Source organism: Isoptericola sp. NPDC056578, from assembly GCF_042793275.1.
Classification (GTDB): Bacteria; Actinomycetota; Actinomycetes; order Actinomycetales; family Cellulomonadaceae; genus Isoptericola.
This window is the reverse complement of record NZ_JBHTVC010000012.1, coordinates 1-57671: the sequence shown is the minus strand read 5'-3', so window position 1 is coordinate 57671 and position 57671 is coordinate 1. Positions and strand designations below refer to the sequence as shown.

Below are 57671 nucleotides of genomic sequence, written 5' to 3'. Positions count from 1 at the left end.
CCCGGCGTCGAGTCGTTCTAGTTCTTCACGCATGACACGATCGTGCTCGGCATAGCTCTTGTACACCTCGGTCGTGCCGGGGTTGAGCCAGGCACGCAGCAAGTCGAGGTAGCGGCGCTTGTACCCGAAGAACCGGCCGCGCTGCTGAACCGTGTCGGCGTTGCCTACGCCCGGTCCGCGTGGCATATAGGTCACCGCCAGATTCTCGACAGTGAAGCCTCGGTCGAGCTTGTTCCCGCCGATCACGATCCACGCGGGCCGGCTCTTCCAGTCGTTCGCGGCGATCTCTCGACCATCCTCGCTGTTGACGGTCACAACGCTGATCTGCCCGAGGTAGTCCTCGAGCTCCTCGGCCAGCTCATCGAGCGAGAGCGACCGACCACCGGCTTCGACCCCACCGGTCGACGCGAGGTCGTCGTAAGCGGACTGAAACACTTCTGTCGTCGTCTGAGCGAGCAGGTCGTCGTCACCCGACTCGAAGACGGTGACCAACCGGTCGATCACCCTCTTCGTCCACCGCTCGTAGGCACGGTGCAGGTCCGTAGTGGAAGACGGGTGGATCAGCATGCTCAGCGGGCGCGGAGACCGCCTCCGCTGGGCCACGATCAAGGCTAGGAAGAACGTCGCGAGTGCGTCCAGCAAGGAAGACGGCGGAGCGACGCCGTCCGGGTCCAGCGCGTCGATCTCGTCGTCGATGTGCCGGACGAAGTCGACCGCGTGCTCTTCGAAGAGAACCTGCCCGCCTACGTAGTCGTCGCCAGCCTCCAGGAGGCTTACCGTCCTCGGCGAGAGCGAGTCCTCGAGCGCGATGAGCAAGGGCGCCTGGGGAGTCGCCGTGTACAGGACGTATGTGTGGTTCGTCGACGCGCCGCGCAGGCGCCTGATGGCGCGGTACGTCGGGCTCTCACGCCCTCCCGTGGCGATGTTCAGGCCCGCCTGATCGCCCTCGTCGTCGACGAAGAGCACAGGGACGTCCCCGACCGAGGCCGTCACCGCCTCCAAGAACTCGCGGGTGTGCCGGAGGGCTGCGTGGTTCTTGAGCGCCACTGCGACCGTCGCGACCCGGCCTCGTGGACGGCGGCGACTCTTCCATCGCTCGAGCAGCCGCACCACGTCCTCGGCATCGTTCGCCGTGGGCCCGTTCAGCGCGTTCCAGGTCGCCAGGCCGCCGTCGCCGTCCATCCCGAGGTCACGCCACAGACGGACGTAGGTCTGGTCACGCAGGTTCTTCTTTGTCCCTGCCAGCACGATGACCAGCGGATAGCCGTTGTCGCATGCCGCGGCCAGCAGCGACGTGAATGACAATGTCTTCCCGCTCTGCACCTCGCCGACGACCAGTTCAGCCTCATGCCCTTGAACCCCCCACGACGGCGGCCGGCAGCGCGACATGATGCGGAGTGTCTCGGCCCGTACCTTCTCGACAGCCAGGTCAGGGAGACCACTGCGCTCAAGCGTCTTCTCCAGCTCGTCGCCGACCTCGGGCGACCAATGCCCCAGAGGGGCCGGCACGTTCTCCTCCGTGCTCATCTCCCGACATCCGTCCGCTCGGCCAGCGGCCCGGTCAGCAGCCGGTTGAGCTCTGCCACGAAAAACCGCGGTTCCTTCGACCCACTCTGCTCGGCATGGATCTGCGCGAGCGCGACGGCGACCCCGAGCCGGAGGATCGGCTCGAGGTCCATCCCCGGGAGGTAGGCGAACGACTCGGTGAACCGGTGCGCCCGGTTGAGGGAGATGACCCAGTCAGCCTCAGCACGCTCCACCCGGAGCCAGCTCCGCGCGTCCGGCGGCTCGTCGACGACCCTGATTACCAGGCTGTCGCCATGGACCTGCATCTCGGTCTCGCTCGTCTCGACCCGCTGCTCGACCGGAGGCGATCCATGTGACTCGGAGCCGTCCACGCCCCGCGAGCCGTCCGCGAGCCCGAAGGTCGTCTCGTGGATGTCCGGGGAGAACGGTGCCTCACGCTCCGATCGACCGACGATTTGTGCGACGCTCTCCACGACGGACCGGACCGTCGACTGAACCGAGCGGTTGCGCTCGGTGGCACGGTAGTTGTCCGCCTGCCGAAGCAAGGGCAACGGCTCCGCGTCCGCTCGCTCTTTGAGCTCGCCGAGAAACGCTTCCTCGTCCTCCCCGTCCCAGACCAGGGCGTCCTTCGTGTGCGTGACCTTGATCTCGGACACGTCGAACTCACCGATGAGCCGCTGAGACCGGAAGGTGTTGCCCTGCCCGAAGATCTCTGGCGGCTTGTAGGCGTCCGCGGGATCTTTGGCCATCGCTCCGGCACCCTGCACCACTTTGCCCCGGTAGAGGAGCGCCAAGCCGGCCTTCGAAGTCGAGCCCTTGGCCAAGAGGCCCGCCCAGCCGATGATCCGTCGTCCGGAGGGAAGGACAACATCCATGTCCTTCCGCCACTCGACCTCGGGAGAGGTGTCGTCGTTCCAACGGTGGGTCCTGAGCAGCGCTGGCCGTTCGGGCCGGAGCCGTTCTCCGCCGACCACGAGGTGGATGTCGTCGTCCTCGAGGAACGTCCGGTAGATGCTCCGGAGGTAGTCGCGGATCTTGCCCAGAGTCCGACCTGTCGGGGGGCTCTGGTTCAGATCCGTGAGGACGAGCTGAGTACCGTGCTCATCGGCTGGCGTGGAAACTTCGACCACAGGAAGCGTGTCCGACTTGCTCTCGACGATTTGCGGCACGTCGAAGGTCACCGTCCGCCGGACCGGTTCGCCGAGAGCCGTCGTCGTGACGACGAAATGCTTCGCGTACCAGCACGCGGCGCTCTTCATCCCGATCCCGAACTGGGAGAGCCCCGTAGCATCTGCCGGCGGTGCAGCAGGCGTGAAGGCGCGGGCCACGTCAGCCGTCGCGATCCCAGCAGCGTTGTCGGTTACCACGATGGTGCCCCGGTCACGGTCGATGTCGACGTCGATCTTCAGCACCGGAGGTCGACCGCCGTAGGCCGCGCGCAGCACGTCGCGGTTGCTCCGCCAGGACTGCAAAGCGTTGTCGACGAACTCTCCGATGGCATACCAGGGCTTGTAGCTCATCGACGGAAACAGCGCGAGCATGCCAACACCGGGCCGCACGACGACGTTCTGGGTCATCAGTCCCCTTTCAGCACTTCGACCTACCGTAGGTGCCCCGCCTCACTGTCTCCAGCGGCGATGGTCGGTCGGCGGGGTGAAATCAGGTCCGCCGATCCGTCTCCGGTGCCCGGGGACGTACTGCCCGCTCGATCACTTCGGCCGCGACAGCAGGCGGTTCATGCTCCCAGAACCTCAGAACATCCCAGCCCCCTGCTCGGAGCACTCGATCGGTGTCTCTGTCGCGCGCCTGATTGGCGGCAATCTTCGTCGTCCACCACACCGAGTTGGAGCGGGGTGCGGTGCCGTGCACCGGGCATCCATGCCAGAAGCAACCGTCGACGAAGACGGCGACGCGCACCCGAGTGAAGGCGATGTCGATTGTCCGTCGACGCTGGCCAGGGACGGGGTAGACGATGCGATACCGGAGACCTCGACCATGGAGCTCCCGACGGAGCGCTAGCTCCGGTGCGGTGTCCTGGCGACGTGCCGCGCTCATCCGTCGCGAGACCGCGTCCGAGCTCGCCCCGGGATGGGCCGGGACGTGCTGGGGACTCAGTGACGTCACGCCGCGTCGGACTCCACATCCGAATCGATGTCGAGGACCCCCTGGCTCGGCACGCCCTCCAGGCTCGACAGTCCAACAGCGGCACGAATCCGATGCAGCAGGGGCAGCAGGGAGGCGTCCAGCCCTTTGTCGGCAAAGTGGCTGAGGAACTGCGCGAGGGCGAACCGGACCGCGCCGACATGGACGGCGTTGCCGAACTGCTTGTAGGACTCGCCGTCCCCCTGCTCCAGCGCGACCATGGCGTCCGCTACCCGTTCGGGGAACGCCTGCAGCCTCCCTACCTCGCGCGGCGTCAGCCGTCGCTTTAGCGGCCCGTAGACCGGCGTCTGGTTGATAGCGACCAGCGCTGGCGTGTAGGTCGCGGGGCGCACCCGGATGCCGGACGGACGGAACTGGATCAGGCATTCGTACACTGACTCCTTCAAGCCGGCCTGCCACTCGAACTTGGTTCGGCTCAGGCCCGAGAACTCCCCTGGTTCCGGACGTACCTCGACCCGGCTCAGCGCGTTCTCGTTCTTCGCGAAGAAACTCTCGTTCTTCGCAATGAAGTCGAACTTCCAGGGGAGGTCCCGGAGCCGAGCATCCGCCAGCTGAGCCTTTCGCCATTCCTCGTCCAACGCCCTGTGCCAGATCGGATGGCCGGGTATCCAGCGTGCACTCGGCTTTGCGTCGTTGTCTGTGTCCTCGATGATCTGCCTGAGGAACGCGTCCCACCAGTCGAGCGCCTGGCGCTCCTCCCCCTTCAGCCCGTATCCGTCCGACTCCTCGACGGAGCGGTCGAGGACCGTCAGCCCGCCGATCGCCGGGAGCGACAGCTCGTCGAGGTTCCATTCGTCAGGGTTCCAGGACGGGTACGAGAACCCACCGAACGGCACAGTACGGGAGCCGACAAGATCGCTGCGGATCGCCAGGATGTAGATGCGCTCGCGAACCTGGGGAGTACCTCCGTGCGCAGGGCCAATCCTGTGCGGCGTGATGACGGTCGGCGATCCCGACACCACATAGCCGTACTGCTTGAGCCCTGCGACAATCGTCGCGAAGGTCTCCTTGTGCCGGGGTCCAGCCAGGTTCTTCACGTTCTCGAGGAACACGATCTTCGGACGCCGGGCCCGGACGATCCGCAGGATGTCGTAGAACAGCGTCCCGCGCGTGGCATCGAGGATGCCAAACTGCTTGCCCGATTTGCTGAATGCCTGGCACGGAAAGCCGGCCGCCAGCACGTCATGGCTGGGGATGTCAGGGATGTCATCGTCAGGCTTCTCCAGGAGTCTCTCGTCCGGCTCGGACCGGACGTGGTCGCGGATGTCTCTGGAGAACGACGGCCGGCCTTCGTGCTCGGGCACGCCCCACGCCTTCGAATACACCCGCCAGGCCGGCCCGTTCAACTCGCTGGCGTAAACGCAACGGCCACCGAGCGACTCAAGCGCCGCGTGAAAGCCACCGATCCCGGCGAACAGATCGATGAACGTGAACGACGTAGCCGTCTCCGTGGGCATGTGACTCCTTGCTCGTTCTCGCGGCTCGTCCGCCGCGTAACCCTGCTCTAGCCAGCTTAGCTCGATGCCGTCACCAGGCGAGCCGAACTTCTCGGCGAGCCGCTCAGCGGAGCCGCTCGATGGCGCGTCGCAGCACGGCAGTGTAGAGGCTCGGAGCCACTGTCGCTTCGAGCCGTTCGACAGTCTCGGTGGCCTCACGTTCCACGACCATCGTCTGTCGCTCCGTCAATGTCCTGGTCGAGCCGACGCCGACGCCGAGCAGAGTTGCCGCGCGATCCAGCACCGCCACGACCAGCACCGGCGCAAGGACCTCCCCGAGCACCTCGAGGATGTCCTGTGCCTCGTCCTCGACGATCCTCTCCTGCCTGGCCGTGAGACCGGAAACCTGTGCCCGCACAGGCGCTTCGACACCGCCGTCGGGGAGACCCACCTGGTCCGGTGCCGATTCCTTGATCGGGCGATTCGCGCCCAGCTCGGCCAGCGGCGCCGCGTCCGGCTCTCCGTCAGCAAGCGTCTCTCCATCATCCGTGGCTGCCGCCTCTGCGAGCGTGTCGCCGGTACTTGAGACGCCGAGCTCGGCTGGGATGCGTCCCATGGGGTAGATCAGATCGAGATGTGCTGTCGTCCGGGTCAGGGCGACGTAGAGCATCCGCAGACCCTGCGGGCCGGCGTCGACGATCCCCTGGGGGTCCACGACGACGACAGAGTCGAACTCGAGGCCCTTTGAGGCCACGGGGCTGACGAGGTTGATCGAGCTGCTCAGACCTCCCTTGTCGGCGTCCTGCCAGCTGATGCCACGCCTACGCATCGTGGCTTCGACGTCCACCCGGATGCCGTCCGGGCAGATCACGCCGACGAACCGGCCTCGCGACGAGTGCTCCTGGACAATGTCTGCCACACGCATCGCCACGTCGTCCGGGTCGTCGACCTCCAGCAACCGCGGGCCGGGCTCGACGTCCCGGACCACCTTGGGGACGGGTATCCCAGGTGCTGCGTGCGGCAGCAGCCGTGCGGCGAGCTCCATGACCGACCGAGGGACCCGGTAGCCGATGTCGAGGTGCTCAATATCCTTCGGTAGCCGTACATCGACCAGGTCAAGGATCTCGCTCCAGTCGTTGCGCGCCCAGTGGCCGGTCGACTGCGCGATGTCGCCGACCATCGTCATGGCACCCTCTCTGGAACGTCGAGCGACAGCTCGCACCTGCATCGGAGAGAGATCCTGCGCCTCGTCCACCACGATGTGGGCGTACCGCGCGTTGCCGGTGTCCCCCATCTGTGCGGCGACCTCGTCCAGCACGACCAGATCCTCCCGCGACCATTGCTGGTCGGTGATCCGGGTCCCGGTCGACCTCTGGAGCAGAGCGACTTCCTCCGCCGAGAGATCGCTGCCTGCAGCAGCGATCAGGCGAGGGTAGGAGCCGTAAAGACTCGAGACGAAGGCTTTCGGGGACATCGTCGGCCAGATCCTCGAGACGGCGGACTCGATCTCTGACCCGTCGATCCGCATCGCGATGTCACCTCGCACCGTGTAGCCCGCCGCGGCGGCCGCTTCCCGCGCCCTGGCGACCACGAGGTTCTTCAGTCCCTCGCGGAAGCGTGCGCGACCGTCGGAGAACGACCCGTCGAAGGCGTGGTCGATCGCCTGGGACAGATCGGCCGGCTCGATCGTCACCGGCGCGATACCGGACACGGAGAAGGTGGCTCCCCCCTCGGGCGGCCGGACACGGTCGCGGAGCCCACGCGCGACGAACCCGACCATGCGCGTCTCGCCCTTGAGCCGGGCAGCGTCGGGGGAGTCCTTACGTGACGGCCGCGTCTCCCCCAGCATCTGCACGAGGTCGGTGACCCGGACCTTGTCGTCGCCGAGCTCCGGCATGACGCGCCCGATGTAACGGGCGAAGGTCGCGTTAGGCCCGACGACGAGGACGTCATCGGGAGTCAGTGCGCGCTTTTGGAAGAGAATCACGCTCAACCGGTGGAGCGCGACAGCGGTCTTTCCGGTTCCCGGACCGCCCTGGATCACAAGGAGGCGGTCGGGGTCGGAGCCGATGAGCGCTGCCTGGGCAGCCTGGATCGTCTCGACGATCTGCCGCATCTCCGGTTCGCGAGCGCTCCCGAGTACCTGCTGCAGCATCTCGTCGGCTCGAGCGACGGCGACGTCACTGTCCTCGAGCTCAGCTATCCGCTCCGCGAGTTGTGCGAGGACCTGGTCACCGAAGGAGTCGATGACGTTGGTCGGACGGCAGGTGAACGACCGCAGCCGCGCGACCCCGCGGGAGTCGTCGACCGTCGCGCCCCGCAGGTTGAGCGCGAGCGGCGCCTTCCAGGAGACGACGTACAGCTCGCCGTCATGGTTGACCGGCGCGTTCCCGACGTAGAGGCACTCCCCGTCCTGGGTGTCGATCCGTAGAAAGGCCGCCGGGTCGGATGGCTTGCCGAGCGTCTCGTCGTCGTCCGCGTTCTGCTTCATGCGAGCGCGGGCCTTGGTGTCGGCGGCCGCGGCATAGGACTCGCTCCTAGCCTGCCGCTTGCGCTCACGGATCTCGTAGACGTCGTCGAAGAAGACCTGCTCGACCTCGAGCGTCGCTTCTGTCTCGGGGATAGTCAGGGCCACTCTTGCCTCCGTCGGGATCGCACAGCCTGCCAGGAGGTTATATCCACCCTCGGACTCCCCTTTCCTCGATCCGCTGGCGTCAGTAGATTGCGCGCCAGCTGCTGAGCCCTGGAGGTCCCTGGTGAAGAAGGAACAGATCGTCGAGGAGATCGCGCTCGCGATCGGTGTCGAGGTGCCACCGATGTCGTCGGGCTCAACCGAGCCGCGCGCAATCTTCGACCTGGTCAACGACCGTCTCGGGCTCGGGATCGAAAGCCGGACCAAGCAAGGTCTCGCCCGAGGGATCGTCGAGGTCGTGGGCGGGACCTGGTCGACGACCTATGAGTCGCGGGGCGCAACCGTGACGAAGGACGGCCTCCTGGCCGTGCGGGACGCGGTGCGCGTCCTCACCGGTTGATCACCCGGGTGAAACTTGGATGCGCGTGCCGCGATGCGGACATCTCGACAGGTGCCGCGAGATACTGACGGAACGATCCACCACCGATCTTCGTGATCGGAACGAGTACCACCATGGAGCCGCCAGACATGCCCACCGACGTTCAGTCCGCCATGGCTGGCAACACCACCCACATCTCGCTGGACAGGCTCCGGCTCGACGAGCGCAATCCTCGCCTGCCGGAAGCGCTCCACCGCTCGGAGCAGATCGCGCTCGCGACCCACCTCGCCGCGACCGCAGATGCTCTCCAGATCGCCGAGTCGATCGTCGACAACGGATACTTCGGAACTGAGCACATCGTGGTTATGCCGCACCCCGAGGAGACAGCCGCTTACGTCGTACTCGAGGGCAATCGACGCGTGACGGCCCTCCTCGGACTCTCCTCCCCCGAAGTCCGAGCCCTGTTCAAGAAGCCGGCACGATGGCACGCCATCGGTCCGGAGAGCGGGATCCGCCCGACGTCCTTGGTGCCTGCTGTGGTCGTGGCGAGCAGGGACGAGGCGGCGCCGATGATCGGGTTTCGGCACTTCACGGGGATCAAGAAATGGGGCCCGTTCGAGCAGGCCAGGTACGTCAAGTACCTCGTGGAGGACGAGGGCATGACAGTCCGCGCCGCGGCCAAGGCCATGGGGTCGAGCAGCGTCAAGGTCGGCAACGCCTACCGAAACCTCGAGATCCTCGAGCAGGCAAGATCGCTCCCCGGGGTCCCCGACGACGTCGTCGCCAGCGCATGCGACGACTTCTCCCTGATCACCGTCGCGATGGCGAACGGCCCCCTCAGGGAGCACATCGGAGCGCCGCTCGCCTCGCAGATCAAGGTTGGCCAGCCGCCGGTGCCCACCGACCGGACGAACGAGCTGGCCGAACTGATGTCATGGATCTACGGAGGAGGCACCCACGCTTCCCGCGTGGTGACGGAATCGCGTGACATCGGTGCGCTCGCCGACGTGGTTGCTGACCCTGTCGGCCGATCGGCACTCCGGGAGACGCGCGACCTCGCGCGGGCGAAGCAGGCGATGCACGACGCGAGGGATGCCAAGCATGGCGACGAGGCGCTCGCCGTCGGGCGACAGATCTCGTCCTCCATCAAGATCCTCGAGACGCTCGAGAAGCGGCTCCGGACCATGCACGACGACGACCGAGCACAACTTCGCAACGAGGCGAGCAAGCTACTGGACCTGGCGCAGCGCATCAACGGTACCGTCGAAGGCTCTGTCCGCCGCCGCTGACGGCGGGGCCCTGACGTCGCGGCGAGCCTAATAGCCATGGTCGCCTAGAGCGGGTGAAGCTTCTCCCAGAGTCACCCGGACCGCCCGAGGTCTAGATCCAGTGTCCTTCGACGAGTCATCACACCCTGGGGCAGGCTTGCCGATGACGTCGCACCTACCTGCTGGTCGTGGGTGATCGCCCTGTGCTGGCTTGGAACTTCACGGAGTCGAGGACGGTTCTCCCAGCGATGGCCGCGCGGAGATCTCCGCGTTGGCGGCCGGAGCGGTCGGCTCGTTTACACGACCCGCGGCGCGTTCAAGAACCCGACGCGAGACCGCGGTCGGGTCATCGGCGCAACTCAGGTGACGAGCGCAGTTGACTACACCCCGCTGCTCCGGAACACCTCGGTCGAGGTGGCGTCGTCGGCCACGTCGACCAAGGACTACACCCGCTGGTCCGCGACGGTCTGACCGGCTCTTCCGAGGTCTCTTACGCGCTCGCCACAGTTTGCGCGGCGCTACTCAACGGTAGGGCTCGGTCGCCCAGTCCTCCTCGTCGGGGTATTGCAGGCTGCGCTTGCGCAGGTACACCCCCACGCCACAACTGGCATCCGGCTGCCCGTCCACTGCGATGTATCCGTTGCTGGACGGCGTCCAGAACTGGCACCCGCCCCAGCCTGCGCCGTCGTATTACGCATCTACGGAGGCGACGAGCTATGCCCGCAGCCAGGCGTCGTCGAAGCCGAAGTCCTTGAGCGCCTCGTCGAACGTCGTCGGGCCGTGCTCGTCCCGGAGTGTCGTCTCCAGCACGGAGCGGTGGGTGTCGTGCACCAGGACATCCCGGCGAGCGTGACGGTGTGGCGTCACCAGATCGGGCGGGTGAATCACGGTCAGGCCTTGGCGGTCTGCCGGCACCGCGGGTACTCGCTGCAGCCGAGGAACACCCCGTACTTGCCGGCACGCTGGACGAGCACACCGTCCTGGCACGTCGGGCAGCGGCGGGGAACCGGTTCGTCGTGTCCTGTCCCCCGGAATCGGGAGAGGTCATTGAAGACCACGTCGGGGTCGTCCTTGAGCTCGCGGACGAAGGACGACATCGCGCCTGCCACGGTGAAGAGGGTGACGCTGCGGCGGGCTCGGGTGAGTGCCACATAGAGGAGCCTGCGCTCCTCGGAGTGCTCGAACCCGTCATCCTCCGACATGGCGAGAGCCAGCACGGGGTCGTCCCTGAGGCCCGAGGGGAATCCGTGGCGGCCGGCGACCACCTTCGGCAGGACGACATGGTCCGCCTCAAGTCCCTTGGAGCGATGGATCGTGCGGAAGCTGACGTCGAGCCCAGGGACGGCCCCCGGCATCAGCTCATGGTCTCGTCGGTATCGCCCGAGCACGAAGGCCGAGCCTCCCGGCTCGCGGGAGGCCAGCTCCCGGAGATGGTCCCGGATGGCGCGGCGCAGCGCACCGTCGTCGTCGACACGCACGATCCTGACCTGCGGCCCGCTCGTCTGGTCCGCCGCCACCACGGTCTTCGGGATCTGGGCGGGGTTGCGCGACACGAACCTGCCGGCGACGTCGGCGATCGTCTGGGTGCAGCGGAACGTGCGCTGCAGGCGGACGGTCGTGGCCGGTCCGAAGAACTCGTCGAAGCTCGTCATCACCGACAGGTCGGCGCCCGCGAACCGGTTGATCGCCTGCCAGTCGTCCCCGACGGCGAGCAGGTGCTTGCCCCGCCCCTTCAGCAGCGCCCTCACCAGTCGGGCCCGGGCACGGCTGGAATCCTGGAACTCGTCCACGAGCACGAGGTCGTACCTGGCGAGGTTCTCGTCCTGCTCCACGTAGAGGGCGGCCTGGGCGAGCATCTCGTCGAAGTCGATGGCTTGCGCCTCCCGGAGGGCTTCGTCCCATGCGTCGTGGACCGGCCAATAGAGCTCGAGGAACTTCTGGGCGCGGATGTCGTCCCCAGCTACTCGCGCCGCGACATCCTCACGACTGAGGCCGTTGGACTTGACGTGGGTCATGAACGTCTTGATCAGCTGGGCGAGCGCGTCGTGCTCAATGACCATCTCGTCGGGCGACGGCTTGAAGCGCTCCGGGTCCCATCGGGGAATCAGCCCGCGGTCGCGCAGTTCCCGCTCGAGGTGCGCCAGACCGTCCCCGCTGACGACGTCGTGCCAGGTCGTCTCGACGAGATCGGTGCCGTGCTTTGCGTGCAGGCGCCGCTTCCACGCCATGGACTCGGCGTATCCCTTGAAGGAGTCCGGCGCCCTGCCGTGCGCGTCAAGGGCCCAGTGCTCGTGCCAGACATCGATCTCGGGATAGTGGAAGTCGGGCCGGTACTGGCTGTGCTTTGCCGTAGCGGTGTCGTGACTGTACGGCTCCTCGTACCGGTAACGGATACCGTGGAGAAGCAGCCAGTCCGCGATCAGCCTCTCGCCCTGGCTCCTGACCATGTCGCCCCGGAACGTCCGGAACCCTCGATACCGCCCGGGCTCGTACACGTCGTCCGGACGACCACCGTCGACACCGGCGCCGAGCCGTCCGAAGAGCAGGCGGAAGGCATCCCATGAATATCGGTAGCCGGGCGATTCCTCGCGGAGCACGTTCACGAGCTCAAGCACTTTAGCGTCCTCGCGGCTGTCCTCGACCCACTTCGCGATGCTCGGCTTCCGTCCGGTGGCTTCCCCGATCACGGCGCGACCGAACGAGTGGAAGGTCCGCGCCTCGAGGCCCTCGGACGGCAGGTCGAGGACGCCGAGTCGCTCTGCGACTCTCTCTCGCAACTCATCGGCTGCGTCAGCGTTGAACGCGAGCATCAGGATGCGGTGAGGTTCGACGAGCTTTTTCTCGATGGCGTAGGCCGCGCGGGCGACCATGACCGATGTCTTTCCCGATCCCGCGGCCGCGATGACCCGGACGCGGCTGTCGAAGGCCAACACGGCCGACGCCTGTTCGTCGGTCAGCGGCGACTTCTCGACCCTGTCGAAGAACGGCCTTCCCGCTGCCAGCGCCTGCCGCCGGATCGTCTCGTTCGCTGACGCGATGAATGCTCCGAGGTCACGCCCGACGAACTCGACGACCGCCTCGTCCTGCTCGGTGACCTGAGTCGCCCAAGCCAGTCGGATCGCCGGAGCGACGGGCCTCCGCCCTTCGATCTCCGTCACGGTGTCGTACGGGATCCACAGGTCCTTCGCCAGGTGAGCGGCGACGAGTTCGTCGAGCTCGCCTCGGTAGGCGTACGCAGGGGCGAGTGCCCGGAGCAGGGCAAGGCTCGCCCAGATCGAAAGCGCGTCTCGGATCCTGAGGCGCAATCGGCGGCGCTCGACGCCCTCCGTGGTGACGACGAGCCAGGGCAGCCATCTCCAGCGCACCGAGAGCTGGGACAGACCTGTTCCGACGAACGTCTCCCGCGTGCGGCCAGTCTCCAGAACCAGGGACGATCCCTGTCTGTCGAGGGTCCAGCGGTTGCCGACGCGTCCGCTGCCGCTCCACGTGTGACCTGTGGCCTCCGCCCCGTCCGCCGCAGTCGTCGGCTCGAAGAGCACGTCGGTCATCGATGAGTCCCCTTGCAGGTCACACGTGCGGAGGTGCCGGCTCGGCACCAGGTCGACGCGACCTTAGCCCCCCAGCTCGTGGGCCAGAGCCGGATCATGACGTCGACGCCTCGCCCTGGGCGGGTGAAGTTGTCACCGGTTTGTCCCTCACGGCGGGGTTCGCTACCACCCCCTACTAGCCTTCCGGTAGGTCCGGGCACGGGTGGCCCCGTCCAGGAGCCCAGCGCGCGGCTCGGGTCCAGTCCGGGAGAAGATGACCCGAGCGACGGTCGAGTTCTCAACCGTAAGCAGCGCCCGGCGGGCGACAGACGATGCAGCACGATCGAGGGGCAGACACGTGACAGCAGTGACGGAGTCACGGACGAAGGACTTCGAGGCGGCCCCTGGCTCGACGGTGGTGATCCGCGACGAGGAGTGGCTCGTCACCCAGGTGGAGCCGACGACGGACGGCCACTTCGTTCACGTCGTCGGCCTGTCCGGACTTGTCCGCGACACGGAGGCGACGTTCTCGACGGCGATCGACACGGTCGAGGTCGCCGACCCTGCGCACACGTCCGTCGTCGCGGACGACTCGCCGCGCTACCGGAAGTCCCGGCTCTGGCTGGAGGCGATGCTGCGCAAGACGCCGATCCCCATCGCGGACACGGCGCTGACGACGGCGCACCGCGCGCTCGCCGATCCGCTGCCGTACCAGTACAAGGCCGTGCAGCAGGCGCTCGACCCGGACAACCTGCGCCCGCGCATCCTGCTCGCCGACGCGGTGGGTCTGGGCAAGACGCTCGAGATCGGCATGATCCTCTCGGAGCTGGCCCGGCGGGGCCGCGGCGAGCGGATCCTCGTCGTGACGCCCAAGCACGTGCTGGAGCAGATGCAGTTCGAGCTCTGGACGCGCTTCGCGCTGCCGTTCGTCCGCCTCGACTCCACCGGCATCCAGCGCATCCGCCAGAAGCTCCCGGCCAACCGCAACCCGTTCGCGTTCTTCAAGCGGGTCATCATCTCGATCGACACGCTCAAGTCCGACCGGTACGTGGCACACCTGCGCAAGCACCGCTGGGACGCGGTGGTCATCGACGAGTCGCACAACGTCACCAACGCGGCGACGCAGAACTTCCGCCTCGCGACGATGCTCTCCCGCCAGACCGACGCCCTCATCCTCGCCAGCGCCACCCCGCACAACGGCGACCCCAAGTCGTTCGCTGCTCTGATCCGCATGCTCGAGCCATCCGCGGTCAAGCCTGACGGCGTCGAGCTCGACGAGGAGCAGGTCAAGCGGCTCATCATCCGCCGGCACCGACACTCCCCCGACGTCGCGTCCGTGGTGGGCTCGGACTGGGCGGAGCGGAAGGAGCCGGAGAACCAGCTCGTCCGCGCCTCGCCGGTCGAGGAGGAGATCGCCGTCGAGCTCGAGGACACGTGGCTGTGGCCGACCACGGGCGCGAGCCCCTACTCGGGCAAGGGCGGTGCCACGCTCTTCCCGTGGACGCTCGCCAAGGCGTTCCTCTCCTCCCCCGCCGCGCTCGAGGAGTCCGTCCGCAAGCGCCTGAAGTCGCTGGAGACCGGCAAGGACGAGGCTGGCGAAGACTCACTGGTCGCACCCGACGGCGAGGCCTCGGCCGACGACGAGCCCGCGGCCCCGCGCGGCCCCCGCGCGGGCGAGATCTCCGCCCTCGTCCGCCTGCACGACCTCGCGACCCGCTCGCTCGACGAGCCGTCCGCCAAGTACGACGCGCTGCTCGCGCACCTGAAGGACATCGGCGTCGGCAAGGGTTCGGAGATGCGCGCCGTCGTCTTCGCGGAGCGGGTCGCCACCCTGGGCTGGCTGCGGACCAAGCTGGCGAGCGACCTCAAGCTCTCCGACGAGAACGTCGTCGTGCTGCACGGCGGGCTGAGCGACGTCGAGCAGCAAGACGTGGTGGAGTCGTTCAAGCTCGGCTCGTCGCCGATCCGCGTGCTGGTGACCGGCGACGTCGCGTCCGAGGGCGTGAACCTGCACAGCCACTGCCACCACCTGGTGCACTACGACATCCCGTGGTCGCTCATCCGGATCGAGCAGCGCAACGGCCGCATCGACCGGTACGGGCAGAAGCACTCGCCGCAGATCACCACGCTGCTGCTGGACCCGCAGCGCACACGGCGGTTCGGCGGAGACATCCGCGTGCTGACCCGGCTCGTGGAGCGCGAGCACCACGCCCACGGGGCGCTCGGGGACACGGCATCGCTCATGGGCCAGTACTCGGTGGCGGCCGAGGAGAAGGCGATCGCGAACGTCCTGCGGCAGGCCGCCACGCTGGACAGCGTGGTCAAGGAGGTCGAGGACGTCGTTGCCGACGACGGCCCTGCCGGTCTCCTCGCCCGCCTCATGAACCTCGGCGCGACGACCAGTACGCCCGCGCCGGCCCCTGCGGAGAGCAGCACGGGCGGCCGCACGGGTGTGTACGACGACGAGCTGACGTTCCTGGAGGACGCGCTCACGCAGATCTACACGACCCCGGGCCAGGAGCCCAGCAACGGCGTCGCCTGGAAGAAGTACGCCAACCAGTCGATCGCGTCGCTCAAGCCGCCTCGCGACCTGCAGCAGCGCCTGGAGGTGCTCCCCCAGTCGTACCTCGCCGACCGTCGCGTCACGGAGACGCTGCGCCTCGCGACGTCGGTGGCGCAGGGATCGCAGGAGTTGACCAACGCCAAGAGTGTCGAGTCGACGTCGACGTGGCCGGAGGCGCACTACCTGGGGCCGTTGCACCCCACGGTCGACTGGGCAGCGGATCGCGCCCTCGCGTCGCTTGGCCGCAACCAGGTGTTCGCCGTGCGCGGCGACGTCGAGGAGCTGACGGTTCTGGTGCAGGCCGCCCTGTACAACGTGCGCGGCCAGGTGGTCGCGACGTCGTACCGGACGGTTGCCTTCCCGAACCCGGACAACCCCGGCTTCGCGCCGTCCGAGCCCCACGAGTCGGCCGCCGACGCCGTCGCGGCTCTCGCGCTGAGCAGCGCGAACACCGGCCCGATCCCGGACGCGGAGTCGCTCCAGCCGTTCGTGCGCGCGGCCGTGCGATCCGCCGAGAGCGCGGTCACCGACCAGATCGCCGCGATCGAGATCGAGACCCAGCAGCGCGTCGAGTCATGGCTGCGCCGCAGCCAGCACTGGCGGATGGAGGCGTCTGCGCTGCTGAGCCGCGAGGCGGGCGGCGCCCGCGCCGGCATCACGAGCCGGCAGTCCGACGTTGACGAGGAGACGCGCCTCGCGCGCGAGATGGCGCCGCAACGCACGCTGCTGCGGCCGCTGCTCGTCGTCGTCCCGAACCACACCGAGGAGACCCGCTGATGGCCGCCAGTGACGCGATCGTCGTCGGCGAGAACTGGATCAGCGAGCACTACTTCTCCACGGACGGCAAGCAGTCGTTCCAGACGAAGGTGCTGGAACGACGCAAGGCCTGGGACGACGCCGCGAAGGACGACCAGGTCACCACGCGGGCACGCTTTACCGCGGGCCGGTCGGAGCTCCTGTCCACGCTCGCGGGGCTCGGCGAGGAGGGCGGCCGGTCCGCCGACCTGCCAGAACTCTACGCACGCCTGCGCGACGCGCTCGGATATTCGACCGTCGCGCTGCAGTCCAAGCGGGTCGGCCCGGTCGAGTGGATCCACGCCACGGGGTTGGAGGCGACGCCCCCGCTGGTGATCGTCGAGGCCGTAGCGGTCAAGGACGTCGAGTCGCTGCTCGCCAAGGGCGACCCGGTCAAGCCCAACCGGCGGGACCGGACGCTCCTCGAGCCCTACGACGTGGACTCCACAACCCAGATCTTCTCGGTGGCGCGCCTGCTCTCGCACCTGTTCGTGCAGGACGACGGACCGGACTTCGCGCTCGTGCTGGCCGGCGGGTGGCTGCTGGTCGCCGAGAAGGCCCGCTGGGCCGAGGGACGGTACCTGGCCGTGGACCTGCAGCTCGTGGCCGAACGCGCCGACGACAAGCGCGGCGGCGAGACCGATCGCGCGCTGACGTGCGTGGGGGCGGCATCGCTTGCCCCGGACCCGGAGGGGAACCTCTGGTGGCCCGGCGTTCTTGAGGAGTCGGTGAAGCACACCGTCGGGGTCTCGAAGGACCTGCGCGAGGGCGTGCGGCTGTCCATCGAGATCATTGCCAACGAGGTGGTGCACCGCCGCGCCGCGCAGGGCCTGGAGCCCCTCCCCCAGGCGGAGGCGCAGGAGCTCGCCCGACACTCTCTGCGGTACCTGTATCGCATCCTCTTCCTGCTGTTCGCGGAGGCATCCCCGGAACTGGGCGTGCTGCCCGTCGGCGACCCGACGTACGAGCAGGGCTACAGCCTCGACCGGCTACGCGAACTGACGCTCGTGGAGATCGCCGGCCCGCGCGCCGAGGACGGCACGCACCTGTACCAGTCGCTAGCCACGCTGTTCCGGCTCGTCGATGAGGGGCACGACGGCGCGGCGGGCGCGCACCGGGTCGAGCGCGTCGACGACGAGGTCCGGCGTGTCGACGACGGCGCGGACGGCCTGACGTTCCAGCCGCTCAAGGCGGATCTGTTCCTGCCGAAGGCGACCGCGCATATCGACGCCGTCGGCCTGGGGAACGCGGCGCTGCAGCAGGTGCTCCGGCACCTGCTGCTGAGCAAGGAGTCGCGCGGCAAGGACCGTGGGTTCATCTCGTACGCCGAGCTCGGCATCAACCAGCTCGGTGCCGTGTACGAGGGCCTCATGAGCTACACAGGCTTCTTCGCGGAGGAGGACCTGCACGAGGTCGCGAAGGACGGGAACTCCGAGAAGGGCTCGTGGGTGGTGCCGGTCGTGCGGTCGCAGTCGATCGCGCCGAAGGACTTCGTCACCGCGCCCGACCCGGTGACCGGCGAGTCCAAGCCGGTGATCCACGAGCAGGGGACGTTCGTGTTCCGGCTGGCGGGCCGGGAGCGGCAGCAATCAGCGTCGTACTACACACCCGAGGTGCTGACCCGGTTCGCGGTGTCTCAGGCTCTCGTGGAGCTCATCGGCCCGGACGAGGTCAAGGTGGGCTCCGTCGAGTGGGAGGGCCGCGAGGTCCCCCGCAAGATGTCGGCCCGCGAGATCCTGGACCTCACGGTGTGCGAGCCGGCCCTCGGGTCCGGCGCTTTCGCCATCGAGGCGGTGCGCCAGCTCGCCGCCGCGTACCTCCGGCGTCGGCAGGAGGAGACCGGTGAGCGGATCGACCCCGACGAGTACGCCGCCGAGCTGCAGAAGGTCAAGGCGTACATCGCCCTGCACAACGTGTACGGGGTGGACCTCAACGGAACGGCTGTGGAACTCGCCGAGATCTCTCTGTGGCTCGACACCATGGGCAAGGGGCTCCAGGCGCCGTGGTTCGGCCTGCGCCTCCGGCGCGGGAACTCCCTCATCGGGGCCCGGCGCGCGGTCTACCGCCGCGATCAGCTCGCCAAGAAGGCGTGGCTGAACGCCGTCCCCGCGGACGTGCCGCTCGCGCCGTCCGACGACGACTCCGCGGCGGGCCAGGCGTCGTCGCTCGGGGACTCAGGGGGACGCATCCACCACTTCCTGCTGCCCGCCGCGGGGTGGGGCTCGGCCGTCGAGGCGAAGGAAGCCAAGGAGCTCGCCCCCGAGGCGCTGGCCCGACTCAAGGCGTGGCGCAAGGCGGTGCTCGTCACCCCGTCGAAGAAGCAGGCGGACGAGCTCGTCAACCTCGGCCACCGTGTCGAGGCTCTGTGGGACTTCGCCCACCAGCGGCTACGCATCGCCGACGACCAGATCCGCCGCTCCATCGACGTCTGGGGTGCCGACGACCTGCCCGTCGGCGGCGCCATCAGTCGCGAGCAGATCGAGCACGCCCTCGCCGATGCGAAGGGCGCCTACCAGCGGCTACGCCTCGTCATGGGCGCCTGGTGCGCTCTGTGGTTCTGGCCACTGACGGACGGGTTAACCCGGGTTAGCGCCGACGACGGCACCGAGATCCTCGTGGAGCCGCCGGACCTGGACGAGTGGCTCGCCGGTCTGCGCGCCGTCCTCGGCGTCCACGCCGAGACCGGTGCCTCCGGGCGCGGACGGAAGTGGACCGGCGGCGACCAGACCCTCGCCTCCACCGCCGACTGGGACGAGCTTAACGAGGCCGAAGATCTCGAGCTCTCCTTCGCCGGCGTCGCGTCGCCCGAGCGAGTGCTGCACGAGCACCCGTGGCTGGTCGTGTGCCAGCGGGTTGCTGCACAGCAGGGGTTCTTCCACTGGGAGCTCGACTTCGCGTCGGTGTTCGCGGCGCGCGGCGGGTTCGACCTCCAAGTGGGGAACCCGCCGTGGGTCCGCCCAGACTTTGACGAGGCTGCGGCGCTCGCCGAGTACGACATCGCGTTCGCACTCGAGGCCAAGATCGCGACCGCCCGAGCCAACGAGCTCCGGTCCGCGACACTCAACACCCTCGTGGCGCGGGACTTCTACCTCGACTCGCTGGTCTCGACGGTTGCGACGCGCGAGGCCGTTTCGAGCACACCTGACTACCCGCACCTCGCGGGCCTGCGCCCTGACCTCTACCGCTGCTTCATGGAGCAGACATGGCGCCACTCGTCGTCCCGAGGCATCGTTGGCCTCATCCATCCAGAAACGCACTTTACTGACGAAAACGCCGGGCAACTCAGATCATCAACATACCGTCGACTGCGTCAATTCTGGTATTTCAAGAACGCACGCCGGCTCTTTGAGATGGCAGTCGATAACTACTTCGGCATACACATCTATGCAAACAAGGCCGGCCCCGTTGGCTTTTCCATGGCATCGAACATCTATATCCCGGAAACTATCGTACGCTCACTCACCCACGATGGGTCCGGCGAACAGCCAGGCATCAAGGACGATCAGGGGAACTGGGACGCTCGACCTCATCGCGGCAGAATTGTCCATGTCACTGAGCGCACACTGGAATCTTGGCGCAACTTGCTCGAAGACCCGATCGAGCCGCCCGTCCGGTCCCGGATGGTGTTCTTGGTAAACGGCGTTACCTCAAGCGCCCTCACAAAGCTCGCATCGTCCTCGAGAATCGGCGACATTTCGGCAGTGCGATTCTCGCAGGGGTGGAACGAGACTACCGATTTCAAGGCAGGACATATAGAGAAGGTATGGGGAACGCCGGGATCGTGGCGTGACTCCGTACTTCAAGGACCACATCTGCATGTGGCTAACCCAGCGTTCAAGGTACCAAACTCGAGCATGCGGAATAAGCAAGATTGGTCTCCGGTTGACCATGAGGCGTTAGTCAGCGACGGGCTGCCCGCAACTTCGTACAAGCCGAGCGGGGTCCGTGACGAGTATGACGCGGCCTACGACCGTTGGCTGCCCGAGAGGCATCCGACCGCGGAAGGTCGCCTTCGCGCAACGGATGAATCTTCGTCGGCGCGCGACTATTATCGGGTTGCGTGGCGTTGCATGATGCGCGTTGATCGTGAGCGAAGCTTGATACCAGCCATGATCCCGCCAGGGCCCGCACACGTCGACGGCATATTTTCGGCTGGCTTGCCTGGATCCCCGCTCCAGGACCTCGTTGTCCTCGCTGCCGGATTCCATTCACTGGTTTCGGACTTTATTGTCCGCGCGGCCCCGAAGTCCACAATTAGAGCCAGCACCGCAGTCCGCCTGCCACGAATCGAACCCGGCGCACTTGCGCCCGAGTTGACCTTGAGAACTTTGCGCCTGAACTGCCTCACAGGGGCCTACGGCGAACTGTGGGCCGAATGCTACGACGAAGCGTTCGGCGACGACTCGTGGACCGGCCTTCCGGAGCGCACGGGCTGGGTGGACCTCGGCGACGTCGGCCCAGAGTGGACGCCGGAGACGCCGCTGCGCCGCGCGGAGGACCGCCGCCAGGCGCTCCTGGAGATCGATGCCCTGGTGGCCCTGTCGCTGGGTCTGACAGCGGACGAGCTGTGCACGATCTACCGCACCCAGTTCCCGGTCCTGTACGGCTATGACCGCAACCGCGACCACTACGACGAGAACGGCCGCCTAGTCCCGAACAGCGTCCTGACCACCTGGCGCAAGAAGGGCGGCAACGACGGCCACTTCACGGACGACGAGCTCACCGCCGTCCACCCGGGCAGCGGCGTCGCCTACACCTACGAGCTCCCCTTCCAGACCCTCGACCGTGAGGCACACATGCGCCAGGCCTACGCCGTGTTCGAGGCACGCCTGAACGAGAAAGAGTCGAAGTGACCGAGAACCCCGGCAGCGTCACTCCCCCGCCGCACCGGCCGCCCCCGTCGCCGCAGCAGCTCACGCCCCCGGCCACCGGGTATGCGCCGTCGGCGTCGTCCCCGGTGCCGCCGCCCCCGCCCGGTTACGGAACCCCCTCGTCCGCACTGCCTCCGCCGGTCCCGGGAACGGGAGCCTCCGGGCAGTACCCGTACCAGGCTGCAGCCCCGGTCCAGCCCGACCATCCCGTCTCGCAGGGTCAGCTCGCGCGGCCTGACAAGTCGATCGCCGTGACATACGTGCTCTGGTTCTTCCTCGGCGTCTTCGGCGTGCACCACTTCTACCTCGGCAAGATCGGGCGGGGCGTGGGATACGTCTTCACCGTCGGATTGTTCCTCGTGGGCTGGTTCATCGATCTGTTCACGCTTCCCGCTCAGGTCAGACAGATCAACACGATGCGCCAGGCGGGCCTCCGGTGACCCAGGCCATCGCCGACTGGTACGCCGACCCATCGGGCCGCCACGAGCTCCGCTACTGGGACGGTGTCCAGTGGACCCACCACGTCTCGTCCGGCGGACGCCCGGGCATCGACCGTCCCACGGCGCCAGCCTCCCCCGCCGCCGCCGCCACCACGGCGGGCGGCGCGACCGGCGGCAGCAAGAACATTCGTCGTCAGGCCGAAGGAGCGGGCGCCGTCGACTCGGGGGCGGGCCCGTCGTCCGCCATCTCCGTGGACTCGCTGTTCACGGAGCAGGTGCTGGTCGTCAACCAGAAGGCCAAGCTCTACGAGGTCAAGGCGGAGTACACCGTCTACGACCAGCACGGGAGACGCATCGGTGGCGTGCGCGAAGTCGGGCGCAACCTGGCGACGAAGATGCTGAGCTCGGGCAACCAGTCCCGAACGGTCCGGCTCCAGGTCGTGGATCTCGCCGGCAACGTCCGCCTCATGATCACCCGCCCCTCGTCGGCCTGGAAGTCCACGGTGAACGTGGTGCGCGGTGATGGCGGTGCGGTCGGCCAGGTCGTCCAGAAGACCCTCGGGCTGGTCGGCAAGGTCCGCTTCGACCTGGTCGTGGGTCGCGAGGTGGTCGGATCGATCAACGCCGAGAGCTGGGGAGTCTGGGACTTCAGCGTTCAGGACGCCGAAGGCGGCGAGCTCGCTCGCATCACGCGGACCTGGGGCGGCTTCAAGGAGCGCTTCACCAGCGCCGACAACTACGTCGTGCAGATCCACCGGCCGCTTGAGGAACCGCTCCGGTCCCTCGTCGTCGCGGCCGCGCTCGCCGTCGACACCGCGCTCCAGCAGAAGACCGGCGAACGGCGGAGCCGTCGATGACACGGACGGTGCTTACCGACGAGCAGGTGGTCGAGGTCCGCGAACGGTACGCGGCGGGCGCGAGGCAGGTCGACCTCGCCGCTGAGTTCGGCATCAGCCAGAACGCGGTGTCGAGCATCGTCGTCGGCCGTTCCCGACTGGCTGCCGGCGGGCCGATCTCACCGGGGAAGGCGCGCAAGCTGACCCCGGAGGACGTGCTCGCGATCCGCGAGGCAGCCGCTGCCGGCACGCCTTTCGGCGACCTGACGACCCGGTACGGCGTCAGCCCGCAGATGATCACCAACGTGGCCACGGGGCGCGCGTTCGCCGACCTCGGCGGTCCACGCACGCAGCCACGGCCCGTCCGAGCCGCCCACCTGACCGCCGAGCAGCACGCTGAGATTCGCAGACGCGTCGCGGCCGGCGACAAGCGGCCGGACATCGCCGCTGCATTCGGGATCTCGCGGTGGACGGTCGACTCGGTCATGCGGTCGAAGAACATGGAACGGGAGCCCGCCGGCCGACGGTACGACCGCGACGATGTCCGCCGCATGCGGACCCTCTACAGCGAGGGCAGGTCCCAGGAGTCCATCGCCCGCGAGTTCGAGTGCGACCAGCAGATGGTGTCGCAGATCGTCCGTGGCCTGATGTACCGGAGCTTCGGTGGCCCGATCGCCGAGGCGGCGCGGCGTCGGCTGACGCACGACGAGGTCCGTGCCATCCGCGCGGCTTACGCCGCGGGTACCGACCTGGACGAACTGGCCACGAGACACGACCTCGACCGCGTCGTCGTGAAGCACGTCGTCACCGGCAAGACCTATCCGTCGACGCGCTGACGCCCGTCATTGTCCGAACGGCCACGTGTCGTCAGGCCGTGTGCTGCCCTCCACCTGTGACAGCCCGTTCGACAGCGACGGCATCGAACGGCAACACCGTCCAGCCTGCCGCCTGAAGCTCCGCGTGCTCGTCCGGCGAGGAGCTGTCGGGCAGCACGACCAGGTGTTGGGCGGGCCAGCACAGAGAGACAGGGATGCCGTCGGCGATCTCGTCGCCCACCACCGGCACCGGCACCACACCCGAGTCCGCGAGCGCCCGCAGCAACACCGTCTCGTCGTCATCAGCCGCACGCATGGCGTCAGCCCACTCCTCGGGGAGGTCCGCTGTGGCAGCCTGCTGCTCGTGCTCGGCCGCGATCACCGTCGCGAACGTCTCGGCGGTGGACTCGTCCATCCAGTAGGAGCTCGGATCGCCGGGGATGAACCGGGACGGCATCACGTGCCCGAATCGGCGCGCTGCCCGGTCCGTGAACGCGAGCGCACCCGCGACGCTGCGGGTGTTCGGCAGTCCGACACTCTCGGCGAGGACCGGAGCAGGGATCGGTTCCGGTGCCCGCTCGGTCAGAGCGGCGAAGATGCGTCGCGCATTGTCACCGATCTCCGACCAGTAGGCCGCGGCGTCGTCGATGTCGGTCTCCGGGTCCCACCGGTCCACGACCCCGTCCGCCTCCGCTGTCACGGGCTCCGGACGGTAGAGCTGCCGCACGTCGGCGAGCCGGCGTCCGTCTTCGAGGGTCCAGAACGTCCAGCCGTTCGTGACCGCACCCTTGACGTGCCGACCGGCGCTCGACGGGCTCGAGAACGTCGTGTCGCCCACCCTGAGCCCGCCGTCATCGGTGATGACGGCCGGCGTCTGGTCCCACGCCCCGGGACGCGGCGCGACCGTCGTTCCCGGGACGAGGTGCCCTGCCCGGACAAGATCGCCGACGCTGATGCTCGTCTGCCCGCTCGTCCGGGCGTCGGTCACCTCGCCGCTGTGCCCTTCCGGCACCGGCCATACGGTGAGCATGCCGTCGAGCAGCACCTGCGTACGGATGTCGATCCGCTGCTCGTCCCATTCGTCGCCCGCCGCGGCGAGCAGGCGGCTGTTCAGCAGGAGCACGTCGTGCTGCGCGATCTTCGTCCGCTTCCCCCCGCGTCCTGGCCATGCGGCGTTCGACGCCGACGAGTTCAGCTTGGATGTCAGCAGGGTGAGGTTGCCCAGGCGGTGCACGTGTGCGTTGCGATCGATCTCCGCCTCGAGACCGTCGACAGGCCACTTCTTCTCCCACGACTGGGGGAGCACGTGCTCGATCGGGTACGTCCCACGCACCACCTGCTGGGCGTCGTACTCCGCACGCAAGCCGCCCTCGGCCGCCTCGAGCAGCATCCGCAACCTCGAACGGGAGAACCGTCGATAGACACGTTCCTCCGTCAGCGACTGTCGGATCTCCGCGTCGCCGGGCCAGTACGTGGACGACACCCGGAACGACCTCAACGTGGCCTCGACGCGCTGTATCAGTTCGTCCGCGGGGACACCCTGCGTCGCGCGGAGCAGGTCGGCGACCGCGCGCCCCAGCGAGCTGGTGACGAGGTGCAGCATCGTGCGACGTACCAGCCAGCTCTCCACGCGCTGCACGACACCGTCGATCACGTCCTGCGGCAGCGGCGTGCCCGGCTGGTGGAGGCGCAGAAGGATCGGCGTCAACGACTCCGACCCGATGGCCCGCATCCGGTACATGCACATCTGCACCGGGTCGAGGGTGCGGTGCGGGTCGGCGGCAGCCCGCGTCCAGTCCTCGTAGAGCTCGGCCTGGGACCGCATGTCCGTCAGGACGTCGAGCATCGGGCGCCCGGCCTCGTGCTCCATGTAGTGCTTGAAGCGCGAGAACGTCGCGCGGGGGCGGACCTCCTCGGCGACGGTCGCCGCGAGCCACTGGTTGAGGAACAGCGCCGCGTGCGTCGTGGTGGTCCGCCCGTAGGCGATCTCCGTCTCCCAGAACTTGGTGTCGAACGGCCAGACCTGCGAGTACGCCGCCCGGGCATCGGCGCCTTCCTTGGACAGGCGCTGGAACACGAGGTTCTTCACCAGGTCAGCGGCGGTCAGCGGTGTCCCGCGGGCGTTCAGCGTCTCGAAGATCGCCTGCGAGTCCTCGCTCGCCTGCAGGTCGATCACCACGAGCTGAAGGCCGTGGGACAGCACACCCGCAAGGACGTCCGCACGCCTCTCGACGACCGCGGGCGTCGGAACACCGCCGTCGTGGTCGGGGAGGTCGAGCCACTGCGCGACCTGGCGGACGAAGTACCCGTGCGCCATGGCGACGCGCGATGACGCATGCGTCAGGTTCTCGTGCGCCACCGGCAGCTCGGCGTTCATGACCTCCTCGAACGCGGCCCTGTCCCTGTTCGTGTGCCGCACCTTGAGCCGGTCCGCCTCGTCCACCACGAACGCCGGCGCGTTGTGCGTCAACGCCCCGAGCTGCTCAGCAAAACGGTCCATGCCTCGTTCCTCGAAGACGGCTCCGGCGGCGTCCATGAGGAGCTGCAGGGTCGTCAGCCGCTGCTGGCCGTCGATGACGTTCCGCACCGCCAGGTTGCCCATCGGAGTCTCCGAGGCCTGCATGACGATCGCGCCGAGAAAGTGCGTCGCCCCGTAGCCGGTGGGCTCCTGCCGGAGCGTCGCGAGCCGCACGACGTCCTGCCACAACGGCTCCCATTGCTCTTCCTCCTCCCACACGTAGGGCCGCTGGAAGAGCGGCACCACGATCTGCTGGGGCTGGATGAAGATCGCCTGGGGAGTGCGAACGTTGGTGTCCACGCCGGGTCTCGTCTCCTGTCGACACAAGTGCGGCCGTTCGATCACGGGACCGCGTCCTGCCGTGCAAGGCTACCGATCCGTGCCACGGGCGGGGCACCGGTGTCGGGTGATGTCCACGTCGACCAGGGACGATGTCGGTGCCAACCGGTACTCCTTGAGCATTCCCATCGCGACGACGCAGCAGGAGAGACAGTGGCCACCGCTCACGTTCCACGGACGTCCCCGCTCCACCTTCAGGTTCGCGAAGCGCTCGAGCGCGAGATCGAGGCGACCATGTGCCGCCTCACCGAGGATCGCGTGGGCGCGATCGTCGACGAGGTGCTCGATCGATCCGCGCACGATGGGGACACGTCGTCGCCCGCCTCGCAGTTCGAAGGATTCGTCAACAGCGTGACGATCGAAGGGGTGCGATCGTTCGGGCCGCCCGAGACCTTTTGCCTTTCCCGGGGTCTCACCCTCGTGTTCGGCCCCAACGGCGTGGGCAAGACGAGCATCACCGACGCGCTGGAACTCTTCGAGCACGGGGAGACCTCCCGCCAGCTCCGCGGCGGCCAGGAGACGTCCGACAAGACCCACGTGCCACACCTCCGGTCAGACGGCGAACGTGGCGCCGCTCCCCACGTCGTCCTGACGTGGTGCACGAGCCGAGACGCCGACGACGTCCAGACGCAGCGCTGGGAGTGGGGCGATCCGGGGCACCTCTCACGGGAGGTGCCGCTCGCGATCGTCGCACGGCGGACGATCCGTCAGCCCTTCGACGCCAAGGCCGGTGAACGCATCGAACAGCTCGGCCGCGCGGCGGGGCTCGAAACCGTCGCCGAATGGAGCGCGGCGGCGAACGAATTGCCGAAGATGGCGACGGAACACGCGCCGCTCACTCAATCGCTGGAGTCGTTCGTCCCCGACCTGCTGCGCGACGTCGACAAGGACGCCACCCTGCTCGACGTCGAGGCGCTCACCGGCCACATCCGGCGCTCGTACGTCGAGACCGCTCGCCGCAAGCACCCCTCCTTCGGGGCGCTTCCGGAGGCCCCGGCCACGCCGGAGGCTCCCGAGCCGCACCATCTGCGTGAGTTGGCGGAGAAGGTCAGCGATGCCAAGGAACGGATCCAGGCGATTCCCCAGAGCGATGCCGCGGACCTCGTCCCGCTCATGCTGAAGTATCTCGAGGTGGCACAGGTCGAGGAGACCTGTCCCACCTGCGCCGACGGCACCTTCACCGCGAGTCGCAGGCAGGAGATCGACGACCTGCTCGCCCTGCACACAGCCCGGCGCAAGGCGGAGGAGCATCTTGCCGGCGCACGCGGCCGTCTCACAGGCGAGGCCACCTCGCTCCTCGGGCGGCTCGGATGCGCGACCGTCGCCCCGCACCTCGCCGACGGCGTCGAGCACGACGACGCGCTCGTCATGGCGTGGACCGAGGTCGTTCGCACGCACACGGAGTGGACGTCCGCACAGGACGACGCGCGGTCCGCGCTCGGCCGTGTCCGACAGGAACCGGGCGACGCAGTGGCCGCGCGGCGTGCAGTCGAGACGATCGATGCGCTCGCGCAGATCGCGGAGGAGTGCGGAGATGCCGCGCGCGCATGGCAAGAGGCGGAGGTGTCGTTCCGAACGACTGAGCAGCACGAGCACGACGACGTGGCCCGACGCGCACGCATCATCGATGGCCGCGAGGACGAGCTCGCCCGCGCGGTGCTCGAACGACGGCGCGCCGATCTCCTTGCGAAGACGATCAAGAAGGCGGTCGCCCACCTCAAGTCCCGGACCACCGCACACTTCGATGCAGAGATCGACGTGCTCGAGTCCTCGATCCGCGAGTGGACCACGATCCTCAGCCCGCCGGACACGCCAGCCGTCGAGCTGAGGGCCACGCCACCCCGAGGGCGGGGCACGTCTCCCACCCTGACGTACTCGGCGGGGTCGGAGGACCACCACGTCAGCGGCCGGTACTCCGACTCGCAGCTGGAGACGCTCGGCATGGCGATCCGGCTCGCCCGCGCCGAGCGCGAACAGCCGGGCGGGCTCGTCGTGCTGGACGATCCGTCCGACGTCCTCGACGAGGACACCACCCGGCAGCTCGTGACCGACGGCCTCGACCGCCTGCTCACGCGGGGCCACCAGGTCCTCGTCCTCACGCACGACAGGGCTCTGACACGCGCCGTGTGGGCACGGATCGGTGACTTTGCCGACCCGGTCGAGCACCACCTCGTCGAGACCGCCAGGCACGGCGAGGACCGCGTTGCACGGTTCGCCGCTCGTGACCTGGCCGGAATCCTCGCGCGCCTCGAGGAGGTCCTCGACGACGGACAGGACCGCCACGGGCCGTTCGACGACTGGCAGACCTGGCGCGTCAACGCCGCCGGCAACCTCCTGCGGCAGGCGATCGAGGCAACTCTGGCCGAGGTCGAGCAAGTGTTCGACAGCGTCATCTCCGGCCGCCCAGCGGCATGGAAGGATGCCGACTCCCTCACGAGGCGTTGGGAACGGATGCGCGAAGACCTCGAGAAGAGACATTCGGAGCTGGAACGGTGCGAGAGCGGCCGTTGCCGCACCGGCCTGGGCGACCTGAACACCCTGATGAACCAGGTCGCCGACATCTATTCAATGGGTATCAACGAGGCGAGCCACCCGGACGTCGTCCTCCCAACCCTCCGGGCGGTCCGCTTGCGGAAGGCAGCCCTTGCGAAGGTCGCTAGCTTGCTCAGACCGAGCAGCGGGGTGCACGCCGACCGTCACCTCACCTGCAAGGCTGCCGTTGCCCTCAGCCACGCAGCAGGGTGCGCTGGGGGCCCCGGCATCGACACCGGCTCCCTCGCGGAGGCCTCGTGACCGACCACCGTTGCGCGCCCGCTTCGACCCGGCGGTAATGGACGATCTAGACGATGCTCGCGATGGTCTGCCGAACCTGCTGCTCCTCAGGGCGCCGACACCATGGCGAAGGCCGACAGGATCCCGGCAGCGTAGGCGGCCGAGCAGTACGCAGGTTCGACCGAACTCGCGGCATTTCTCTCCCACAACGCGCCCGCTGATCGTCGGCGACGCACCCGTGGCGGTCACCAGCATCGACGACAGCCTGGCGGAGTCGGGGATCAGCGACTAGGCCGACACGGTGCCCGCGGAGCTTTAGATGGGGCTTCGGCGGAATCGAGGCGATCTTCACCCTCTTGCTCAGTGCCGAACGACGACGTCTCGGCCCGGATCCCGAGGTACTCGATATCTCGATCGTATGGAGGTCGCGGCGATCGAGAAGACCGTCCTGTGGCGAGTCGAGTACCGGGTGAACATGCGCGACGCGCACGCGGACGACGATTCCTCCGATCGCGACGTGTTCTGTGTCCGCGCGGCCTACGCGGTGTGCTCGCCCCGGACGTCGAGCTCGAGGACCAGGGAACCCTCGTCAGGATTCTCTGGCCGCACGCCCGAGCCGAACTGGTTGCGCAGGCGCCGCCCGTCGCGGGTGAGGGCCTCAACCTTCCGACGGACCTGGACGTCACGGCCTCTGTGCCCGTTGCCACACCGGTGGTCCGGCGCATCCAGCCTGAGCCGGGCTGCGCCGCGTGATCCTAGGCATCGTCACCTTCCACGTTCTTCCAGAAGTCGTCGTCGATGACAATCGGCGAGTCCTCTGCTCCGGAGTCGGACGACGCGCCGAAACGCTCGACGACGGGGATGTCCCCGGCGTCCGCAAGGTCGGGATACTTCGCCAGCAGGAAGCGCCGCCGGTAGGCGATGTCAGCTGAGTCGACGACTGCCTCCAGCGTGGACCAGTTCATGGTTGCTCCGACGATGACTCCAGCCACCGGCAGCAGTTTCCCCAGGGACCGCTTCGTGAATCGAAGGGACAACCGAGCGGCGATCTCCTTCGCGACCTTGACCAGGAATGACTCGCCGAGCTTCTGCCAGGTCGCGCCCCGCATGAGGAGCTGCGTCAGCCGCGCGATGTCTCGGAACGCTGCCTCCTTCGCGACGGTCGAGCTCGCGGTACCGAGGTTGATCACGGAGTTGACGAAGATCTTCTCCTCCGGTCGCTCCGGGTCGTACCCGTACGAAAGCGCCACGGCACCGACTGCTCGCGAGGCGAGACCGATGACGACCGCGACGTCCGCGGCCATCGAACCGACGACGACGGCCCCGCCTGGACCGGATGTCACGCCTGATCCGACACCGACCTCGCCGCCGGTGATGGCCAGTCCTGTCGCTGCGCCGGACGTTGCTCCGAGGCCGGCATACATCAGGTCCAGGTTCCTCCTCCTGACTCGGTCCACCTGCTTCAGGTCGAGGGACCGGACGTCACTCAACGTCTCGATGGGATGACCGCATTTCACGTGCTTCGCCACGACACCGTCGGGGGTAAGACCGAGGCGACTGACGCGAGCTACTGTCTTTCCGGCGGACTCCAGTGCCTCGCCCGCCCAGTCCGCGGATCGCTTTCGCAGGTCCTCCGGGATGGTGTCCTTGGCTCGCTTAGCGGCGTCCTTGACCGAGGACCCTGCCTTGACGAGGTGCGGTGATCGGCGGGCGACCTCTGCAGCCCTGCCTGCGACTGCTCGCGCCGCGTCCGCGGACTTCTCCTCGATGAACCGGCTGGCCTTCCGGGTCGGCCGGGCCTTGCCATCGACGAGGTCGTTCCATGCCTGCATCTCGTACTCGGTCGGCTGTCCCACGCGCCGATGCTGACAGACGACCCACGTGGTCGGTGCCGCGCTGTGCCGATTTCACCCTCCCGGGAGTTGCTGTCATTTCAACGATTCCGCGCCCGAGGTGCTGGCGACTCCGGCAAGTTGCCCCGGGAGTCTGAAACGATGCCCACGTGAGTGAGCTCCTCCCGGTGTCCCAGGCCGAATCACTGCGCGCCGCGCTGCTGGAGTACCTGGGCACGACGTTCGCCCTGGCGGACGCGAGCACGCGGGCGTCGCTGGAGGACTTCCTTCAGTCCCCGGAGACGGGGCTGTTCCGCGGTCCGTACGTGCGGCTTCGCCTCCCGTTCCGCCCGGCCGAGGACGGCTGGCGAGACTCGCTCGACTGGTACGGCGGCTACCCGAGCCCGTACGGGCACCAGGCGGCGGCGTTCCGGCGGCTGTCGTCCCTCGCCCCGGACGGCGGGATGCGTCGCCCGCAGCCGACGCTGGTGACGACGGGCACCGGCTCGGGCAAGACCGAGTCGTTCCTCTACCCGATCCTCGACCACGTGCTGCGTGCGCGGCACGCGGGCCTGGGTGGCATCAAGGCCGTCATCCTCTACCCGATGAACGCGCTGGCGAACGACCAGGCCAAGCGGCTCACCGAGCTCCTGACCTCAAGGCCCGAGCTGGGCGGGGTCACCGCCGCCCTGTACACGGGCGAGCAGGGCCCGACCCGCACGAAGGTCACGTCGGCCGGCCTGATCAACGACCGCGCAGTCATCCGGGACAGCCCGCCCGACATCCTGCTCACCAACTACAAGATGCTCGACCAGCTGCTCCTGCGCCGCGACGACGCGAAGCTGTGGTCAGCGAGCGCCCGGTCGCTGCAGTACCTGGTGCTGGACGAGTTCCACACCTACGACGGCGCGCAGGGCACGGACGTCGCGATGCTGATCCGTCGTCTGGGGCTCGCGCTGAAGGCGCACTGGCCCTCCGACCCGGCAGCGCTCGCGGAGGCCGGTTTCACCGACGCCGACGTCGCCCGCCCGCTGGGGATCGTCGCGCCGGTGGCGACCTCGGCGACCCTGGGCGACAAGGGCGACCCGTCGGCGATGCTGGAGTTCGCGCGCACGGTGTTCGGCGAGGAGTTCCCCGCCGAGTCCGTGGTGACGGAGTCGCGACTGCCGCTCGCCGAGTGGGTGGGCGACGCCGGCGCCCGCGCCGAGGCCCGCGGCCTGCGGCCGGTCGAGGTGGACGACGTCGTCGCCCGCGACCTGCTCGCCGAGCTGGCCATGAGCGACCCCACGGACCCCGACGCGACCACCAGCGTCGTGCTGTCCCACCTGTTCCGCGAGAGCACTGACGAGACCGGGTACGTGGACCCGACCGCCCCCCGCCCCGATCTGTCCGGCGACACGGCGGACGACCTGTTGACCCTCGCCAAGGCGCACCCCCTCGTCTCCGGCGACCTGGGCCTGGTCCGGCTCACGACGCAGGCGGTGGACCTCGCAGACCTCGTCGACGGCGTGTTCCCTGTCTCGTCCGACCCCACCTGGCCGGCGCGCGCCGAGGGGACGCTCACCGCGGTCCTGTCCGCGCTGTCCCACCTGCGCAAGGTCACCGGGCGCGGCGCGCTGTCGGTGGACGTGCACCTGTGGACGCGCGAGCTCACGCGTCTCAACCGCACGACGGCGGGAGCGGCCCAGTTCCGCTGGCAGGACGAGGGCGTCGTCGTGCAGGACGCCGACGGCGAGGACAGCGACGCCGGGACGCTCACGTTCCCGGCGGTGTACTGCCGGCACTGCGGCCGCTCCGGCTGGGGCGTCGCGCTCGCGCCGACCGGGACCGACCTGGACACCCACGACAACGACATCCGCGGGCGCCACCTGCGTTCGGACGACCGCTTCCGGGCGCTGGTGCACGCGCCGGTCGAGGGCGAGCGCGCCGAGGAGGGCGAGAAGGTCGACGGCCTCTGGTGGTTCCTCGTCGGGCAGCGCCGCCTCGTGTCGACGCCGCCCGACGGCGACGAAGCCGAGGAGGGCGTGCTGCCCGTTCTCACGCACCCGATGGACGACGCCGGCGGCAAGCCGTCCAAGGACGACGACTGCCCGTCGTGCGGTCAGAAGGACGGTATCCGCTTCCTCGGGTCCGCGATCGCGACCCTGCTGTCCGTGTCGCTGTCCAGCTTGTTCGGTACGGCCGGGCTCGACGCCGCGGAGAAGAAGGCGCTCGTCTTCACCGACTCCGTGCAGGACGCCGCGCACCGCGCCGGGTTCGTCCAGTCGCGCTCGCACGTGCTGACGTTGCGCGCCGTGCTGCGGCACGCCGTCGGGGACGAGCCCGTCGATCTCGACTCCCTCGTCGACCGCGTGGTCGCCGACGCCGGCGACGACGACCGCAAGCGGTACCGGTTGCTCCCGCCGGACCTTGCCGAGCGCGAGAAGTTCGCACCCTTCTGGCAGGCCGAGACCTGGGCGAAGGTCCACCACACCGTGCGCCGAAGGGTGCGTCGTCGTCTGCTCCTCGACGTCCTCCTGGAGCACGGCCTCCGCTCCGCCGTCGGGCGCACCCTCGAGGCAACGGGCACTCTCGTCGCCGAGGTCCGGGCCGAGCCCGAGCTCCTGGTCACGGCGGCACGCTCCGCCCTGGACGAGGCGGACCGGCAGGGCGTGCTCGACGGCTTCGAGCCGACCGAGGCCGACCTGCGCGCCTGGGTCCGCGGGGTGCTGGAGCACATGCGCGCCCGCGGTGCGATCGAGCACGAGTGGTTCCAGAAGTTCCGCGAGGAGGACGGCAACCGGTGGTGGATCACCGGCGGCCGCCGCCGCCACGACGGCATGCCCGGGTTCGGCAAGGGCACCAGCGCACCGGGCTACCCGCGCGTCGGCGGCGCCGCCGTCACCGGGGCGGGGGCGAAGAACACCGGGGACGACCTGGAGCCCGTCGGGTCCCCCCGCGGCTGGTACGCCGCGTGGACGCACAAGTGCCTGCACGTCGACAAGACGGAAGCCGCGACCTTCGCCCGCCTGCTCCTCAAGCAGCTCGCGCGGCTCGACGTCGTCGGCACCCTCCTGTCCTCGTCCGGCGCCACCACCTACCACCTCGCCCCGCGCGACGTGGTCATCCAGGCCACGACCGTGGCCGCCCTCGACGCCGGCGACCTGTGCCTCGAGTGCACGGACTGCGGCACCACCGTCCCCGCGACGACGACCGTCGTCGACCAGCTCGACGGCGCCCCCTGCCTCGTCGCACGCTGCACCGGACGCCTGCGACGTCACGCCGTCACGGACAACTTCTACCGCCGCATGTACGAGGACTCCGACCCCGCACGCGTCGTCGCCCGCGAGCACACCAGCATGCTGGAGGACGAGGTCCGGCTCGCCTACGAGAACGCCTTCAAGGCGACGCGGCCCGCGCCGGACGCCCCCAACGTCCTCGTCGCCACCCCGACGCTCGAGATGGGCATCGACATCGGCGACCTGTCCGCCGTCGTGCTCTCGTCCCTGCCGCGCACCGTGGCGTCGTACCTGCAGCGCGTGGGGCGGGCAGGCCGACTCACCGGCAACGCGCTCGCGCTCGCGTTCGTCACCGCGCGCGGCGACCAGCTCCCGCGGTTCACCGATCCGGGGAGCGTCATCAACGGCGCCGTCCGCCCGCCGGCCACCTATCTCGACGCCGAGGAGATCCTGCGCCGCCAGTACGTCGCGTCGATCGCCGACGAGCTCGCCCGCCGCCCGGACGCCCCGCACCCGCGCACGGCCTCCGACGCGCTCGGCAGCAGCGAGCCGGGCTCGTACCTCGGCACGCTGCTCGCGCTGTCCGAGGCCGAGGGCACCGCCCTGCTCGACCGGTTCCTCGCCGGGTTCGGCGAGGTCTCGGAGGCGGTCAAGGACGGTCTGCGCGCCTGGGCGCTCCCGTCCGTGGACTCGACCGGCGACCCCGTCCCCTCCGAGCTGGCACGGCGGGCCCACCTCGCCTCGCAGGCATGGCGGGCCCGGATGGAGACGCTCGCGTACCGGGAGAAGGAGATCCAGACCGCGATCAACGCCGCGGACGGACTGCGCGTCAAGGCCGAGTCGCCCGCCGCGACCAGCGAGGACGAGCGCGCGCTGCGCACCGCTCAGGCCGCGTTCAAGCTCACGCAGCACCAGAAGGCCCAGGCATCGTCGGAGCACTGGGTCGGCGTCCTGGAGGAGCACGGCCTGCTGCCCAACTACACGCTGCTCGACGACTCCGTGTCCCTCGAGGTCGCGCTGTCCTGGATGGACCCCGACTCCCAGAAGTTCCACACCGAGCACATGGAGCTGGGCCGCGGGTCCGCGCAGGCGCTGCGGGACTTCGCGCCCGGCTCCACCTTCTACGCGCGCGGGTACGCCATCGCCATCGACGCCCTGGACCTCGGGCGCGACGACGACGCGGTGCGCATGTGGGCGTGCTGCCCTCGCTGCGGATACACCGCCGACGTCACCGTCGCGGACGCCCCCGGGGCCACGGCCGCACCGGTCGTGTGCCCCCGCTGCGGCGACGCCGGGATCGCCGACGTCGCGCAGCGGGTCGAGGTGGTCGAGCTGCGACGCGTGTCCTCCGTCATCCGGCGCGAGGAGGCGGCGATCGACGACCGCAGCGACGAGCGCGAACGGGAACGCTTCACCATCCGCACCCTCGCGGACGTCGACCCCGACGCGGTCACGCGGCAGTGGTTCGTGAAGGACTACGGGTTCGGCGCCCGCTACCAGCGTCAGATGACGATCCGGTGGCTCAACCTCGGCAAGGCGTCGGCGCAGGGGGCCACGGTCGAGCTCGCGGGGCAGCCGCACGACGTCGCGATGTTCCGCGTCTGCGAGCAGTGCGGCAAGCTCGACTCGTCCACCGGCGCCAACCGTGCCTCCGAGCACCGTCCCTGGTGCCCTCTGCGCAAGGCCGACCAGGAGAAGGTCCGCACCGTGGCGCTGTCGCGCTCGCTCACCACCGAGGGCCTCGTGCTGCGGCTGCCGGAGTCCGTCACCCTCGGCGACGACTTCTCCCTGCCGTCACTGCGCGCCGCGCTGCTTCTCGCCCTGCGCATCCGGATCGGCGGCGACCCCGACCACCTGGAGGTCACGGACGTCGTCGATCCCAGCCCCGCGGCGGGCAGCCCCGCCGAGGCGCTGCTGCTCCACGACGTCGTACGCGGCGGCACGGGCTACCTCGCCGAGCTCGCCGACCACGAGGCCGTGTGGTCGATGCTGCGCGACGCCTGGCAGCACCTCGAGCGGTGCCGCTGCCAGCAGGACGGGAAGCTCGCCTGCGAGCGCTGCCTGCTCCCCCACGCCGCGCCCCAGCACGTGGAGCACGTCTCACGCGCCTCCGCCGCGCGCCACCTGCGCGCCATCCTGCTCGGCCGATCGCAGGTCGACGCGGACGAGGCGGTCCCTGCCACGAGCCCCTGGTCCGTGACCGTGGACGAGCCGATCGTCGCCGACCCCGAGACCCACATCGAGCTGCTCTTCCGCAAGGTGCTCCGCACGCGGCTCGAGACGATGGGCGCGACCATCACCGAGAAGCCCGGTCCGCACGGCAACACGTGGTCGATCACCATGCCGGGCGGCGCGAACTGGCGGCTCGAGCCGCAGGTGCTCGTCGGCCAGGCCAGCACCAAGCCCGACTTCGTGCTTCGCAGCGACCGCCCCGACGTCCCCCCGACGGCGATCTACACCGACGGCTGGCAGTTCCACGCCTCCCCCGCCGTGAACCGGGTCGGCGACGACGCCACCAAGCGGCAGGCGCTGCGCGACCTCGGCTATCAGGTGCTGGCCTTCACGTGGGAGGACCTCGATGGTGGGAAGTCCACCACGGTGGACGTTCCCTGGCTGCACCCGCTGGCCACCGCCGCCGTGCTGAGCGACGCCAAGGACACCTTGTCACCCGCCACCGTCGGCCTGGTGGCCAGGCCGCCGATCGACCTGCTGCTCGACTGGATTCAGCGCCCCGACCCGAACGGGCGCGGACAGCTCGCCCGCTGGATGCCCTTGCTCGTCGCCCCGTCGCTCATCGGTGGCGTCATCTCCACCGAGGTCGGGATCGACCGGATCGCCCTGGACGTGCTCGACGGCGGCACCCTGCCGAGCGGCACGAAGTTCGGCGGGGCCTGGCACCAGGGCACCGTCGCGATCGGCGTCCGCGAGTTCACGCCGGGCACCTACGAGATCGCCGTCGTCCTCGACGACTCGGCCGAGGCCCTCGGCCACGAGCAGAAGACTGCGTGGCGCGAATGGCTGCGGCTGTCGAACCTGCTCAACTTCCGTGACGACCTGCCCGTGCGGATCACGACCCGCTCACTGGTCACCGGCCTTGCGGCGACGACCGCGCAGCCGTCGGCGGCAGAGGCCGAGGAGGCGAGCCGGATCGAGACGGCGCTCAGGAGCGCGCTCGACGCCCACCCGGCGTGGCAGGAGGTGGATGCGCTCGCCACCGAGGCGGAGCACGCCCTGTTGGTCGAGATTCTCGATGTCGCCCAGCTCGGGGTCGCCGCCCCGACGATCGGCGACGAGGTCGGCGACGGCGTGCCGCTCTCCCTGTCGTGGCCCGCCCTTAAGGTGACCGTGCGGTCCGACGACCTCGACGAGGCGACGGTCGGGCTCCTCGTCGCCGAGGGCTGGACCGTGCTCGACCCCGACGCCGCTGCCATCCGTGCAGCGCTGACCCGCTGACCCGGAGGAAGCACCACCGATGCCGCAGATCATCCTCGGCCCCTTGTTCGGCAAGCTCGACGGCGCCGTGCGCAAGGCCGCGTTCGCCTTCCTCGAAAAGCTGCAGGACGACGACACCGCTCCCGGCCTCCACATCGAGCCGATCAACGGTTCCGCCGACTCTCGCATCCGCACGGGCCGCGTCAACGACTTCTGGCGCGCCGTGCTGGTCAAGATCCAGGGCCAGGCCGCCGAGGCGCACTACGTCTACCTCGGGACCTACCCGCACGACGAGGCGATCACCTACGCCAAGAACGCCGTCGTGCGCATCAACCCGCGCAACGGCATCGCCGAGCTGGTCAAGGCGGACCAGGTCGCGACTCCGCCCGTGTACGAGCACGTCTCCGACCTCGCCGCCAAGCCCAAGCCCGACGACGTCGACCTGCGGACCTACCCCCTGCTGCAGACGCAGGGGATCACCGTCGCCGACCTCATCGACCTCGGCATCGACACGGACACGGCCACCGAGGCGTCGTTCGCCGAGACCGAGGACCAGATGCTGGCGGTGGCGCAGCTGGCGCCCGCTGCCTGGCAGGGCGACGCGCTGCTGGACCTCTCGATCGGCACCGGCCTCGCGGCGGTCAAGGAGAAGCTGGGGCTGACCCCTCCCCCGATCACACCGGACTCCCGGAGCGACGAGCAGCTCCTCACCGCCCTCAAGCAGCCCGCCGCCCAGATGGACTTCGCCTTCATCGAGGACGATGCCGCGCTGCGCGCCGCCATCGAGGACGACAACTTCGGCCGGTGGCGCGTGTTCCTGCACCCCGAGCAGCGTGACTACGCCTTCAAGCACCGCAACGGATCCTTCCGCCTCTCGGGTGGCGCGGGCACCGGGAAGACCGTGGTGCTGCTGCACCGGGCACGGCACCTGGCCCGCCAGGACCCGGACGCACGCGTCGTTCTGACGACGTTCAACAGGACACTGGCCTCGTCGCTCCTCGAGACCCTCAAGATGCTCGACCCGCGGATCCCGATCGCCAGCGAGCTCGGGCAGCCGGGGGTGTACGTCGCGGGCGTGGACGCGATCGCACGGCGGGTGATCGCCAAGGCGGAGGATGTGCATGTCGCGTCGCCTGCCTGGGGAGAGACCGTCGCATCCGTCCTCGGCGCACGCTCCCCGTACGTCCTGGACCCCACGGCCGCGGCACGCTGGGAGGCTGCACTCGGTGACGCCGGTGCGGACCTTCCGCGGGAGCTCCGCAGCCAGGCGTTCATGGTCGCCGAGTACGCGACGGTCGTCGTGCCGAACAAGGTCACCACCCGCGACGAGTACCTGCGGGTCCGTCGACCGGGTCGCGGCGTCGCCCTGAACCGCGCCCAGCGGGTGGCCGTCTGGAAGGTGATCGAGGCCTATCGCGCGTCCGCGGACGCCGCCGGCTCCACCGACTGGGACGAGAAGGCGATGATCGCCGCCGCTCACCTCGACACCATGTCCGCCGCAGGAACGGCTCGTCTGGCCGACCACGTGCTGGTCGACGAGGGCCAGGACCTCGCGCCGTCGCGCCTGGTCCTCCTGCGGGCCCTCGTCGCGCTGGGGCCGAACGACTTGTTCCTCGCCGAGGACTCCCAGCAGCGGATCTACGGCCAGAGGATCGTGCTGTCGCGCTACGGGATCAACGTCCGCGGCCGTTCGCGGCGTCTGACGTTGAATTACCGCACGACAGCACAGGTGCTCCACTACGCCGTCGGCGTGCTGGCCGGCGAGGACTGGGTCGACATGGAGGCCGAGGACGCCACCGTCGCCGGGTACCGCTCCGCGCGGTCCGGTCCCGCGCCCCGTGAGGTCGGCGTCTCGTCCCTCGTCGACGAGTACGAGCGCACGGCAGAGCTCGCCCAGACATGGCTGGACAGCGGCGACGCCCCCGAGACGATCGGCGTCCTGGTGCGCACCAAGGTCATGGGAGACAAGGTCGTCCACGCCCTCAGCGAGCGTCACATCAAGGCCAAGTTCATCCAGGACGACGCCGCGACCGGAACCGGCAGCGTGCTCGTCATGACCATGCACCGCTCCAAGGGCATGGAGTTCAAGCGCGTCGTGCTGTTCGGCGTCTCCCCGGACGAGGCCGGATGGGGGGTCGGGCTGTCGTCCCTGCCCGAGGCCGATCGCGCCGACGCCGAACTGAGGGAGCGGTCGCTGTTGTACGTCGCGGCCACCCGCGCACGCGACGAGCTCGTGGTGCTCTGGAACGGACAGCGCAGCGGTCTCCTTCCCCAGGTCTCAGTCTCGTCCGCAGCGACCGCACAGAACTAGGGGTTCTGCGCGCCCCCACTCGGCCCCAGTGCACGAGGAGCAATGGTTTCGCCGCCAAGAGCGGGACGACCACCGCGCGAGAAGACGTGCGCTCCCCTACCTTTCCCCCATGACGCGCGGACACCTCTTCGTGGTCAACGGACGGCTGGACTCCCTGAGCGCTGACGCCGTCGTCATCCCCACGGACGCTCGATTCGGGGTGAGAGCACAGTGGCGCGAGACCGCCGGGCTCGGACCTGATGGCTGCTGGGACGACCTCCGGCCGCAGGGCTGGGGGCCCGGTGCCGCCCAGACGGCTCGGGTACAGCGGGGCGGATCGGCACCCGAGGTGTGGTTCGTCGACACCGTCGCGGTATCACCGTCCGGAATCGGGGACGTCGCAGCCCGCGCGGTGGAGTCCATCACCGAGCGCTCCGGCGCTGCTTTGCTCCGCAGTGCGAACGACGCGGGACGCCAGCTGCCCCTCATTGCGATGCCCGTCCTCGGGACCGATGGTGGTGGGCAGGGCGGACGGCGTGGCAAGGTCATCGCTGCGCTGGTCTCCGCTCTCGGCAAGTCCACAGCAGAACTCGGCGTCGACGTCGCGCTCGTCGCGTGGGAGCGGTCTGACTATGCCGCCCTGCAGCATCGCCGTCGCGAGACGGAAGTGGCGGCACCGCTGGCGTCGAATGCCGACACTGCCAGGACGCTCGGGGAGCGAATCCGCCGGGGTGAGGTGGCGTTGTTCTTCGGTGCCGGGGTGAGCATCGCCGCGGGGCTGCCGTCCTGGAGCGGGCTGCTGTCAGAGCTCGTCCACCGGCTCGACCTCGACGAGCTCAAGGACCGGATCGAAAAGCTCGGCCCGCTGGAGCAGGCCGAGCTCGTCCAGGTGACCCTTGCGGCGAACCGGAAGGCCGACCCGGCCGGCTCGCAGAAAGAGCTCGGCCGACTGGTAGCGGACGTCGTCGAGGAACGTTCGGCACGGCCGAGCCTCGCCCACGCCCTGCTCGCGAGCCTCCGGGTGCGGGAAGCCGTGACCACCAACTACGACCGGCTCTACGAGCAGGCCGTCACAGCGTCCCGCGGGCCGAAGGGCATTTCGGCCGTCGACGTCCTGCCGTGGGCGCGGACATCGAGCGAGCGTCCCTGGCTGTTGAAGATGCACGGCGATGTCAGGCATCCCGGGTCGATCGTCCTGTCGCGCAGCTCGTTCGTGCACTACGACACCCGCTGGAAGCCGGTCGGTTCGCTCGTCCAGTCGCTCATGCTCACCAAGCACCTCCTCGTCGTCGGGGCGTCGATGACGGACGACAACCTGCTCCGGTTCGCCTACGAGGTGGCCGGGCTTCGGGAGTCCATCGAAGAGACCGGTCATGGCGACGCCGAGATCGGCACCGTGGTCAGCCTCGCCGTGGACGAGGCGTTCAGCCGGTTGTGGAAGGGCCGTTTTCGGGTCGTGGTCCCAGAGCTGGACGCTGATGTCGAGGCTCAGGAACCCGCGACCCCAGACGCCGGGACTGCCGACGTGCACAAGGAAAGCGAGGCCTTCGAACGTCGCCGTGCAGCCCGCGCACTCGCCGTCTTCCTCGACACCGTGGCGATGCACGCCGTCCGCGAATCGCCCTACCTCCTGGACGTCCGGTACGCCGATGGTCGCGGCGACACGGCCGCGCGGCTCGTGGACGACATCAACGCGGTTGCCGGCCGTGCCAGAGCGCTCGTCTCCGACGACGCCTGGCGTCAGCTCGTTCGTATGCTCGACGAGTTCGGTGCTTGAGAGCATCAAACCGCCGCGTCGTCGTTTTCACCCTCGCCACGCTGCCGACGCCAGCCATGGAGCACGCGCCACTGCCGTACGGTCGCGTCGAACCTGGAGAAGGAGGCACCTTGTCGGCGATCGTGCTCACGTGGAATCCCCAGCGCTGGGCCCTTGCGGAAGGTGAGCGCACCGGGCAGCAGGCGCGCACCGAGTCCGGGCGGTTGACGCTCATGGAATGGTCAGTGGGTCGCCGCCGATCGGTCCCTTCCGGACAGCGCGCGTTTCTGCTGCGACAAGGCGCCGGTCCGCGCGGCATCGTCGCTAGCGGTTGGACCCGTGGCCTGTTGAAGGGGGCCGTCGGCGAGGACGCGTCGACGGACAAGACCCGCTACGTGCAGGTCGACTGGGACTTCGTCGTCGACGAGGGTGATCCGCTGCCCGTGGCGCTGCTCGCAGAGGCAACGGCGGATGTGAACTGGAACAGAATCCGCCAGCGCGGGGTCGACATCCCCGATACCGCAGCGGCTGCCGTCGAGTCCCTCTGGTCCGCCCACGTCCGTGCCGCGGCTCCTCGGCACCTGAGGTACCTCTCCCGATGGCGACGGCGCGGGGAGAGGCGGCGCGCCGGTGCCCGCGCGTCGGTGTCCACGGGGAAGGACTGATCCATGGCCGCGACCGACATGCCCTACGAGCACCTGCTCCGTCCTCTGGAGACCGTTCCACCGCTCCCCCACGATCTCGCGCAGGCGCTCGGCGACGGCGCCGTTCGACCGCAGGGGCAGGAGGGGATGAAATGGAATCGCGAGCGTTGGGCGTCGCGGCTGCGCGGCGTGCCAGACGTCGGTCCGTTCCTGGACCAGGTCCCGTCCACGGTGGACCGCGCGGCGACCAACAGACTCGTGCTCGATACGTACGACGACGGGCGGGACGACCTTGCGTTCGTCGCCGCGATGATCTGGGGATACGGTCCGTCCGGATACGGCCCTTACAGGACGAGCCGCGTCCTGAGTGGCGACGGGCAGGCCGCGCCTGACCCGGAGGTCAGGGGAAAGCTCCGCGATGGAGCCGCCGCCGCGCGCCGGGACGGCGCCCTCGCCGGCTTCTACGCCCTGAACAACCGACCGGGCCGGATCCGATTCCTGGGCCCGGCGTTCTTCACCAAGTGGCTCTACTTCACGACTGCCACGGGCGGTCCCGACGATCGCGACGCTGCCCCGATCCTCGACCTCCGGGTCCAGCGCTGGATCGCCCGACAGACGGGGCTCTCACTCCGACTCGATCGCACCCGGGACTACGCCCGCTACCTGGAGCTGCTCGACGCGTGGGGCAGGCTGCCTGGAGGCACGCTGAGCAGGGCCACCGTCGAGCGCTCGATCTTCTCGCTCACTCGGTAGTGCCCTTCCAGCGAATCAGTCGCGCGATGTCGCACCACCGCCCCCGGGTCAGGAGCGGGCGATACACGACTTGCACGCCTCGTTCGCCACGAGGCCGACCCGCGCCCCAGAGTCTGTCGCCACCGCTCGCCCATTGCGCAGGTCCTGCCAGGCCCCAGGGCGGGTGATTTCGCCCCACCTGCTGAAGTCCTCGTCGTCCTTGTGGAGGCACCCCGCGAGGTGGCCCACGTGCGACGGCGAGACGTAGACGACGGCGGTGTCGGCCAGCATCGACGCGCTGGCGCCTCCATACCTCGGCGAGCACAGGGCACAGGTCCCGGGCGCCATGTCATGGATGCACAGGTCTTCGCTCATCTCGTCTCTCTTCTCCTCCGGCGCCACGGCGCCCCCGCTCTGATCCCAATTGTTCACCTCGGCTACGGCACGAATCTCGGCCGCGAGGTCGTGCCAGGCGAGACATTCCCCACCGAGCCGGATGACGGTCGAGAGCACCATCGACTTCTGCCCCGTCCCAGCGACCACCCGGCCCGGCAGCACGTAGAAGTCCCAGGCACCGATGTCGAGGCCGTCGTAGGGCCGCTCCGCGATCGTGGTCTGGACGCAGAAGACGTACACGTTGGCGACGAAGGCGTCGATCATGCCGCCGGTTGCCGCACTCCAGGACCGCTTCACCTTCGTGCCTTCACGACCACCGGGCAGGCCGCCGAACTTCAGCACGACCGGCCCGCGGCGCTCCCACGTCTGAGCGTGACCACTGGTCTTGACCTCGATCGTGATGCCGTCGGGTGAGAGCACGTCGTACGCGTCCCACTCGATGCGCGGCCCCGCGGCGCCGACCGCCTTGGCGACCAGGAACTCCGCGAGGTAGCCGCGGGCGGCGTTCTCCTTCAGGTTCGACAGCGAGTAGGCCCAGAAGTCGCGGACGGTCGCGTCGATGTCGGTGAAGCTCTCGTCACCGGTCAGGCGAACGGGATCAGTCATGGTCGGAAGGTAGCGCTCAGCAACGACATCGTGAGAACGGCTACGTGCACCCAGGACTCCAGTACCGAAGGGCCTGCTTCGGGTGCCAGACGTGTGAACCACGTTCTCCGGCACGGCCTTGTTCCTCTGGAGACAGCCTCCTCGTGCGGCGGCGCGCCATCCCACCCGGGCGGGCTGCCCCACGGACGGTCGCCACACCTGACTCTCGAGTGCGCATCGCGGCGCCGCATCGAGGGTCACGGCGTCTCGCGCTTCGACCGGAACGGTGCACCTTCTCGCCCGGACGCCAGCGCGGCGGGCCCGCGATACCAGGGCCGCGGCTACCGCCAGCCGGGACAGGAATTCACCCTCCCAAGCGCCAAGTCTCCGACCGCGACGCCGCTACGCTCTGCCTGCGTCACCACGGTGGTTGCGCTTCATTCACCGAGGGTGACCATGGCTTTCTCTCGTTCTCGCAGCGCGCTCGCCGCCCGCCGGCCCGTCGGCGGGACGTCCCACCGCAGCACTGCCGCGGCCGTCCTTGCGGCACTCCTGTTGTCGTTCGTCGCTGCGCCCGCGGCATCCGCGGCGGACGCCGTCGTCGCCCCCGAACCAGACCTCCTGACGATCGACGGAACGGTCGGCGTCGGCGACGTCGTGACGGTCGATCCGCGCGCCGACGCATGGACCCCGGCGACGGGACTCGAGTTCACGTACCAGTGGGAGCTCGACGGCGAGCCCGCCGAGGGTGGCAACGCCGACTCGTTCGTCGTTCCGGACGCGGTGGGCGCGGCACTCTCGGTCGTGGTCACCGGCACCCTCGGTTCCGCGGAGTCACCGGATGCGGGGCCGTCGGCGAGCGTGGAGGTCGCGGCCGTCTCGGTCAAGGGTTACGTCAAGCCCGGAACCGCCACGCTCGCGGGTCCCGCGCACTACCACTCAACCCTTACCGCCGTGCCCGGGGGAACATGGGCGCCCGCAGGCATCCAGTTCTCGTATCGCTGGTACCGGGACGGCCGTCTCGACGACGAGTGGGGCTTGCCGCGGTACCCCGTCACTGCGGAGGACATCGGCCACGAGATCTCCGCCGACGTGTGCGGGTACGACACCTACCACTCGTACGTCGAGGCATGTGTGCGCACCCCACCGGTGACGGTGACGTGGCAGGCGTTCCAGTCGAGTCCCGCCCCCACCATCACGGGCGTCGCACGCGTCGGCGCAGCACTGACCGCGCAGGCGGGAGCCTGGGATCCGTCCGACACGCGGATCCGCTACCAGTGGTACCGCGACGGAGCGGCGGTACCCGACGCGACCGGACGCACCTACGAGGTCTCGGCTGCCGACCTCGGCGCCAGGATCACCATCGCCGCGACGGGACGACTGACCGGATTTACCGAGGTCCGACGGACCAGCGCCCCGACGGTGCCCGTGGCCCCCGCAACCCTCGTCACCGGGCCAGTCTCGATCTCCGGGACCGCCCGGGTCGGTACCGCGCTCACGGCCATCACCCCGTCGTGGGACCCGGCCGCGCGACTCACCTACCAGTGGCTCGCGTCGGGTCAACCGCTCACGGGAGCGACGGCTCGGACATTCACGCCTCCGTCGTCGTTGCGCGGCAAGTCCCTGTCCGTCAAGGTCACCGCGACCAGGGCGGGACACACCACCGTGTCGCGCACCAGCGCCTCGAAGGCTGTCGCAGCCGGCGTGTTCAGTGCGCCGAAGCCGACAATTTCCGGCACACCCAAGGTCGGGGCGAAGGTCACTGCAGCTCGGGGCACGTGGTCGCCGGCGGCATCGCGGTACACCTATCAGTGGTCCGTCAACGGCAAGGCGGTTCCCGGCGCGTCCTCGTCGTCCTACACCATCCGCACCAAGGACCGAGGGGCCAAGCTGACCGTCACGCTCCGAGGTACCAGGACGGGGTACACGACGGCCCCGGTCACGTCGGCCGCCTCCGTGGTCGGCAGCCCGTTCAGCAAGGCCGCGACGCCCACGATCACCGGCACGACCCGGGTCGGCGCAACGCTCTCGGCACGCGTCGGCTCCTGGTCCCCCGCGCCGACGGCGCGCTCCTATCAGTGGTTCGTCGACGGCCGCCCCGTGTCCGGGGCCACCGCGGCGACCTACCAACCGACCCGCAGCGCACACGGCAAGAAGATCACCGTCGCCGTCCGCGTGTACCGGGCCGGATACGCCACCACGATCCGGACGAGCGCTCCGACTGCGGCCATCGCCTGGCCGGTCGGGATCTCCTCGCCGAGGATCACCACGCAGCCGTGGCAGATGTCGATCAAGCGGGCGGGCACAGCACCGACCTCCCTCCAGGTGACGGCTGCCGGCGGCGATCTCAGCTACCAGTGGCAGCGCAGCACGAACGGCGGCGCCACGTGGGCGAGCGTGACCGGAGGGGACTGGCTCCAGGTCGACGTCCCGTCGACGCTGGCCGCCGACGGCACGCTCTATCGCGTGACAGTGTCGAACGTCGCTGGATCGGTCACCAGCGCGACGGTGCGCCTCACGGTCGACTCCGCGCTGGCGTCACCTTTCTCGCCGGGTCGGAACATCAGACTCGACGACTGGACCGTCGCGGTCGGTCCGACGACGACTGCGACGGTCGCCGGGGACAGCGCTCACCTGATCGCGCGCGCGACGCTCGTGGCGTGCTACTCCGGGACGGCGTTGGAGATCGATCCAGCGGACGATCTGCAGCTGACCTACTTCGACCCCGCGGGAAATGTCACCTATGGAGTGGAGATCGACTCCCCTGACGACCAGTGGAACGTCAACCGTGGCGGCTGGGACCATGTCGCACCCGGTGAGTGCGTGACCTTTGGCGCCTACGCGGGGGCCAGCGTCGACGATCCGCGAGGGGTGTGGCAGGTGACAGACGTCTCGAAGGGATGGACGGCGCAGTTCGTACGCGGCGTCTCCTGAAGGTCAGGTGTTTGTCCCTTCCGCCTGCAGTGCGGGGCACGGACCACCGACAACGTCAGACGGGTCGCTAGGGTAGTTCGCATGCGAAGTGACACCCCTGCGACGGTGGACTCCGACGAGCTGCGGATCCAGATCCCGGCGGGCGGTTGGGTCGTCGGCACGGTGCGCAAGCCCGCGGACAAGTCACCCCGCGGCGTCGTGGTGATCCACCCAGCGACGGCGGTCCCGGAGCGCCTGTACACGGGGTTCGCGGAGTTCCTCGCCGCCAACGGCTACGTGGCCGTCACGTACGACTACCGCGGCACGGGCCGGTCCGGCAGCCCGCGCGAGCATCGCGGCCTGCGCATGCGGGACTGGATGTCCGACGACGTGCCCGCGGTCGCGGCGTGGGCCCGCCCGCGGTTCGGCGACGTGCCGCAGCTGGCCATCGGGCACAGCATCGGCGGGCACGCGCTCGCGCTGGGCAACGGCTCGCGGGGCCTGGCCGGGTTCGTCACGGTCGCGTCGCACGTCGCCGGGACGTCCACGATCCCCGACCGTGCGGAGCGGGCGCGCGTCCGGCTGATCCTGCGGGCGCTCGGGCCCGCGGCGGCGCGGGTGCTGGGCTACGTGCCCGGGCGCCGCATGGGCCTCGGGGAGGACATGCCCGCCGCCGCGATGCTCGAGTGGAGCCGCTGGTCGACCATGCCGCACTACTTCTTCGACGACCCGACCATGACCGCCACCGAGGACGCGGCGCGCGTCACCGGCGACGTCCTCGCCGTCGGGTTCACCGACGACCCGTGGTCCACCCCCGCGCAGATCGACGCGATCACCGACCGTCTCACCGCCGCCCGGGTCGAGCGACGCACGTGGAGCCCCGCCGACGGCGGCGTGGAGACGATCGGGCACCTGGGCTTCTTCCGCCGCGGCCTGCGCGACACGCTGTGGCCCGAGCTCCTCGCCTGGCTCGACGCCCGCGCCGAGGCCGCGCCGACGCAGGAGGACGGGAACGTCCGCTTCCGCGCCAGGAAGCCGCGCCGATGACGCGCCGCCCGCCGCGTCTGGTGTTCCTCACCATCGCGGCGGAACGCCAGCTGCGGCGCTGGATCGCGCGGCGCGGCGCGCACACCGCCGGGAACGGCGGCCAGGGATTCGGCGCCCCCGCCGCCGGCGTGCTGCTGCACCTCGCCGACCACCCGGGCGCGACGGTCGGCGAGATCACGGCCGCGCTGGAGGCCTCCCCGGCCGGCGCCAGCGGCCTGCTCGCCCGCATGGAGCGCGCCGACCTCGTACGCCGTCGTGCCGACCCCGACGACCGCCGCACCGTCCGCCTCGACCTCACGCCCACCGGCACCGCCGCGCTGGACGACGTCCGCGCCGCCCTCGCCGAGGTCAACGACCGCCTCACCGACGGCTTCACCGACGACGAGCTCGCCACCGTCGCCCGCTGGCTCGAGCACGTGAGGCACGCCCTGGGGTGACGGCGGGACTACTTCACCGCCCCGGACGTGATGCCCGAGATGATCTTGCGCTGCGCGACGACGAAGACGACCAGCAGCGGCAGGCTCATGAGGATCACGTAGGCGAAGATCAGGTGCCAGTTGTCGAGATAGAGCCCCGCGCTGGCGACCTGGAACAGGTTGAGCGGGAGGGTGTCGAGCCGCCCGCCGACGACGAAGAACGCGTAGAAGACGTCGTTCCACACGTAGAGGCAGATCAGGATCGTGGCGGTGGAGAGCACGGGCACGAGCAGCGGCAGGATGATCGTGCCGAAGACGCGCAGGGGCCCGGCGCCGTCCACGCGGGCGGCCTCCTCCAGCTCGTGCGGGATGGTCCGCACGAACCCCGTGACGAAGAAGATCACCGTGGACATGTACATGCCCATGTAGACGCCGATCATGCCGACGGCCGTGCCGGCGAGGCCGAGCTGGCGCAGCAGCAGCACGATGGTCACGACGGCCGGGGGAAGCACGATGCCGCTGATCGCCAGGGCGTAGAGCACCGCATAGCCCCGGGTGGTGCGCCGGGCCAGCACCCAGGACGCGAGCGAGCCCAGCACGAGCACGCCGATGACGGCGGGCACCATGATCAGCAGGCTGCCGAAGAAGCCGGCGGGCACGCGGCCCTGGTCCCAGACGGCGGAGAAGTTCTCGAGGTACTGCCACGTGCTGGGCAGCGAGAGGTTGGGGTTGAGCGCCTCGGCCTGGGTCTTGCCGGCCGTCACGACGACGATCCACAGCGGCATGCCGATCAGCACGACGACGGCGAGCAGCGCGGCGACGGGCTGGACCCGACGCCAGCCCCCGGTCCGCCCGCCGGTCGCTCGACGCACGGTGCGGGTGCCGGTGCGGGTGCTCAGGTGAGCGGTCTGCGCGGTCACAGGACTTCCTCCCGCTTGCGAAGGGTGCGGATGACGGGGAACGCGAGGGCGACGACCACCACGAACAGCACGAGGCTCATCGTCGTGGCCTGTGCGAACAGCCCTTGCCCGAAGGTCCGGAAGATGAAGATGTTGAGCAGCTCGGTGGTGCGGGCCGGCCCGCCGCCGGTCGTGGCCTGGACGATGTCGAAGCCGTTCATCGACCCGAGCAGCGCGGTGGCGACGTTGAACGTGATGGCCGGCGCCAGCAGCGGGAAGCGGATGTCGCGGAACGTGCGCCACGCGGAGGCGCCGTCGAGGCGGGCGGCCTCGAGCACGTCCTCGTTGATGGTCTTCAGCCCCGCCAGGTAGATGAGCATCGACAGGCCCATCCACTTCCAGGAGTGGATGAGCGCGACGACGAGCAGCGTCCACGTGGTGCTGCCGAGCCACGGGATCGTGACGTCGGTGCCGAGGAGGGTGCCGAGGACCCCGTTGACCGCGCCGTCCGGCTTGAGCATCGCCTGGAAGACGTAGCCGACCGCGAGCGCCGACATGATCACGGGGATGAAGAACATGACCCGCGCGAACCGGTTGACGCGGGTGTCGCGCTCGAGGAGGAGCGCGAGGAGCAGCCCGAACAGGTTCTGGAAGATCGCGACGAGCACGGCGTAGACGAGCGTGATCCGCAGCGAGGCCAGCAGCGTGCCGCTGCTGAGCAGGTCGGCGAAGTTGCGGAGCCCGACGAAGGAGATCGAGGACTTGAAGCTCGACCAGTCCGTCAGTGCGTAGACGAAGTTGAAGATCGTCGGGACGAAGAAGAACACGCCCAGGACGACGAAGGCCGGCACGAGGAACCACGCGGGGTGGTTCTTGCGGGTGCGTTCGTCCCTGCCGGGCGCGGCGCGCCGGGGCTTCGCCGCCGGGCGGGCCGGGGCGCCGGTGCTGAGGGTCGCGGTCATCGGTGCATCACCTTTCAGGGGTGCCGGGGCGGGCGCTCGCCCGCCCCGGCCCCGCGGCTGGTCTCAGGCCGGGGTCAGAAGCCCTCGACGCCCTGGGCGCGGGCGAGCTGGGCGAACTGGTCCTGGGTCTGCTGGGCGACCTGCTCGGGCGTGGTGGTGCCCTGGATCATGTCGGCCAGGTAGATGTACAGGTCGGGGTTGGCCACGGCGAGCGACTGCATCGACCCGACGGAGTCGGCGAGCGAGGCGTGCACGTCCTGCAGCGCCTGCGGCACGCCGTCCGGGGTGGGCACGTCGGGCTGGAGCGAGACGGTCTCGCGGTCGGCGACGAAGTCGGCGTAGCCGTCCCCGAGCCAGAACGACAGCAGCTGGCGGGCCGCGGCCTCGCGCGTCGCGTCCCCGGTCTTGAACGCGACGAGCGCGTTGGACTGGTCGGGGATGACGGTCGCGACGTTGCCGCCGGGCGAGATCGGGAAGAACCCGATCGTGTCGTCGAGCTCCGCGGTGTCCGCCTTGGCCTGGAGCTGGCCGAAGAACGAGTTGACCTGCACGGCCATGGCCGCGTCGCCGGCGAGCAGCGCGTCGGCCTGGTCCTCCAGCGTGGCGGTCTTGATGTCGTCGTTGAACAGGCCGTCGTCGATGAGGCCCTGGTAGGTCTCGATCGCGCCGAGGACGGTCGGGTCGGTGAACTTCTCCTCACCGGTGTTGACGCGGTCCCACAGGCCGTCGGCCGCGGCGTCGGCGAGCTGGACCTGCACCCACCACTGGGTCGCCCACCGGTCGCCGGCCATCTCGAAGAACGGGGTCTCGCCCTCGCCCTTCAGCGTGCGGCCGAGCTCGACGAACTCGTCCCAGCTCTTCGGGGTGTCCTCGATGCCGTGCTCGGCGAAGACCTTCTTGTTGTAGTAGACGCCCTGGACCGCCGGGCTCGTGATGAGCGCGGCGTACCGGGTGTCGTCGAGGGTCCCGGTGATGTCCTTGACCTCGGGGCTGTACGAGTCGAGCCACGGGGCGTCGTCGAGCGGCTGCAGGTTCGTGGGGGCGTTCAGCGCGGTGAGCATCGACGCCGTCGGCTGCCAGAACGCGAGGTCCGGCTTGTCGCCGGTGGCGACCTTGGTCTGGATGCCCTGCTCGTACGGGTCGGGGATCGTGACGATCTCGACCTTCGCCCCGGTGGCCTCCTCGAACGCCGCCGTGACCGCCTCGGGCACGGTGTTGGAGTTCTGGGCCGCCCAGATCGTCAGGGTGGTGCCGGTGAGGTCGGCGGTCTGCTCCGGCCAGTCCGCGGCTTGGGTGGCGCCCCCGTCGCTGCCACCGCCCGCCGTGGGGTCGCTGCAGCCGGTCAGTGTCAGCGCCGCCACTGCTGCTGCGGCGGCCGCGCCGGTCAGATACTTCTTCATATCAGCTCCTCGGAACTCGTCCGGCGTCATCGACGACGCCGGGACCTGGCTGGACGACGGTGGTGCTACCGCACGTCCTGATGGCGGATCCTCAGTACTCGCGCGGCCGGCTCGCCCGAGGCCGCACGCAGCCTCAGGCGCCCGTCCTCGGCGTGCGCCTCGAGCCCGGACACCGGGCCGTCGGCGGGGTAGACCGTCTCGACGGCGCCGTGCGGCACCGGGACGGAGATCTCGGGCTCGTCCCCGCCGCGCCACCAGACGGCCAGCACGGTCTCGTCCGCGGTGGCCCGCCCGACGGCGACCCAGGGCGCGTCCCAGTCCGGCAGGCCCAGCGGCCACACCGGCACGGCGCCGCGCGCCTCGTCGTCCCAGGCGCGCGCGGCGCGCACCCCCTCGGCCACGAGCGCGCGCTGGGCCTCGTCCATCCCGTCGAGCTGCCCGGACAGGTACAGCCGGCCGGACAGCCCGGTCACCATGGTGAAGACGATCTCGGCGTCGGACATCGACGGCTGCGGGTATGCCCAGTTGCCCGCCTGCTCGGGCAGCACGGCCACGAGCGCGCCGGCGGCGACCGGCGGGTAGCGCAGCGGCTCCTGCTGGTCCGTCGTCGACTGGAGCTCCAGCCGGGACAGCAGGCCGTTGTCGGCGCGCATCGCCCCGGACGCGCAGTTCTCCACGACCAGGCGCGGATGCCGGGCGAGCACGCCGTCGAGCCAGGTCAGGTACGCCCGCGTGTGGCGCAGCAGCCCGTCGCCGACGCTGTCGGCGTCCCGGTCGGTGCCGGGGCCGGGCGTGACGTTGTAGTCGAGCTTGAAGTAGCCGACGCCGTGCTCGTCGACGAGCCGGTCGACGACGTCGTCCAGGTGCTTGCGCGCCTGCTCGTCGCGCAGGTCCAGCAGGTACCGGCCGTGCTCGACGATCCGCGTGCCGTGGCGCTGCAGGAACGCGTCCTCGGGGAGCTGCGCCGCGAGCGGGCTGCGGACGCCGATCACCTCGGGCTCGAGCCACAGCCCGGGCACCATGCCGGCGGCCCGGATCGCGTCGAGCACCCGGTCGAGACCGCCGTCGGGGAACCGCACGTGCGACGGCTGCCACTCCCCCACGGAGTCCCACCAGTCGCCACCGTCGTCGTACCAGCCGGCGTCGACGCAGAAGTAGTCGGCCCCGACCTCGCCCGCGGCCGCGATCAGCGGCAGGAGCTTGTCGGTCGTGGGGTCGCCCATGAGCGTGTTCATGTAGTCGTTGAAGACGACGGCCCCGGCGGCGCGGGCCGGACGGCGGTCCGCGCGGCGGTGGCGCGTCAGCTCGCCCACCGCGGCCTGCCAGTCGCCGTCGGCCCAGGCGACCGACACGGGCACCGAGGCGAACTCCTCGCCGGGCCGCAGACTGCGCAGCCAGGCGTGGTCGGCGTCGGTGGGGCCGAGCAGGCCCAGCACCAGCGCCTCGCGGTCGTCCGTGGCCAGCCGGACGCCGAGCTCCGTCCGCCAGGGCCCGGGGTGCTCGACCTGCCACGCCAGGCTCGCCGTCGCCGTGGTGACCACCCCGGCGGGCGGGTGCTCCCCCGACGACCAGGTGCCGTGGCTGACGACCGCCCGCGCACCGCGGGAGTCCTGCCGCTGGTGCGACGCCAGCCCGAGGGCGGGCAGCCCGGTCTGGCCGCGCACCGGCGTCGACGACCACCGCCACTCGCCGAGCCACTCGCCGTCGCCCTCGATCGACACGGCGTCGTCGAGCCCGTCGGGGCCGCACGGGTCCGCGAGCATGAGCGACGACACCGCCTGCAGCCGGACCGTGGCCGCGCCGGCGTTGCGGACCGTCGTCCAGGCCTGCACCGAGGTCCCCCCGGTCCGGGCGCGGAGGGTGGACCGCACGTCCAGCCCGCTGACCTCGTCGCGCTGCACGACCTCCAGGCGCTGCCAGCCGCGGTCCTCGGTCACCTCGTGGCTCACGTACCGCAGCCGCGCGCCGATCTCGGTGGCCGTGTTCCGCAGGTTCGCGGAGCGGTGCCCGTGCCCGACGGCGAGGATCTCGACCAGCGGCTGCACCGCCGGGCCGGGCCGCTCGCCGGCCGGAACCAGGGACACGGCGACCGGGCCGTCCAGGGGGCGGCGCACGACCAGCCGCAGGGCCCCGTCACCCCACGTCATCAGCTCGCGGCCCACGTCGGCCCGATCCGGCATCTCTGCCTCGCTTCCTTCGCCACCATGGCGCATCGTCGATGACGCTATGAAAGCGTCGATCATCTGAAAATGCAAGCACGGATGCCGGGTGAACCAGGGATATCTGATCTTCGGTTTCAGGCCACGGCGTCGGCGAGCCGGCGCGAACGGAGGATCCGGGTCAGCTCGAGGCGGCAGGGCGCCCGGTCGACTGGCGCACCACGAGGTCGGGGATCATGCGCACCGAGGGTCGCGGCTCCCCCGCGTCCATCCGCCCGACGAGCAGCCCGAACACCTGGTGGCCCAGACCCACGAAATCCTGGCGGACCGTAGTGAGGGGTGGCACCCACAGCTGGCTCAGCGGGTGGTCGTCGAAACCGATCACGCTCACGTCGCCGGGGATCGAGCGCCCGGAGTCGACCAGGCCCTTCATAACGCCGATGGCGAGCTCGTCGTTCCCGGCGAGCACGGCGGTCGCCGACGCGTCGCGCGCCAGGCGGACCCCGGCGTCGTAGCCGGCGAGGGGGTCCCAGCCCGCGTGGATCACCGGCGGCGGCTCGATCCCGGCGTCGCGCAGCGCCTCGCGCCACCCGACCATGCGCGCGCTCTCGACCCCCACGGACGGGATCGCCACGTGATGGACGGTCCGGTGCCCCAGGTCCAGCAGGTACCGGGTGGCCTGGGTCGCCGCGTGCCGGTCGTCCATGTACGCGTGCGAGATGGCCTCGTCCGACGACCCGCCGGAGGCGGCCGCGACGGCGGGCAGCCACGAGGGCATCTGCGCGAGCGCCGCCACGCCGGGCGGGTCGAACTCCAGGACGATCGCGCCCGCGAGCGGCTGGCCGAGGGCATGGTCGATGGCCCGCTCGACGGTGGGGCCGTCGGCCGTCTCCACCACGGAGATGACGACCATGTAGCCGGCCTGTCGCGCGGCCTCCTCGATGCCCTGGATCGTGGCCGCGTACCCGTAGCGCGTCGTGTTGCCCGCGAACACGGCGATCATCGAACCGGCCTGGCTCGCCAGCGACCGGGCGGCGCCGTTGGGCCGGAAGCCCAGCTTCTTGACCGCCGCCATGACCCGCTCCCGACGCTCCGCGCTGACCGGCACCGTCCCGTTGAGCACGCGCGAGACGGTGGGCACCGACACGCCGGCGACCCGGGCGACGTCGGCGATGACGGGCGGCTTCACCCTCGGGACCTGGCTCACGCCGCAAGGTTACGCGACCGCGGCCCGCTCTTGTGGTCGAGCATGATTCACGCTTTCATGGCACACGGCGCCCGACGTCGACTGTCCAGGCGCCATCAGACCTACGAAGGAGTGGATCGTGCCCCAGTCACGTGAAAGCGTGTATCAGATCGGCGCCCGGCGAGGCGCCCTCGCCGTCGCGGCGTTCGCTGCGCTCAGCCTCTCCGCCCAGGCAGGATGGGCGGCACCCGCCACCGACGAAGGAGAACCCGTGACCGACGTCCTGTCCGTCGACTTCGCGCAGACCACCGGCGACTTCCGCGGCGGCGCCACCGGGACGCTGTACGGCTTCGGCGACGACGGTGTGCCCACGCAGGCGCTGATCGACGGCGCCCACATCACCAACTCGTCCCAGAAGGCGCCCTACGGCACGCAGCACCCGAGCGGCGACGCGCTGACGATCGAGGACGGGTTCTTCGCCAAGCACGGCCAGGAGCTGGCGATCTACATCCAGGACTACTACCCCGACTGGTCCTACAACGGCGGCAAGCGCCCGGGCGACGCCCGCACCTACGACCAGGCCACGGGCACCTACGTCGACGAGCCGAACGGCGTGTGGGACTACCTCGAGATCGTCGAGTTCGTCACCGAGGCGGTCGCCACCCAGTCCGACCACCCCGAGAAGTACCTGTTCATCCCGTTCAACGAGCCCGACGGCGGCAACTGGTACCCGGACTGGCCGGGGCAGAAGGACCAGTTCCTCGCGGACTGGCAGGCCACGTACGAAAAGATCCAGGAGGTCTACGACCGGCACGGACTGGGCCACGCCCGGATCGGCGGCCCCGGCGACACCCGCTGGCAGCCCGAGCGGTCGGCCGACTATCTCACCTACGCCAAGGCGCACGGCGTCCTGCCGGACGTGTTCATCTGGCACGAGCTCGGCATCGACAACCTCGCCACCTTCCGGTCCCACATGCGCGACTACCGGCAGCTGGAGCAGGACCTCGGCATCGACCCGATCCACGTGAACATCACCGAGTACGGGATGCTGCGCGACATGGGCGTGCCCGGCCAGCTCGTGCAGTGGCTGTCGATGTTCGAGGACGAGAAGGTCGACGCCCAGACCGCCTACTGGAACTACGCGGGGAACCTGTCCGACAACACCGCCCGCGCCGGCGGCGCCAACGCCGGCTGGTGGATGTTCAAGTGGTACGGGGACCTCGAGGGCAGCCAGACCGTCCAGGTCGACCCGCCGCACCCCGACACCGTCGACACCCTGCAGGGCATCGGCGCGATCGACGAGGACGACCGCCGTGCGACCGTCCTGCTCGGTGGCACCGACGACGACGTCCGCCTCGACCTGTCCGGTCTCGACCGGCGCACCTTCGGCCAGAAGGTCGACGTCGAGGTGCGGGAGGTGACGCTCTCCGGGGCGCAGGGGCTCGCGAACACCCCGCGCGTGGTTCAGAGGATCGACGGTGCCAAGGTGCGCGACGGCGGCCTGGAGCTCGACCTCGACCCCTACGACCGGTACGCCGCGTACCAGGTCGTCGTGACGCCGGCGCGAGGCACCGACCCGGGGCCCGACGTCTGGACGACGAGCGTCGAGGCGGAGGACACCGAGCTCACCGACGCCCAGGTCTACACCCAGGACCCGCAGGAGGGCGGCGGCTGGAAGTTCCTCGCCTCCGGCGGCCGCGACGTCGGCTCGTTCAACAAGGCGACGTCGCGCGCCGACTGGACGGTGACCGTGCCCCGCGACGGCACCTACCGCCTGCAGGTCATCGGCGCCACGCCGGGCGTGCCCGGGCGGCACGCGCTCTTCGTCGACGGCACGCTCGACCAGCCGGTCCAGTACACCGCCGACCTCGCGCTGACCAGCGCCCAGAAGTGGCAGTACCGCGGCAGCACCGAGGTGCAGGTCGAGCTCACCGCTGGGGAGCACGTCCTGTCGCTGCGAGCCAGCGAGGACGGCAGCACCCTGCTGCCGAACGCCGACATCACGCTCGACAAGCTCGTCCTGACCGACGTCAGCGACGGCGAGCCCACCGCCTACCCGGCGAGCACCATGCGCCTGGCCGGCGGAGCCCGCCTGGACTGGGACCGCGGCAACGCCCGCGGCTTCGCCCGCGTCCAGGGCGAGGAGCAGCGCGCGGAGGTGTACGCCACCGCGATGGAGTCGGGCTACTACGACGTCACCGTGCGGCACACCACCACCCGGGCGTCCGACCTCACCCTGACGGTCAACGGGCGCGCGGCCACGTCGTTCGGCGTCCGCGGACCTGGGGCCTGGACCTCCACCGCACGGGTGCACCTCGCCGAGGGCATCAACGAGCTCGAGCTCGCCTCCGACGCCGGGTCGTTCGTCGGCTCCGTGACGACGACGCGCGCGCCGGACGACGCGGCCGTCACCGTCCAGGCCGAGGACGCCGCGCTCCACGGCACGGCCGTCGTCGCCACGAAGTCCGCCGCGTCGGGGTCCAACGCCTCGGGCGGCAAGGTCGTGGAGTGGCTCGGCGACGGCGAGGAGAACTACCTCGAGATCGCCCGCGCCGCCGGCTTCGCCGCCGCCGGCGACTACGACGTCACCGTGCGGTACGCCAACGCGGAGCTGTCCGGGAAGCACGACTACAACCCCCAGGTCGTCGACCGGGAGCTGCAGGTCAGCGAGGGCGGCGCCGTCGCCGGGGCCACCCACTTCCGCTACACGTTCTCGTGGGACAGCTTCTGGGAGCGCACCGTCCCGGTGGCCCTCGCGACCGCGGACCAGCCGCTGCGCTTCGGCAACCCGGACGCGTTCGCGCCGAACATCGACGCGATCACGATCGCACCGCTGGTCACCGGCGAGCCGACGACCCAGCGGGTCACCGGCCGGGCCTGACCGCACCTGCTGTGGGCGCCCGCCCCGAGCGCGAGCTCGGGG

31 protein-coding genes (1 of these 31 running past the window's edge) are annotated in these 57671 nt (G+C 69.7%); 17 read left to right on the top strand and 14 right to left on the bottom strand.

Features of this window, described 5'->3' with window-relative positions; all coding sequences use genetic code 11:
- The 5 genes from ACFQ80_RS07120 to ACFQ80_RS07100 all read right to left on the bottom strand — a co-directional run.
- A protein-coding gene (locus tag ACFQ80_RS07120) for a Z1 domain-containing protein (RefSeq protein ID WP_430563139.1) crosses the window boundary here: on the bottom strand, positions 1-1527 show its 5' portion. The gene continues 693 nt to the left of window position 1, outside the view; 1527 of the gene's 2220 nt are visible here — the first part of the coding sequence; the start codon lies at positions 1525-1527; its stop codon lies beyond the left edge, outside the window.
- Positions 1524-3104, bottom strand: a complete 1581-nt coding sequence (locus ACFQ80_RS07115; protein ID WP_430563138.1) for an ATP-binding protein — start codon at positions 3102-3104, stop codon at positions 1524-1526. Before ACFQ80_RS07115 ends, ACFQ80_RS07120 begins: the two co-directional genes overlap by 4 nt.
- Positions 3105-3186: 82 nt before the next feature.
- Positions 3187-3651 (bottom strand): very short patch repair endonuclease, encoded by a 465-nt coding sequence (locus ACFQ80_RS07110; RefSeq protein ID WP_430563137.1) that lies wholly within the window; start codon positions 3649-3651, stop codon positions 3187-3189.
- Entirely contained in the window at positions 3648-5147 is a 1500-nt protein-coding gene (gene dcm, locus ACFQ80_RS07105) for a DNA (cytosine-5-)-methyltransferase (protein WP_430563136.1), read from the bottom strand. The genes ACFQ80_RS07110 and dcm overlap by 4 nt, the downstream gene beginning before the upstream one ends.
- 103 nt (positions 5148-5250) lie before the next feature.
- Entirely contained in the window at positions 5251-7761 is a 2511-nt protein-coding gene (locus ACFQ80_RS07100; RefSeq protein ID WP_430563135.1) for a HelD family protein, read from the bottom strand.
- 121 nt (positions 7762-7882) lie between these two features.
- On the opposite strand from ACFQ80_RS07100, the gene ACFQ80_RS07095 reads away from it, so the two are divergent.
- Positions 7883-8158, top strand: a complete 276-nt coding sequence (locus ACFQ80_RS07095; RefSeq protein WP_430563134.1) for a hypothetical protein — start codon at positions 7883-7885, stop codon at positions 8156-8158.
- Positions 8159-8286: 128 nt separating this feature from the next.
- On the top strand, positions 8287-9426 hold the full coding sequence (locus ACFQ80_RS07090; RefSeq protein ID WP_430563133.1) for a hypothetical protein: 1140 nt from the start codon (positions 8287-8289) through the stop codon (positions 9424-9426).
- Positions 9427-10295: 869 nt separating this feature from the next.
- Here the strand turns inward: ACFQ80_RS07090 and ACFQ80_RS07085 are convergent.
- On the bottom strand, positions 10296-12953 hold the full coding sequence (locus ACFQ80_RS07085) for a UvrD-helicase domain-containing protein (RefSeq protein WP_430563132.1): 2658 nt from the start codon (positions 12951-12953) through the stop codon (positions 10296-10298).
- A 337-nt stretch (positions 12954-13290) separates the two neighbouring features.
- Between ACFQ80_RS07085 and ACFQ80_RS07080 the strand changes: the two genes are divergently transcribed.
- From ACFQ80_RS07080 to ACFQ80_RS07060, 5 genes are read left to right on the top strand one after another with little or no spacing between them, the layout of a single operon-like run.
- Positions 13291-16272, top strand: a complete 2982-nt coding sequence (locus ACFQ80_RS07080) for a helicase-related protein (protein ID WP_430563131.1) — start codon at positions 13291-13293, stop codon at positions 16270-16272.
- Complete coding sequence (locus ACFQ80_RS07075) at positions 16272-21143, top strand: class I SAM-dependent DNA methyltransferase (RefSeq protein ID WP_430563130.1); 4872 nt, start codon at positions 16272-16274, stop codon at positions 21141-21143. The genes ACFQ80_RS07080 and ACFQ80_RS07075 overlap by 1 nt, the downstream gene beginning before the upstream one ends.
- The gene (locus tag ACFQ80_RS07070) at positions 21140-21601 is read left to right on the top strand and encodes a TM2 domain-containing protein (RefSeq protein WP_430563129.1); all 462 of its coding nucleotides are present in this window, start codon (positions 21140-21142) and stop codon (positions 21599-21601) included. Before ACFQ80_RS07075 ends, ACFQ80_RS07070 begins: the two co-directional genes overlap by 4 nt.
- A complete protein-coding gene (locus ACFQ80_RS07065) occupies positions 21598-22458 on the top strand; it encodes a phospholipid scramblase-related protein (RefSeq protein ID WP_430563128.1) in 861 nt (286 codons plus the stop codon). The genes ACFQ80_RS07070 and ACFQ80_RS07065 overlap by 4 nt, the downstream gene beginning before the upstream one ends.
- Positions 22455-23273 carry a hypothetical protein gene (locus ACFQ80_RS07060; RefSeq protein WP_430563127.1) on the top strand — a complete coding sequence of 273 codons (819 nt, stop codon included), beginning with the start codon at positions 22455-22457 and terminating at the stop codon, positions 23271-23273. The genes ACFQ80_RS07065 and ACFQ80_RS07060 overlap by 4 nt, the downstream gene beginning before the upstream one ends.
- Positions 23274-23304: 31 nt before the next feature.
- On the opposite strand, the gene ACFQ80_RS07055 is transcribed toward ACFQ80_RS07060, so the two are convergent.
- The gene (locus tag ACFQ80_RS07055; RefSeq protein WP_430563126.1) at positions 23305-26016 is read right to left on the bottom strand and encodes a DUF262 domain-containing protein; all 2712 of its coding nucleotides are present in this window, start codon (positions 26014-26016) and stop codon (positions 23305-23307) included.
- 246 nt (positions 26017-26262) lie between these two features.
- On the opposite strand from ACFQ80_RS07055, the gene ACFQ80_RS07050 reads away from it, so the two are divergent.
- Positions 26263-28902, top strand: a complete 2640-nt coding sequence (locus tag ACFQ80_RS07050) for an AAA family ATPase (RefSeq protein ID WP_430563125.1) — start codon at positions 26263-26265, stop codon at positions 28900-28902.
- A gap of 734 nt (positions 28903-29636) precedes the next feature.
- Here the strand turns inward: ACFQ80_RS07050 and ACFQ80_RS07045 are convergent.
- The gene (locus tag ACFQ80_RS07045) at positions 29637-30737 is read right to left on the bottom strand and encodes an EcsC family protein (RefSeq protein WP_430563124.1); all 1101 of its coding nucleotides are present in this window, start codon (positions 30735-30737) and stop codon (positions 29637-29639) included.
- 146 nt (positions 30738-30883) lie between these two features.
- Between ACFQ80_RS07045 and ACFQ80_RS07040 the strand changes: the two genes are divergently transcribed.
- From ACFQ80_RS07040 to ACFQ80_RS07020, 5 genes are all read left to right on the top strand, one after another.
- Positions 30884-37384, top strand: coding sequence for a DEAD/DEAH box helicase (locus ACFQ80_RS07040; protein ID WP_430563123.1), 6501 nt, complete (start codon positions 30884-30886; stop codon positions 37382-37384).
- A gap of 19 nt (positions 37385-37403) precedes the next feature.
- Entirely contained in the window at positions 37404-39674 is a 2271-nt protein-coding gene (locus tag ACFQ80_RS07035) for a 3'-5' exonuclease (protein ID WP_430563122.1), read from the top strand.
- Positions 39675-39783: 109 nt separating this feature from the next.
- Positions 39784-41430, top strand: coding sequence for an SIR2 family protein (locus tag ACFQ80_RS07030; protein ID WP_430563121.1), 1647 nt, complete (start codon positions 39784-39786; stop codon positions 41428-41430).
- Between the two features lie 110 nt (positions 41431-41540).
- On the top strand, positions 41541-42074 hold the full coding sequence (locus ACFQ80_RS07025; RefSeq protein ID WP_430563120.1) for a hypothetical protein: 534 nt from the start codon (positions 41541-41543) through the stop codon (positions 42072-42074).
- Positions 42075-42077: 3 nt separating this feature from the next.
- Positions 42078-42806: a hypothetical protein gene (locus ACFQ80_RS07020; protein WP_430563119.1), complete on the top strand. Its 729-nt coding sequence runs from the start codon at positions 42078-42080 to the stop codon at positions 42804-42806.
- A 48-nt stretch (positions 42807-42854) separates the two neighbouring features.
- Here the strand turns inward: ACFQ80_RS07020 and ACFQ80_RS07015 are convergent, their stop codons facing one another.
- The gene (locus ACFQ80_RS07015; protein ID WP_430563118.1) at positions 42855-43787 is read right to left on the bottom strand and encodes a hypothetical protein; all 933 of its coding nucleotides are present in this window, start codon (positions 43785-43787) and stop codon (positions 42855-42857) included.
- A gap of 93 nt (positions 43788-43880) precedes the next feature.
- On the opposite strand from ACFQ80_RS07015, the gene ACFQ80_RS07010 reads away from it, so the two are divergent.
- The 3 genes from ACFQ80_RS07010 (at position 43881) to ACFQ80_RS07000 (ending at position 48163) form a co-directional block, all read left to right on the top strand.
- Positions 43881-46700: a hypothetical protein gene (locus ACFQ80_RS07010; protein ID WP_430563117.1), complete on the top strand. Its 2820-nt coding sequence runs from the start codon at positions 43881-43883 to the stop codon at positions 46698-46700.
- An 81-nt stretch (positions 46701-46781) separates the two neighbouring features.
- Positions 46782-47726 (top strand): serine aminopeptidase domain-containing protein, encoded by a 945-nt coding sequence (locus ACFQ80_RS07005; RefSeq protein WP_430563116.1) that lies wholly within the window; start codon positions 46782-46784, stop codon positions 47724-47726.
- Positions 47723-48163 (top strand): MarR family winged helix-turn-helix transcriptional regulator, encoded by a 441-nt coding sequence (locus ACFQ80_RS07000; RefSeq protein WP_430563115.1) that lies wholly within the window; start codon positions 47723-47725, stop codon positions 48161-48163. Before ACFQ80_RS07005 ends, ACFQ80_RS07000 begins: the two co-directional genes overlap by 4 nt.
- An 8-nt stretch (positions 48164-48171) precedes the next feature.
- Here ACFQ80_RS07000 and ACFQ80_RS06995 read toward each other — a convergent pair whose 3' ends face one another.
- The 5 genes from ACFQ80_RS06995 to ACFQ80_RS06975 all read right to left on the bottom strand — a co-directional run bounded on the left by ACFQ80_RS06995 (position 48172) and on the right by ACFQ80_RS06975 (position 54769).
- Positions 48172-49062, bottom strand: coding sequence for a carbohydrate ABC transporter permease (locus ACFQ80_RS06995; protein ID WP_430563114.1), 891 nt, complete (start codon positions 49060-49062; stop codon positions 48172-48174).
- Positions 49059-50003, bottom strand: coding sequence for a carbohydrate ABC transporter permease (locus tag ACFQ80_RS06990; protein WP_430550290.1), 945 nt, complete (start codon positions 50001-50003; stop codon positions 49059-49061). Before ACFQ80_RS06990 ends, ACFQ80_RS06995 begins: the two co-directional genes overlap by 4 nt.
- Before the next feature lie 74 nt (positions 50004-50077).
- Entirely contained in the window at positions 50078-51403 is a 1326-nt protein-coding gene (locus ACFQ80_RS06985) for an ABC transporter substrate-binding protein (protein WP_430563113.1), read from the bottom strand.
- A 65-nt stretch (positions 51404-51468) separates the two neighbouring features.
- Positions 51469-53583 (bottom strand): alpha-galactosidase, encoded by a 2115-nt coding sequence (locus ACFQ80_RS06980; RefSeq protein ID WP_430563112.1) that lies wholly within the window; start codon positions 53581-53583, stop codon positions 51469-51471.
- 160 nt (positions 53584-53743) lie between these two features.
- Positions 53744-54769 (bottom strand): LacI family DNA-binding transcriptional regulator, encoded by a 1026-nt coding sequence (locus ACFQ80_RS06975; RefSeq protein ID WP_430563111.1) that lies wholly within the window; start codon positions 54767-54769, stop codon positions 53744-53746.
- A gap of 250 nt (positions 54770-55019) precedes the next feature.
- Between ACFQ80_RS06975 and ACFQ80_RS06970 the strand changes: the two genes are divergently transcribed.
- Positions 55020-57629, top strand: coding sequence for a hypothetical protein (locus ACFQ80_RS06970; RefSeq protein WP_430563110.1), 2610 nt, complete (start codon positions 55020-55022; stop codon positions 57627-57629).
- Positions 57630-57671 lie beyond the last annotated feature (42 nt).

Bases quoted from the DNA above. Each gene is read 5' to 3' on its own strand.
- ACFQ80_RS06985 (WP_430563113.1), bottom strand. From the start codon at position 51,403: ATGAAGAAGTATCTGACCGGCGCGGCCGCCGCAGCAGCAGTGGCGGCG.
- ACFQ80_RS07075 (WP_430563130.1), top strand. From the start codon at position 16,272: ATGGCCGCCAGTGACGCGATCGTCGTCGGCGAGAACTGGATCAGCGAG.
- ACFQ80_RS07030 (WP_430563121.1), top strand. From the start codon at position 39,784: ATGACGCGCGGACACCTCTTCGTGGTCAACGGACGGCTGGACTCCCTG.
- ACFQ80_RS07060 (WP_430563127.1), top strand. From the start codon at position 22,455: ATGACACGGACGGTGCTTACCGACGAGCAGGTGGTCGAGGTCCGCGAA.
- ACFQ80_RS07085 (WP_430563132.1), bottom strand. From the start codon at position 12,953: ATGACCGACGTGCTCTTCGAGCCGACGACTGCGGCGGACGGGGCGGAG.
- ACFQ80_RS06990 (WP_430550290.1), bottom strand. From the start codon at position 50,003: ATGACCGCGACCCTCAGCACCGGCGCCCCGGCCCGCCCGGCGGCGAAG.
- dcm (WP_430563136.1), bottom strand. From the start codon at position 5,147: ATGCCCACGGAGACGGCTACGTCGTTCACGTTCATCGATCTGTTCGCC.
- ACFQ80_RS07035 (WP_430563122.1), top strand. From the start codon at position 37,404: ATGCCGCAGATCATCCTCGGCCCCTTGTTCGGCAAGCTCGACGGCGCC.
- ACFQ80_RS07000 (WP_430563115.1), top strand. From the start codon at position 47,723: ATGACGCGCCGCCCGCCGCGTCTGGTGTTCCTCACCATCGCGGCGGAA.
- ACFQ80_RS07020 (WP_430563119.1), top strand. From the start codon at position 42,078: ATGGCCGCGACCGACATGCCCTACGAGCACCTGCTCCGTCCTCTGGAG.
- ACFQ80_RS07090 (WP_430563133.1), top strand. From the start codon at position 8,287: ATGCCCACCGACGTTCAGTCCGCCATGGCTGGCAACACCACCCACATC.
- ACFQ80_RS07015 (WP_430563118.1), bottom strand. From the start codon at position 43,787: ATGACTGATCCCGTTCGCCTGACCGGTGACGAGAGCTTCACCGACATC.
- ACFQ80_RS07115 (WP_430563138.1), bottom strand. From the start codon at position 3,104: ATGACCCAGAACGTCGTCGTGCGGCCCGGTGTTGGCATGCTCGCGCTG.
- ACFQ80_RS07005 (WP_430563116.1), top strand. From the start codon at position 46,782: ATGCGAAGTGACACCCCTGCGACGGTGGACTCCGACGAGCTGCGGATC.
- ACFQ80_RS06980 (WP_430563112.1), bottom strand. From the start codon at position 53,583: ATGCCGGATCGGGCCGACGTGGGCCGCGAGCTGATGACGTGGGGTGAC.